Here is a 56,339-nt window from a genome sequence, read left to right as displayed (position 1 = left end):
CATGAGCCTCGGCGTGAACCTTCTGCTGCAACTCGTGAAGCAGGTCGCCGCCGCGCTCGACGATAGCTACGACATCGAGATCGTCGAGGCGCACCACCGCCACAAGGTCGACGCACCCTCGGGCACCGCGCTGATGCTGGGCGAGGCCGCGGCCGAGGGGCGCGGCGTGAACCTTTCGGCCATGTCCGACCGCGGCCGCGACGGGATCACGCATGCGCGCGAGCGTGGACGGATCGGCTTCTCGGCCATCCGGGGCGGCGACATCGTGGGACGGCACGACGTAATGTTCGCGGGCGACGGCGAGCAGATCACCATCAGCCACAACGCCAGCGACCGCAGCTTGTTCGCACGCGGCGCGCTGAAGGCGGCGCTGTGGGGGCTGGACCGGATGCCCGGGCACTACGACATGATCGACGTGCTCGGCCTGAAGTAGCCGCTCGGCGCGGAACCTGCCACCTGACCGGGGCTTCCTGACCTGAAGGAACAGGAGGCCCGGATGACGCAAGACCCGAAGCATGAGGCCGTCACAGCAACGGACGATAAGGGCGGCCGGTACACGGCGATCCTTGGCGACGGCACTCCCCGGCTGGAGGACTGAACGGAGCTTGAGAAGCTGGGCGAGACCCACTTCAAGATCCGCGGCGTCGGCACGGTTCTGCGCCGCACGTGAATTATTTCCCATTTCGTAGCGGAAGATCGGGAACCGTCTGCTGCTGAACCTGCTTGATCCCTCGTCCGATGAATTACGGACACGTGACCGTGAGTGGCCCGTTCTTCTTTTCAGCACCCAGGCGGGTCCGGCAGTGCCGGGCCCGCATTTCAATGAGCGCGCACCGCGGCGAGCCCCTCAGCCCAGGTCCAGGCGCTTGCGGATGTCCGGGTCGCGAAGCGACACGTCCCGGCCGAGGAAGTCGTCGGCATCGGCCGTGCACATCCACAACAGTGCCTTCGCCGGCCATTCCGGCGGGATGTGGTCGGACCAGTCCAGCCGCGACACCGGGTTGATACCGCTCGCCTTGATCTCGCGCTGCATGTCGGTCGCCACGGTGCCGGGCGACAGCCCCAACGCGCGGATGCCCTTGCCGCGCCCCTCTTCGTCGGCCATCCGGGTCAACATGTAGGCGCCGGCTTTCGATGCGCAGTATTGCGACCAACCCTCGACCGGACCATGCGCCGCGCCGGACGAGATGTTGAGGATCGTGCCGCCGCCCGCGTCTATCATCAGCGGCAGGGCGGCGCGGATGCCGTGGAACACGCCCTTCAGATTGACGTCGATCGCCTGGCCCCAGGCATCCGGCTCGACCTCGTGCAGATGCGCGATCGGCTCGATGACGCCCGCGTTGTTCACCATGACGTCGAGGCTACCGAACGTCTTGACCGCCGCGTCCACCGCCGCCTGCACCTCCCAGTACCGGCTGACGTCGCAGGGAACGGCGAGCGCAGTGTCGCGGCCCAGCTCGCCCGCCAGATCACCGATCTTGTCGGCGTTGCGCGCCAGCAACACCACCTTGGCGCCCGCATCGGCGAAGGCGCGCGCCGCCGCCGCGCCGATCCCCCGGCTCGCCCCGGTGATGAGAACCGTCTTGCCCGTCATGTCGGTCATCGCGTGCCTCCTTTGTCCTGGTACGGACGCTAGCCCCGCGGCGGGTGCGTTTCTACCCCGCATCCGGGTTGACCCTGAGGTCCAACACTTCGAAGCTGCGGGCAAGTATAGGCACCGGGGAGTACCATTCCATGACCACGCTCAGATCGCTCGCATGCACGACCGCCGTTCTGCCGTTCCTTGCGACCGGAGCGGCCGCGCAGGTTAGCGCCGAAGGTCTGTGGGACGAGTGGCAGTCGATGTACGCCGACGCGGGCGTCACGCTCGAGGCTGGCAGCCGCGAGATGTCGGGCGGCACCCTGACGCTGTCGGAGGTCGAGGTCAGCTTCGACATGCCCGAGGGCACCGCGACCGGCACCATCGAGAGGATCGTTCTGGGCGAGCAGGACGATGGCACGGTGCGCATCACCATGTCCGACAGCTACGACATGGACCTGTCGATGAAGCCCGAAGACGCTGCCCCGTTCGAGATGGCGCTGAACGTGGCTGCGCCGGGCCTGGTCGTCGTGGCTTCGGGCGAGGGCGACACGACATCGTACACCTATGACGCGCCGTCGCTCACCGTCGAGGTCGCGCAGGTCGAGACCGAGGGCGAGGCGCTAGAAACCGACATGGACTTCGTGCTCCAGGCGGTGGAGGGCACCTATTCCCTGACCGAGGGCACGCCGATCCGGTTCGACAGCGCCTTCGCAGCCGAAAGCCTGACCGTCGACATCTCGGCCAGCGCAACGGACGGCTCGGGCGACTTCACGATGAACGGTGCCTTCTCCGACATCGCCTCAAGCTCGGAGGGCACGCTTCAGGATTTCGTTGCGATGTCGGATCCGGACGCCGCCCTCTCGGGCGCCCTCGACGTGTCCGGCACCTACACCCACGGCGGCGGAAGCTATACGCTCGATGTCAGCGGCGAGGAGAGCATGACGATCTCCTCGAGCTCGGACACCGGCGCGCTGGACTTCGCCTTTACTGGCGACAGCGTCCGCTACGGCGGTGCCAATACCGGCGTCGAGTTCACCGTCTCCGGTGCCGCCATCCCCTTCCCCCAAGTATCGGCCGCGATCGAAGAGACCGCCTTCGGCCTGACCATCCCCGTCGCGCAGAGCGACGAAGCGTCGGATTTCGCGCTGCTTCTGAACCTCTCGGGCCTGACCGTGGGCGACGAGCTGTGGTCGATGATCGACCCGACCGGCCAGATCCCGCGTGACCCGGCGACCCTGCTTCTGGACCTGTCCGGCCGCGCCAAGGTGCTGGTCGACGTCTCTGACCCCGAGGCGATGACCGGCGCGGGCGCGCCCGCGCAAGTCGAGAGCGTGAACATCAATGCCCTGACACTGGCGCTCGGGGGGGCCGAACTGACCGGCGAAGGCGCGTTCACGTTCGAGGGCGACGCGATGCCGGGCATGCCCGCGGCGATGCCCGAGGGGTCGGTACAGCTCACCCTCTCGGGCGCGAATGCGCTGCTCGAGACGCTCGTGCAGATGGGCCTTGTCCCGCAGCAGCAGGCGATGGGCGCGCAGATGATGCTGGGCATGTTCGCCCGCGAAGTGGACGACGATCAGTTCGAGTCGCTGATCGAAGTCTCGCCCGAGGGCGGCATCACCGCCAACGGCCAGCGCATCCAGTAGCGTCCGGCGGCGGGCGCCTTGCGTCCGCCGCAGCCTTGCGCGGCGACCTCCGCCGGACTAGGTGCCAAGTCACACCAGGAAGGAGCCGCCGCGCATGTCCGACCCGCTCGCGTCCATCACCGCCGATCTTCTCACCGCCGCGCTGAATGCCGGGGCCGAGGAGGCCGACGCCGTCGCCGTGGACGGAACCTCGATCTCCATCGACGTGCTCAAGGGCGGGCTCGAGCATGCCGAGAGGTCCGAGGCCGTGGATGTGGGCCTGCGGGTCCTGATGGGCAAGCGGCAGGCCTGCGTTTCGGCCTCCGACATCCGGCCCGAAACGTTCCGCATGATGGCCGAACGCGCCGTCGCCATGGCGAAAGAGGCGCCCGAGGATCCTTACATCGGTCTGGCCAAGGGCGATCAGCTCGCCACCTTCTGGGACGTCGACGCGCTCGACCTGGCCGACCCCTCCGCCGAACCCGCGCCGGCCGATCTGGAGGACGAGGCGCACCGCGCTGAGGCCGCCGCGCTGGCGCATGAGGGGATCGCGCAGGTCCTGTCCTCGACCGCCGGCTACGGCCGCCGCACCATCCGGCTTTCGGGCACCAACGGCTTCGCCGGCAGCTACACCCGCACCGACCGCTACCTGTCCTGCGGCGCCATCACCGGCGAGGGGCTGGGGATGGAGCGGGACTACTTCAGCGACCTGCGCATCCACGCCGAAGACATGATGTCGCCCGAAGAGGTCGGCCGCATCGCCGCCGAGCGCACGTTGCAGCGCGCCAATCCCAAGCGGCCCAAGACCGGCGCCTACCCGGTCATCTTCGACGAACGCATTGCCGCCTCGCTCATCGGGCATCTGCTCAGCGCCACCAACGGCACCGCCATCGCGCGCGGCTCGTCCTGGGCCCGCGACCTGATGGGCCAGCAGGTGCTGCCGTCGTGGATTTCGCTGCTCGAGGACCCGCTGCGCCCGCGCGTCACCGGATCGCGCCCCTTCGATGCCGAGGGGCTCGCGGCCAAGCCACGCCACATCGTCGAGGATGGCGTGCTGAAAAGCTGGACGCTCGACCTTGCCACCGGCCGCAAGCTGGGGCTGAACAGCACCGGGAACGCCATGCGCAGCCCCTCCGCTCCGCCGTCGCCGGGCAACTCGAACATCGTCCTTACGCCGGGCACGCTGACGAAAGAGGAGCTGTTGCGCGAGATGGGCACCGGCCTGCTCGTCACCTCGTTCATCGGCGCCACGGTCAACCCGAATACCGGCGACTGGTCGCGCGGCGCGTCCGGCCTGTGGATCGAGAACGGCGAGCCGGTGCACGCGGTCAACGAGATCACGCTCGCCGGCAACCTGCGCGACATGCTGCTGTCGATCGTCCCGGCCAACGACGCGCGCACGCACCTGTCGCGCGTCGTGCCCTCGCTTCTGGTCGAGGGGCTGACGCTTGCCGGCGACTGACCTCCCGCTTCTCATCGACGCGGCGCAGGCCGCCGGAGAAATTGCGCGTAAGCACTGGCGCGCGGATCCTCAGGTCTGGGACAAGGGCGGCACCGCCGGCCCGGTGACCGAGGCCGACCTGGCCGTCGATGCTCACCTGCGCGCGGCGCTCGGGCACGCGCGCCCGGAATACGGCTGGCTGAGCGAAGAAAGCGAGGACGATCCCGCCCGCCACGAGGCGAAGCGCATCTTCGTGGTCGACCCCATCGACGGCACCCGCGCCTTCGTCGCCGGGGAAGAGACCTGGGCGCTGTCGCTTGCCGTGGCCGAACACGGTCGGGTCATGGCGGCGGTCGTCTACCTGCCGGTGATGGACAAACTCTACGCCGCCGGACTGGGTCAGGGGGCCGCGCTGAACGGCGCGCCGCTTTCGGTCAGCGCGCACGGCGAGGCCGACGGCGCGCGCGTGCTCGCCAACCGCCCGAACTTCCGCCCCGAGAACTGGAGCGGACCGGTTCCCAACTTCAAACGCAGCTTCCGCCCCTCGCTCGCCTACCGCCTGACGCTGGTGGCCGAGGGCCGCTATGACGCGATGTTCACCCTCGTCCCCGCGTGGGAATGGGACATCGCCGCCGGCAGCCTGATCGTGCGCGAGGCCGGGGGCACCGTCACCGATCGGCACGGCGCGCCGCTGCGCTTCAACACCGCGGACCGGCGCGCCGACGGCGTGATCGCCGCGCCGGACGCGCTGCATGCCTCGATCCGCACGCGGCTGGCGTGGTGACGCGCGACTGACGCATCCGTGTAGCCGCGGGCGGAACCACGAGCCCCGCACCTCGGTTGACGGATGCCATGCGTGAGATCCCCGACCTCATCTACTATCCCGACACGCGCCCCGGCATCACGCGCCGCCGCTGCGGGCGCGGATTTACCTATTTCGCCCCCGACGGCACCCGCATCGAGGATGTCGAGGAGCGGCGGCGTCTGTCCTCGCTCGCCGTGCCGCCGGCCTATGAGAACGTCTGGATCTGCCCGCGTCCCGACGGGCATCTTCAAGCCTCGGGCCGCGACGCACGGCAGCGCAAGCAGTACCGGTATCACCCGAAATGGACCGAGTACCGCGCGCGCAAGAAGTACGACGACCTGACCGAGTTCGGCCGCGCCCTGCCCCGCATCCGCCGCAACATCGCGCGCGACCTCGACCGCGAGGCAGGGGACATCGATTTCGCAGTGGCCGCCGTGCTGGCGATAATCGACCGCCTGTCGCTGCGCATCGGCCACCCGGATTACGAGCACGAGAACGGCACTTACGGCGCAACGACGCTGACCCACCGGCACCTGTCGCTGGGCGAACACGGGCTGGACCTGCGCTATCCCGGCAAGGGCGGGCGCGACGTGAAGCGGCACGTGAAGGACAACAAGCTTCAGAAGGTGCTGCACGATCTCGACGACCTGCCGGGCGCGCGGCTGGTCGAATGGATCGATTCCGACGGCACCCCGCGCGAGGTGACGTCGGACCTTGTGAACCACCGGCTGGCCGAGATCACGCAGAGCGACCGGCTGACCGCCAAGACGTTCCGCACCTGGAACGGGTCGGTCGCGGCCCTGCACGCGGCGGCCGAGGCCGAGAAGGTGACGATCAAGGGCATGTCCGAGGCGGCGGCGCAGCGGCTGGCGAACACGCCCACCATCGCGCGCAACAGCTACATCCACCCCGAGGTCATCGCGCTGGCCGAGGATCCCGGCCGCATCCCTCAGGACCCGCCGCAGATCAGCGGTCTCAGGGTGGACGAGCGGCGGCTGATGGCATTGATCGACCGCTAGAGGGGAACGGAGGCACCGATGGCGCGGCCAGGGATCGAGATCACGTACTGCACCCAGTGCAACTGGCTGCTGCGCGCCGGCTGGATGGCGCAGGAACTGTTGCAGACGTTCGGGCAGGACCTTGCGGCGGTCACGCTTGTGCCCGCCACGGGCGGCACGTTCACCATCACGGTCGACGGCGCGACGATCTGGGACCGCGCCCGCGACGGCGGCTTCCCCGAGGCGAAGCGGCTGAAGCAACTCGTCCGCGACGTCGCCTTCCCCGAGCGCGACCTGGGCCATGCCGACCGGCCCGCGGGGGGCCAAGCATGAACCTTCAGCGCTTCCTCGACGCGCAGGAGGGCGTGATCGACACGGCCATGGATGAACTGCGTGCGGGGGGAAAACGGTCGCACTGGATGTGGTTCGTCTTTCCGCAGCTACGCGGCCTCGGACGATCCTCCACCGCGCAGTACTACGGCATTGAAGATCTGGAAGAGGCCGCCGCCTACCTCGCGCACCCGGTACTGGGTGCGCGCCTGATCGAGTGCAATCAGCTGATGCTCGGACATGCCGGCACGCCGCCCGAGGCGATCCTGGGCGGCGTGGACGCGATGAAGCTGCGCTCGTCGGCCACGCTGTTCGATACGCTGCCCGGTGCAGACCCGGTGTTCGCGGACGTCCTCGCCGACATCTACGGCAAGCAGCGATGCGAGCGGACGCTGCACCTGCTGGGCGCGGACTGAGCGATCATGAGGCCGCCGCCGCGTCCGCTTTCTCCATCCGGTCCTGCACCTCTTCCGCCCAGTCCCGTCCGGCATCGCCGCCGCGCAGAAGCCAGGCGACGTAACCCTCGGACGGGTCCTCGTCGTCGCCGAAATTGCCCTTGATCTTGTCGCCCTCGTGGCGCTGGAAGTACGCCACCATCTTGCCGATGGCCTCGGGCGGGAGGGGCTGGCGTTTCTTCAGGCTGCGCGCCCGGGCAAGCCCCGCTTCCGTGCCGCCGCGGTCGAACCGGTCGCACAGATCCAGCCCCTTCTCGGCGGCGCGCGCCGCCTCCTCGGGCGGCGTGAAATCGATGTCTCGATAGCGTTCTGGCACAGCCATCTGCCCCTCCTTGACGCTTTGAGTGTCAACGGGACCGGCCCGAGCCGGGTTCCTGTTTCAGAGCTTGCGGAATGCCGCGATCAGGCTCCGGTCCCCGGCATGCGCGGGGTCCGCGTTCGCGGTATAGTTCGCGACCTCGTGCAACTGCAGGTCCGTGATGTGCCGGGCGAAAATGTCGAACTTCTGCCGGGCGAGCGCCTCGCCCACTGCCCCCGTCCCCGCGCCGATGTCGAGCACCGGGCCCTCGCCGCCGCTCTCGCGGAAGACGCGCGCGACCTCGGTGGGCACCTGAAAGCCGGTCGCCTTGGCGAACTCGGTGTCGTACGTCTCGGCCCAGTCGGCATAGAGACGGCGGGAGTCGTCGGGAGAGTGCAGCGCATATGCCGCGTCGAGTCCGGGTTTGTCAGCCATGTCCTCAGTCAGCGACGGACGCGGCGGAAATGCAAGTCCCCCCTTGCCCCGCGCCACGATCGTGCCAAGACAAGAGCCATGACGGAAACGCTTCTCTCGTTCGGACACGGATATTCGGCCCGCGCGCTGGCCCGGCGGCTGCTGCCGCGCGGCTGGCGGGTCATCGGAACCACGCGAAGCGCCGAGAAGGCCGCCGGCATCGCCACCACGGGGGCCGAAGCGCTGGTCTGGCCGGGCGAGGACGTACGTCCGGCCCTGGCGCACGCCACGCACCTTCTGATCTCTGCCGCGCCGGGCGACGACGGCGACCCGGTGCTCGCCGAACTCGCCGACGATATCGCGGCGGCGGCTCCGCACATCCGCTGGGCAGGCTACCTGTCGACGACCGGCGTCTACGGCGACCATGGCGGCGACTGGGTGGACGAGAGCGCGCCGCTGACGCCCTCGACCCGGCGCGGCCGCCTGCGCGTCATGGCCGAGGGTCAGTGGCGAGAGCTGGCCGACCGTTCGGGCCTGCCGCTTCACATCTTCCGGCTCGCCGGCATCTATGGCCCCGGCCGCGGCCCCTTCGCCAAGGTGAGGGCGGGCACGGCCCGGCGGATCGTGAAAGAGGGGCAGGTCTTCAGCCGCACCCATGTCGACGACATCGCGCAGGTGCTCGACGCCTCCATCGCGCACCCCAACCCCGGCGCGGCTTACAACGTCTGCGACGACGACCCCGCCCCGCCGCAGGACGTGATCGCCCACGCCGCCGAGCTTCTGGGCAAGCCGGTCCCGGCGGCCGTGCCATTCGAAGAAGCCGAGATGTCGCCGATGGCGCGCAGCTTCTACGCCGAGTCCAAGCGCGTGCGAAACGATCGCATCAGGGACGAACTCGGCGTGCGGCTGCTCTATCCGTCGTACCGCGACGGGCTGCGCGCGCTGCTGGACTCCGAGACCTGAAGTACCCGCCGCCGCGCCCATGTCGCGCCCGTACCGGCGGCCAGCAGGACAAGCCCGCTCAACCCGGTCGCGGCATAGAAGCCCAGCCGCGCGTCGAACGCCATGTCGTTGAGGAACGGGTACGGCAGGCCGGACGTCACGCTGCCTTGCGGCCAGTCGAGCCGCGGCTGCACGGCGAGCTCGATCCAGCCGACATAGGCCAGGATCAGCGTCACCAGCCAGCCCAGCGTGCGCCACGGCTTGCGGAACGCGCCGAACAGCACCAGCGCGTCGATCCATTGCAGCACCGGCCCCACGAGGTGCAGGTAGTACTCCTGCCACCACGCGATACCGGCGCTGTTCACCAAGGATGGGTCCGTGAAGTACAGCCGCCAGTACGACAGCACGACCAGCCCGTTTACCACCGCCGTCACCGCTGCCAGCGCATACGGCGGTCCGCCCCGGCCCAGCGAGTGGCGCAGCATGGCCGCGGCCGAGATCAACGACAGCGTCAGCGCCCAGATGGTCAGGTAGCGGAACTGCCAGCCGAACCCGCTGCCCACCGCCTTGAACTGGTAGAGCCAATAGACAAGCGCCAACCCGAACACGAACAGGCGATAGCGCAGGAGGGGTCGGACACTCTGATTCACGTGAAGCTCCTTCCCGTTGCCATTCAGGCACGCCGGCGGCTGGCGGCCACCCGGGAGGACCTGTCCCGGGCAGCCGCGCCGCGAACCCCAGAGCAGGTTCGAGGAGCTGCCTGAGCACCGGATACTGCTCGCCTTGTGGGCGAACATCCAGCGCGGCATGCGCCTCGAGTGCAGGAAGATCCGGGCACAAATGTGATCGCGCCCCCGTGACCTCGCGTCAGGCGTTGGCGGCGCGGGCGGTCTCCTCTCCCAGCACGGCCAGAACCTTGGCCTCGATATGCTCGGCGTTCAGCGCCGCGACGTCGTACATGTCCTTCGGCGAGGCCTGGTCGATGAACGTGTCCGGCAGCACCATCGAGCGGTACTTCAGCCCCCGGTCGAACACGCCCTCCTCGGCCAGAAGCTGCGCCACGTGGCTGCCGAAGCCGCCGATGGCCCCTTCCTCGATGGTGATCAGCGCCTCGTGCTCGGCAGCAAGCTTCAGAATCAGGTCGCGGTCCAGCGGCTTGGCGAAACGCGCGTCGGCAATGGTCGGGGTGATGCCCTTCGCGCCCAACGCCTCGGCCGCCTTGCGCACCTCGCCCAGCCGCGTACCGAAGGACAGAAGCGCGACCTGCCGCCCCTCGGCGATCATCCGGCCCTTGCCGATCTCGAGCAGCTCGCCCTTCTCCGGCATCTCGACGCCCTCACCCTCACCTCGCGGGTAACGGAAGGCAATCGGTCCCTCGTCATGCGCGGCGGCGGTCGCGACCATGTGCACCAGCTCGGCCTCGTCCGCCGCGGCCATGACCGTGAAGCCGGGCAGGTTGGCCAGGAACGCCACGTCGAACGCGCCCGCATGGGTGGCCCCGTCGGCCCCCACCAGCCCGGCCCGGTCGATGGCGAAGCGCACCGGCAGGCGCTGGATCGCCACGTCGTGCACCACCTGGTCATAGCCACGCTGAAGGAAAGTCGAGTAGATCGCGCAGAACGGCCGCAGCCCCCCGGCGGCGAGCCCGGCCGAGAACGTGACGCCGTGCTGCTCGGCGATACCCACGTCGAAGCAGCGCTTTGGGAACTTCTCGGCGAACAGGTTCAGGCCCGTTCCGTCCGGCATGGCGGCGGTGACGGCGCAGACGCGGTCATCCGCCTCGGCCTGCGCCATGAGGGCGCGGGCGAAGACCTTGGTGTAGGACGGCGCGTTCGACGCGGCCTTCTTCTGCTCGCCGGTGATGACGTCGAACTTCGACACGCCGTGGCCCCGGTCCGCCGCTTCCTCGGCCGGGGCATAGCCCTTGCCCTTGCGCGTGATGGCGTGGATCAGGATCGGCCCGTCGGCCCGCGCCTTCACCGCCCGCAACACCGGCAGGATCTGGTCGAGGTCGTGGCCGTCGATCGGCCCGACATAGGAGAATCCCATTTCCTCGAACAGCGTGCCGCCGATGGTCATGTGCTTGAGCAGATCCTTCGCCCGTCGCGCGCCCTCCTGGAACGGCGGCGGCAGGAAACTGACCGCACCCTTGGCGATGGCCTTGAAGTCCTGGAACGGCGCCCCGGCATAGAGCCGCGACAGGTAGGACGACATCGCGCCCACGGGCGGAGCGATGGACATCTCGTTGTCGTTCAGGATGACGATCAGCCGCTTGCCCAAGTGCCCGGCATTGTTCATCGCCTCGTAGGCCATGCCGGCGCTGATCGCGCCGTCGCCGATCACCGCGATGGCGTCGCCCAGCCCGTAGTCCGGCTGCCCGCCCAAGTCGCGCGCCACCGCAAAGCCCAGCGCCGCGCTGATCGAGGTCGAGGAGTGCGCCGCGCCGAAGGGGTCATAGGGGCTTTCCGACCGCTTGGTGAAACCCGACAAGCCGCCCTTCTGACGCAGTGTGCGGATGCGGTCGCGGCGACCGGTCAGGATCTTGTGCGGATAGCTCTGGTGGCTGACGTCCCAGATCAGCCGGTCGCGCGGGGTGTCGAAGACGGCGTGCAGCGCGACCGTCAGCTCGACCACGCCAAGACCCGCGCCAAGGTGCCCGCCCGTCTCGGACACGGCCGAGATCGTCTCGGCGCGCAGCTCCTCGGCCACGCGGTGAAGGTCCGCATCGCTCAGGCCCTTGAGGTCCGCGGGGCTCTTCACCCGGTCCAGGAACGGCGTCTTCGGTCTGTCACTCATCGCGTCGCAACCCTTTCCCGGCTACAGCTAGGCGTCGCCGGGGCTTACCCAATGCTCCCGACTGCCGCAAGCGCACCACGGCCGTCGCATCTGTGCCCGTTCCCCGTGCAGATAGTCCAGCGCGCCGGCAATGCCACGCCAGCCGGTCAGCGGTCGCGGGCCGCGACGAAGCGGGCGCAGTCGCGCAACCGTTCAGCACGGGAGCCGTAGCCGTCGAGCGCGGCGCAGGATTCCTCGACCAACTCAGCCGCCCGCCGCTTCGCGCCGTCGAGTCCCAGCAGCGAAACGAAAGTCGCCTTGCCCGCCTCGGCGTCCTTGCCCACCCGTTTGCCGGCGGTGGTGGCGTCGCCCTCGACGTCCAGGATGTCGTCGGCGATCTGGAAGGCCCGGCCCAGCGCATCGGCATAGGCCGACAGCGGCGCGGGATCGGTCTGGGCCAGCCGCGCCCCGGCCTCGCCCGACCAACGGATCAGCGCGCCCGTCTTCCCGGCCTGCAACGTCTCGATCTCGGCCAGCGTCAGCGGGTGTTCCGCCGTCTCGGCCGCGATGTCCAGCGCCTGGCCCCGCACCATCCCTTCGGCCCCCGCGGCCCGGGCGAGCGTCGCCACCATGTCGATGCGCACCGCCGGGTCCGGGTGGCAGCTGTCGTCCGAGAGAAGCTGGAAGGCCAGCGTCTGAAGCGCGTCGCCGGCCAGCACCGCCGTCGCCTCGTCCCACTTCACGTGGATCGTCGGAAGGCCGCGGCGCAGGTCGTCGTCGTCCATGCAGGGCAGGTCGTCATGCACCAGCGAATAGGCGTGCAGCGCCTCGATCGCCGCCGCCGCGTGAACCGAGCGCGCATCCGCCACCTCGTGAAGCGCCGCGCCCTCCATCACCAGGAACCCGCGCAGCCGCTTGCCGCCGCCGCAGGCCCAGCGCATCGCCTCGACCACCGGCAGTTCGCCGAGCGGCGCCATCGCCGCGTCGAGCCGCGCCTGCACCTTGCCGGCGCAGTCGCCCAGCCTGTCGCGGAAGCTCATGCGGGGTCGAGAGGCTCGGTCCCGCGGGGCTGGCCGTTCTCGTCCAGCGTGATCCGGGCGACCTTTTCCTCGGCTTCCTTGAGCTTGGCCTCGCACCGCGCCTTCAGCTCGGCCCCACGCTCGTAAAGCCGGATCGAATCCTCCAGCGGCACATCGCCGGACTCCAGCCGCCCCACGACCTTTTCCAGCTCGGCCATCGCCTGCTCGAAGCTCATCTCGGCCACCGGTGTCTCGCTCATCCGCCCCGCTCCATCAGCACCGTCACATGCGCGGCGACGCCCGCCGCCAGCGCGTCCAGATCATATCCGCCCTCGAGTGTCGAGACCACGTGCCCGCCGCACACGTCGTCGGCCACATCACAGATCCGGCCCGTCAGCCAGGCAAAATCCTCGACCGTCCAGTTGAGCTGCGCCAGCGGGTCGGCCGCATGGGCGTCGAACCCGGCCGAGACGATGATCAGCTCGGGCTCGAACCGGGCCACCGCAGGAAGAATCGCCCCCTCCCACGCGCGGCGCATCTCTGCCCCGCCGGTGAGCGGGCGCAGCGGCACGTTGATCACGTTGCGATGGGCGCCGGTTTCGGACTCGGCCCCGGTGCCGGGAAACAGCGGCATCTGGTGGCTTGAGCAGAACAGCGTGCGCGGCTCGTCCCACAGCAGGTCCTGCGTGCCGTTGCCGTGGTGCACGTCGAAGTCCAGCACCGCGACCCGCGACAGGCCGTGGTGATCCAGCGCACGCTTGGCGGCGATGGCGGCGTTGCCGAACAGGCAGAACCCCATCGCCGTTTCCGTTTCGGCATGGTGGCCGGGCGGGCGGCAGCCGACGAAGGCGTTGGCAACCTCGCCCGCCAGCACGGCGTCGACGGCGGCGCAGCAGCCGCCTGCGCCACGCCGCGCCGCCAGGAGGGTGCCGTCGGACATGTGCGTGTCGGGGTCGAGCTGCTTCCAGCCGCCCTCGGGCTCCACCCGGCTCAGCCGGTCGAGATATTTCTGCGGGTGGCAGCGCAGGATGTCGGCATCCTCGACCAGCGGCGCGTCCTGCCGGACGAGGGACGCGAACCGCTCGTCCGCGATGGCGGCGGTGATCGCCTCGATCCGCACCGCCCGCTCGGGGTGCCCGGACGGGGTGACGTGGTTCAGGCAATCGAGGTGCGAAAGATACAGCGTTGTCATGATCCCATAGCTAGCGCCGCGCCCGCGTGTCAGCAAACGCGCGTTCCAGCTGAAGCAGCGCGTGCGGGCGGCCGAGCGCATCCTGCGGCCGCCGCCCCACCTGTCTGAAGCCGCAGGCGGCATAGAAGGCACGGGCGTTGGCGTTGTCCTCGTACACCTCGACCGCCAGTGCCGGATGGGCCTGCGCCGCATGCTCCAGCAGGTGCCGACCGATGCTGTGGCGGTGGTGCGCCGGGTCGACGAACAGCGCCGCGACCAGCCGCCAGACCAGCGCGACGAAGCCCACCGGCACGCCGTCCACCTCGGCCAGCGTCACGTCGGCGGCGGGCAGAAGCCGGTGGCGCAGCAGAAGCTCCTCCTGGTCCAGGTCGCGGGGGCCGAGGAACGGATGCCCCGCCTCGGCGGCCCGGCGCCAGATACGCAGGCACGCAGCCGCGTCACCGCTTCGGCCGAACGACCTCAGGCGCGGGGGCGGGTGTGGCATGGCGGTGGCAATGACGACGGCATCCCGCTTGCCTAGCATCGCCGGGTATCCAGTGGGTTAAGCCACCTCCGCCTGCGGCTCTTCGGCCTCCGCGACCTCCTCCGCCACGGCCGCGTCGCACACCGGGTCGGGCAGGTCGAATGAGAAGCGGCTTCCCTTTCCGATCTCGCTCGTCACGCGCAGCGTGCCGCCGTGCAGGTCCACGATGTGTCGCGCGATGGCCAAGCCGAGGCCCGTGCCGCCGTGGCGCCGCGTGTCCGAGCCGTCGACCTGGCGGAACCTCTCGAAGATCATGTCGATGTTTTCGCGGCTTATCCCGCAGCCCGTGTCCTCGATCACGAAAGATGTGCGGTCGCCGTCACGGCCGACGGATACGCGCACGCCGCCCTCGGTTGTGAACTTCATGGCGTTGCCGATCAGGTTGTAGAGCACCTGTTTCATCCGCACCGGATCCGCCAGCACCTCGCCGCACGCGCTGTCGCACTCGAACGTCAGGGCCAGGCCCCGGTCGGCGGCCTGCTGCCGGAACTCATCCACCGTCTCGCGGACCAGATCCCGGGCCGGGACGGGGGCGCGGTGCAGGGTCATCCGGTCGTGCTCGACCTGCGCCCAGTCCAGGATCTCGTTGACCATGTGCAGCAGGTGCCGCGCCGACCCTTCGATCTTGCGCCCGTATCCGGCGATGGCACCCACCACGTCCTCGCGTGCCTTGTCCAGCGTCGCGCGGTCGGTCTCGCCCGCGTCCAGCAGCACCCCCAGTCGCTTGGCCTGCGGCAGCACCCGCGGGTTCCCCAGGAAGGTCGCATAGCCCAGAATGATGGTCAGCGGCGTGCGCAGCTCGTGCGTGACGTTGTTGAGGAACTCGGTCTTGCCGCGGTTGGCGCGCTCGGCGGCGCGCTCGGCCTCTTTCAGCTCGGTGACGTCGATCTTCTGCCCGACCGTGTAGCCGTGCGGCGTGCGGGCCTCGCTGATCTTGATCCAGCGCCCGTCCGAAAGCTGCTGCTCGACCACGTCGGCGCACCGACGGTGCGCCTGCAGCCGCTCGCGCACCCATTCGTGTTCGCGCCCCTTGGCGCCGGCATAGACGCCCATGCGCACCGCTTCACGCACGATCCGGACGAAGGGAGCGCCCGGCGTCAGAAGGGTCGCGGCGGGACCGTGGATCGCCCGGTAGCGGCTGTTGCACATCACCAGACGGTCCCGCTGGTCATAGATGGCGAAGCCGTCGTTCATTGCTTCGATGGCGTGCAGCAGCAGGTCGCGCGCCTCTTCCCGCTCGCGCGCAACACGGCGAATCCACAGGACGCCGCCGAACAGCAGCACTGTGGCGCTCAGGGTAATCGCGAGGATGGCCTCTCGGTTTGGGGCGGTGGTGGGCCAGCCGTTCTCGGGGATGAGACCAAGCTCCCACCGCTCGGTCTCGAAGGCGACGGGTTGCAGGACCGGGTCGGCCTCGAATACGGCAGCGTCACCCGAGAGTATGGCGGCGGGCTGCCCGGAGGCGGCAAGCGCGCGGATGGCGAACTGCGCGTCCGTGTCGTCGTTGATCCGGTGCACCATCCCGTGCTCGGACATCACCAGCGACACAATACCCCACAGACGATCGCCGCCAGCAGGCCGGGGCACGTAGACCGGCTTGCGCAGGATGAAGCCGCGCCCGCCCTGAAGCAGCCGGACGGGCCCCTCGATCACCGAGGCCCTCGCACGCAGCGCCCGCGCCACGCTGGGAAGCTGTTCGGGGATCATCCGGTAATCGAGGCCGATGACGTCCTCGTTCCCCTCCAGCGGGAAGACGTGCGACACCTTGAGGTCGGGCGCCGCTGCGACGTTCATGATCTCGGGCCGGCGGTCGACCAGCCGGCGGGCCGCCATCGCGAATTGCGGCTGTTGCAGGTCCGGCGCGGCGGCGATGCTTGCGGCAAGGCCGTTGGCGACCAACTCCATCTCGAAGATGGCGTTGCGCAGGCCGTCGGCGGCCTTCAGTGCCTCTTCGGCGAGGGCGGCGCGCATTTCTTCCGTGTGGCGTGCGTGGTCCTGCTTCACGAGGAACACGGCCAGGCCCACGCCCAGTGCGAGGACGGCCGCGGCCAGGGCGAGGTAGATCCCCGAGCTTCGCCTGCGTTTGATCACGTCATCCTTCACCGCTCGTCCCGCCTCCCGCTCGGGTCCCCGAGGTAGCGCTAGAGCCGCGGAAGGTGCATTTGTGGGCGCAAATGTGACAGGTCAGCGGCGCGCCCGCACCCCGACGCGGGTGCGGCAAGAAAGTTGCATGCGAGAAAGTTGCATATGCAACCGATTAGCCCGCAGGCAGGAAGGGTGCGCCCCCGCAGCGCACGGACGTGCCGAGCTCACTCGGCCTCTGGCGCCAGGCCGGCCACGTACTCGGCCAGTTCGATCAGCGGAAGCGGCGTGGGCGTCGGGATCCCGTCGCCCAGATCGTAAAGCACCGTCGGCCCCTCCAGCGCCTCGCCGAATGTGGGCATGACCTGACCCGGCTCGCCCGCGCGGTAATAGCCGTGGACATAGCCCATTACGTGGGCCAGCGGGAACGGGTCCGACGCGCCCAGCGCGGTAAGGTCGGCAGGCCGCCGAGCCAGATCGTCCGCGAGCGGGCCGTCGCCCTCGCCCGCCGGGCCGTGACAATCGGCGCAGTAGGTGAAGTAGAGCGCCTGGCCCGACGGCACCTGCTCTTCCGGTTGCGGCGGCTGGCAGGCGGCAAGCAGCGCCGCCGCGCCGGCCAGCGTCGCATTCCGCAGGACCGGGAGGCGCGCCCCCGCCGCAGGCCGCGTGGAACCGGTCGGGATCATGGCCGGGCAAGCCCGGTCGTGTCGATGTCGGCCTGCTCGGCCAGGTTCTCGATGCTGTCGATCATGAGCTGCAACGCGTAATGAGGGTTGTGGGCGAATGCACCGCCGTCCTTGGCGACATACTGGTAGTTGTAGGCCGCCTTCAACAGCCGCGGCGTCCAGCTTTGGTAGCGGTTGGGGAACGCCGCCTCGTCCGCGTCCGCCGCACCGTCGGCGTTCGTATCGGCGAAGAAGTAGGGATAGCTCGCCTCGGCATAGACCACCGGTGCGTCCGAAACCTCGGCCGCGTAGGTGCGGATCGCCGCGGCCAGCCGGTCGTGGAGGTCGGCAATCACGTGGCCGATGCCTTCGCTCACGTCGCCGTCGCCATCCACGTCGACCTGCGTCGCGCGGATGTCGCGGAAGTCCTCGATCCCCTGATGGCAGGTCGTGCAGGTGTCGAGCGCCACGGTCGTTTCGTGCGGCGAATGGCACTCGGCGCAGGTGTTCAGCGGCTCCACGTGGGCGAACGGGCCGGCATAGTCGCGGCCCTCGTACTCGTAGCCGGCGGCGACGGCCGAGCCCATGAGGGTCGAGGCGGCGGCGGAGTAGTGGATGTTCACGAAGCTGAGATCCGGCGACACCGCATCCTCGTCGAGACCGGCCACCGCCGCGTCCACGTCGCCGCCCCAGGCGCGGCCCTGGTGGCAGACGGCGCAGACGGTTGAGCCTCCGAACCCCGCCGTTTCACCCGACGGAAAGACCGCGACCTCGAGGCCGTTCACACCGGGCGCATGGCAGACATCGCACTGGACGGTGGTGCCGATCTCGACCGGGTGGTCGATCATGGCCGACGTGCTGCGGTCACCCTCGATGTAGGACAGGAAGCCGGGAGTGGAGTGGCACACGGCGCAGTCGCCGGGGATCTCTCCCTCCTCGTCCCAGTGGCTGAAGGCTTCGGCCGAGCCGTCGGCGTGCGGCGAGTTCAGCCAGGCCTCCATGATCTGCTCGGGTGTCGGCGCGTCCTGCGCGGCGGCGGGCGCGGCCGCCACGATGGCGAAGACCGCGGGAAGGTAAAGGCGGGTCACTGGCGTCTCCCTGTCTGGCTGTCCCCGTCGCGCGCACGGTGACAGTGGGACGCCGGGGAAACATTGACCTGCATCAAGGCACCGCCCGCGCAACCTGCGAGGAAGAGGCGGGGTCCCGACGGTCCTTGAGGGGGAATCGCATGACGGCCGAGGCCGCTCACGAAACCAGAATGCCCGAGCGCGTTGCGCTGACCGGCGCGGACTGCCCCGGCGTGCGCCCCCGCTTCGCCGTCGAGCAAGGCCAGCGCGTGGCGCGGGGCGAGACGGTGTTCGTGGACCGCGCCCGGCCCGAGATCGCCTTCGCCGCGCCGATGGCAGGCACCGTGGCCCGGGTGGAGTACGGCCCGCGCCGTACGCTGGGATCGCTGGTCATTGCGCGGGAGGAGAGGGACGATGCGGTGACCAAGCGCCCCGAGGACGTGCGCGCGGCGCTGCTGGCCCGCGGGCTCTGGCCCGCGTTCCGCACGCGCCCCTTCGGCCGCATCCCCGACCCGGACGCCGTTCCCGACGCGATTTTCGTTATCGCCTGCGAGCCCGACCCGGCCGCCCCCGATCCCGCCGCCGTCATCACGCAGGCCGGCGACACCTTCGCGCGCGGACTGAAGCACCTGACGCGGCTGACCGAGGGGCCCGTCTGGGTCTGCCAGCATCCCGGGGCGAACCTCGCCCCCGTCTCGGACCGGGTGCGCGTCAGCGACTCCGGCCGCCGGCCCGCCGAGCGGACGGCGGCGGCGCACGTGCACCGCTGCCGCTCGGTCGCCGATACCGGCACCGTCTGGACCGTCGGGTACCAGGACGTGATGTCCGTCGGCGCGCTGATGGAGACGGGCCGCTTCGACGCCACGCGCACGGTAATGCTGACAGGCCCATTGGCGCGCCGGCCCCGCGCGATCCAGACCGTGGCGGGCGCCGACCTGCGCGACCTGTCGGCGGGCGAGGTCACCCTTGGCGTGCGCGGGCTACGGCTGTTCTCGGGCACGCCCTCGGCGGGGCGGCAGGCGGCCTGGCTGGGCCGGGATCACCGGATCGTCACGCTTGACGCGACGCCGCCGCGCCGCCGCCCCGCCCACCGCACGTGGCTGGGGCTGCGGGCCGAGACGGGGCCGCGCCCGATCATCCCCTCCGACCGGTTGGACCACGCCCTGCCGCGCGGCATCTACGCCGCGCCGCTGATGCGCGCGCTCGCCGTGGGCGACGCCGAAACGGCCGAGCGGCTGGGTTGCCTCGACCTGCTGGAAGACGACGTCGCGCTGCTGTCGCCGCTTTGCACCAGCGGCGCCGATTACCGCCCGCTCCTGCGCCGGGTGCTGGACGAGTTGGAGGAGGCGCGATGAGCCGCCTGTCCCGCTTCCGCGCGGTCGGCTGGCCCGCGCACACGCATCCTTCGTCGCTGTGGCTGATCGCCGCCACGCCGCCCGCCGCCGTGGCACTGGCGCAGGGCGGCGGGCCGGCCGCCGTCACGCTATTGACGGCGCTCGTCACCGCCTTGGCGTGGGAGCAGATCTTCGCGACGCTGCGCCACCGCCCGCCTTCGGCACACGGGGCGGTGACGGCACTGGTCGTGGCGGTACTGACGCCGCTGAACGTGGCGGCGTGGGAACTGGGGCTGGCCGTCTCGCTGGGCGTGGTGCTGGCGGAGCTGGTGTTCGGCGGCCGGGGCTTCGGCTTCGTCAGCACGCCCGCCGCCTGCCTCGCCTTCCTCGGCTTCTCGTTTCCGCACGTGCAACTCGCCGATCCGGGCGCATGGGTGGCGGTGGCGAGCCTTCCTGGGGCCGCGCTGCTGCTGGTCGCGGGGCTGGTGTCATGGCGCGTGCTCTCTGCCGCCGCCGCGGGCTTCGCCGTCACCGCCCTGCTGACGACCGGCGTGCTGCCGCCCGGCGTCTTCGTGCCGCTGACCTTCGGCGCGGTGTTCCTGCTGGCCGATCCGGTGGGGGCGTCGGCCACGAACCCGGGGCGCTGGCTTTACGGCCTGCTGGCGGGGTTCCTCGTCGCGCTGTTCGGCGGCTTTGACGGCGAAACAGCGCCGATCGCCGTGGTGCTGGCGACGTTGCTGGCCAACACCTTCGCGCCGCTGATCGACCAGATCGTGATCGCCGTGGAAGTGGGCCGGAGGCGCCGCCGTGTCTGAGCCGCGCACCGCTTGGGGCCGCTTCCTGGCCCGCCCGAACGACGACCGCACCAAGACGCTGGGCATCGCCTTCCTCACAGCGTTCATATCGGCTCTGGTCGTCTCGACCACGTCGATTGCGCTGAAGCCGTTGCAGGATGCCAACATCGCGGCCGAGCAAGCGGCGCGGATGGATGCGATGCTCGACGCGCTGCCGGGCCTGCGGGCGTTGATGGAGGAGACAGGAGTCACCGCGCTCGAGACGCGGCTGGTGGACCTGGACGCCGGGGATTGGTCGGATGCGGATCCGACGGGCTACGATTTCGCCGCCGCCTTCACCGAGCCCGAGGCCAGCACGCCGCTGCCGCCCGAGGCCGACATTGCGGGGCTGGGCAACCGGCCCGTGCTCGCGCCGGTCCACCTGCTGGAACGGGAGGGCGAACTAATGCTGATCGTCCTGCCTATGGCGGTGTCCGGCTATGCCTCGACCATCCGCGCGATGCTGGCGCTCGAGCCCGACCTGAACACCGTTGCGGCACTGTCGATCACCGAGCAGGGCGAGACGCCGGGTCTGGGCGCGCGGATCGAGGATCCGGCGTGGCAGGCGCAGTGGCCGGGCAAGGAGGTCACCAACGACGCGGGCGAGATCGTCTTCTCGGTCGTCCGCGGACAGGCCAGCGGCCCGCACGAGGTGGACGCCATCTCGGGCGCGACCCGGACGAGCAACGCGATCCACAACATGATGCGCTTCTGGATGGGCGAATGGGGCTATGGCCCATTCCTCGACCGGCTGGAAGAGGAGGGCCTGTGATGTCCGCGCTTCGCCACCTCACCGCGCCGCTGATCCGCGAGAACCCCATCACGCTGCAGATTCTCGGCATCTGCTCGGCACTCGCCGTCACCACGTCGCTGACCACCGCCGCGACCATGTGCGCGGCGCTGACGGTGGTGCTGACGCTGTCGGCCACGATTATCAGCGCGATCCGGCGGCACATCCCGTCGTCGATCCGGCTGATCGTGCAGATCACCATCATCTCGTCTCTGGTCATTGTCATCGACGAATTCCTGCAGGCCTATGCCTTCTCGATCAGCCAGCGGCTGTCGATCTTCGTCGGGCTGATCGTGACCAACTGCATCGTGCTGGGCCGGGCCGAGGCCTTCGCCGTGCGCAACCCGCCGCTGCCCGCCGCGTTCGACGCCCTGGGCAATGGGCTGGGCTATTCGCTGATCCTGCTGATTGTGGGGACGATCCGCGAGTTTTTCGGCGCGGGCACGCTGTTCGGTTACGCCGTCGTCGTCACGCAGGCCGACGGCGGCTGGTTCCAGCCCCTGGGCCTGATGCAGCTTGCGCCGTCGGCGTTCTTCATCATCGGCCTGCTGATCTGGGCGATCCGCACCCGCTGGACGACCCAGATCGAGGCGCCCGAGCACCGCATCGGCCGGGTGAGCGAGGAGCGGTCCTGATGGACATCCTGCTGGCCGCCATCTTCGCCGATAACCTGGCGCTGTCCTTCTTCCTGGGGATCTGCACCTTCCTGGCCGTGTCGCGCCGCTTCGACACCGCCGTGGGGCTAGGCCTGTCGGTCATCGTCGTGCAGGCTGTGACCGTCCCCGTGAACGCCGCGATCTTCAACGGACTGCTGATCGAGGGCGCGTGGGCCTGGGCGGGACTGCCGGAGGTGGACCTGACCTTCCTGCGCATCATCGCCTTCATCGGCGTGATCGCCGCGATCGTGCAGATCCTCGAGATGACGCTCGATCGCTTCGTGCCCGCGCTCTACCGCGCGCTCGGCATCTTCCTGCCGCTGATCACGGTGAACTGCGCCATTCTCGGCGGCAGCCTGTTCATGGTCGAACGGCGCTACGACTTCGGAGAGTCGGTGCTGTGGGGCGTCGGCTCGGGCATCGGCTGGGCGCTGGCGGTCGTCGCCTTCGCCGCGATCCGCGAGCGCCTGCGCTATTCCGACATCCCCGACGGGCTTCAGGGCCTGGGCAGCGCCTTTATCGTCACGGGCCTGATGTCGCTGGCCTTCTCGGCCTTCGGAGGAGCGACGCTGCCATGAGCGAGATCGTCCTAGGCACCCTGCTGCTGACTGCGCTTCTGATCCTCCTGACGTTGGCGGTACTTGCCGCGCGCTCGGTCCTGACGCCGATGAAGCCGGCGAAGCTGACCGTGAACGACGACACCGCGTTCGACGTGCACACGAACGAAAAGCTGCTTGCCGCGCTGCACGAAAACGACGTTCTGGTCCCCTCGGCCTGCGCCGGGGCGGGAACCTGCGGGCTGTGCCGCGTTCGGGTCGTCGAGGGCGGCATGGACGCGCAGCCGACCGAGCTCGCCCGCCTGTCCAAGGCCGACCTGCGCGAGGGGATGCACCTGGCCTGCCAGGTTATCATCCGCAACGACATGAAGGTCGAGGTGCCCGAGGGGCTGCTGGGTGCCGAGACCTTCATGTGCACCGTCGCCACCACCCGCTTCCTGACGCCCCTGATCCGCGAGATCGTGTTGCAGATGCCGCGAGACCGCCGCCCTGACATCGTGGCAGGATCCTTCGTGCAGCTGACGGCCCGGCCCTTCGCCCTGTCCTTTTCCTCGCTCGACGTGCCTGACCGCTATGCCGATGCCTGGGGGCACCTGCGCCCTCTGCACGTCGCCACGGACGAACCCGTGACCCGCGCCTACTCGATCTCGGACCGGCCCGAGGACATCGAGGCCGGGCGCATCGTTTTGAACATCCGTCTGGCCCTGCCCTCGCCGGACGTGGCGGGCGCGCCGCCGGGCGTGGTGTCGTCGTGGCTTTTTTCGCTGAAGCAGGGCGACCAGGTCGAAACCTCCGGCCCCTTCGGCAGCGTGCGCGTGCAGGACACCGACCGCGAGATGGTGTTCATCGGCGGCGGCGTCGGCATGGCGCCGCTGCGGGCAATGATCCACGAGCAGCTTCAGCGTGTCGGCAGCGATCGGAAGATGACCTTCTGGTACGGCGCGCGCAGCCGGGCCGAGCTGTTCTATGCCGACGAGTTCGACGCGCTGGCCGAGAAGCACCCGAACTTCGACTGGACGGTCGTGTTGTCCGCCCCCGCGCCCGGCGACGACTGGCAGGGCGAGACGGGGTTCGTACACGCCGTCGCCTGGGAAAAGCATCTGAAAGAGCACCCCGCCCCCGAGGAGTGCGAGTATTACCTGTGCGGGCCGCCGCTGATGATCCAGGCGGTGCTCGCCATGCTCGAGGATGCGGGCGTCGAGCGGGACCGCATCTTCAACGACGACTTCGGAGTGTGACACGATGCAACTGACACGGCGCACCCTCCTCATTGGCGCGGCGGCGCTGATTGCGACGCCGGGCTGGGCCAGCGCCACGCGTATTCTCGGCGGCCGGGCCTTCGCAAGCACCTGGCGCGCGGTCCTGCCCGCCGATGCCGACGCACAGGCGGCGGCGGCGCTGGTCGCGCACATCGTGGCCGAGACCGACGCGGCCATGTCGCCCTGGCGCGCCGACAGCGAGGTATCGCGCTTCAACCGCTCCGCCAGCCTGGACTGGAGCCCCGCCAGCGCCAACCTCTGCGCCGTGGTGGACGAGGCCGAGCGGCTGCGCGCGCTCACCTCGGGCGCGTTCGACGCGCGCGTCGGCCCGCTTGTCGCCCGCTACGGCTTCGGCCCGATCCGCGACGGCGTGCCTGCCGGTGACGCGGTCGTCCGCGAGGGCGAGTTGCGCAAGACGGCGACCGCGCTGACGCTCGACCTCTGCGGCATCGCGAAGGGCCACGCGCTCGACCGGATCGTGAGAGCGTTGGCGGACGCGGGCCTCGACACCGCCTTGGTCGAACTGGGCGGAGAGGTGCACGCCCTTGGTAGCCACCCGGAGGGACGGCCGTGGCAAATCGCCGTCGAGCGGCCAGGAGCATCGGTTTCCGCCCAGCGCATCGTCGCGCCGGGCAGGCTGGCGCTGGCGACTTCGGGCCATGTCGCGCAGGGCCACGCAGGGCGCGCGCCGCTGACCCACATCATCGACCCGCGCAGCGCGCACCCGGCCGACCAGGCACTGCTGTCGGTGTCCGTCCTCGCCCCCACCGCGATGCGGGCTGATGCGCTGGCCACCGCGCTTGCGGCGGCGGGGCCGGTCGCAGGGCCCGTGATGGCCCGGGACCTGGGCCTCTCCGCCCTGTTCCTCCGCCGCGCCTCCGGAGAAATCGTCGAAACCATGACCGGCGACTTCGCCGCCCACGTGACGGGGTAACGACATGGCCACCTTCGTGCTGACGCTCGTCCTTCTCCTTCTTGCCATCGCCGGGCTCGCCGTGGGCGTGATCTTCGGCCGCGCCCCGATCAAGGGCTCGTGCGGCGGCGCAGCCTGCGACAAGCGCATCGCCTGCGACGCCTGCGACGCCTGCGACGCCCGGAGGGCGCCATGACCGACCGCCCCCGCATCGCCGACTACATGACCCGCGACCTCGTGACCCTGTCGCCCGACGACGAGATCACGCAGGCCATGCACACCCTGCTGTCCGCCCGCATTTCAGGCGCGCCGGTGCTGGACGCGGCGGGAGAACTGGTCGGCGTGCTGTCGAAGAAGGACTGCCTGCGCGCGGCACTCCACGCCAGCTATCACCGCGATTGGGGCGGCGCAGTCGCGCATTACATGACCCGCGAGGTCGAGACGATGGAGGCCCGCACCGATATCGTCACCGCCGCGCAGCGCTTCGTCGACAGCGCCTTCCGCCGCTTCCCGGTCGTCTCGGACGGCCGCCTCGTCGGGCAGATCAGCCGCGCCGACGTCCTGCGCGCGCTTGCCGAGCAATGGAGCGGAACGCGCCGCTGAAGGATCTTGGTCGGGCGCTCAGCGCCCGGCGCCCCAGCTCTCCGACTGCATCTCCCGCAGGCGGGAGGCAGTGCGCTCGAACTCGAACAGTCCCTCGCCCTCGGTATAGAGCGACTCCGGTTCGGCCGCCGCGGACATGATCAGACGCACCTTTCCCTCGTAGAGCGCGTCGATCAGCGTGACGAAGCGGCGCGCCTCGTTGTAATTCTCGCTCGACAGCCGCGGCACGTCCTCGAGGATCAGCGTGTCCACGGCCTGCGCCACCGCCAGGTAATCCGCCGCACCCAGGGGCCGCCCGCACAGGTCCCAGAACGACACCCGCGCAACGCTGTCCGAGACGCGGGGAAGCTCCACGTCACGCCCCTTCACGCGCAGCACCAGCGGCTCGCCCGGCCCCTCGGCCAACTCGTTCCACAGGGTATCGATGGCGGCACGCGCCTCGGCGTCGGGGGGCGAGAAATACACCTGCCCGCCCGACAGTCTGTCCTGCCGGTAATCTCGGTGCGCGTCGAGCTCCCACACTTCCATCCGCTGTTTCAGCAGGTCGATGAACGGCAGGAAGAGCTGGCGGTTCAGCCCGTCCTTGTAAAGGTCGTCGGGCGGCCGGTTCGACGTCGTCACCACCACGACGCCGGCGTCGAACAGCTTCTCGAACAGCCGCCCCACGATCATCGCGTCGGTGATGTCGCTGATCTGCATCTCGTCGAAGCACAGAAGCCGCACCTCGCGCGCGACCTGCTCGGCCACGGGCGCAATGGCGTCGTCGACGCCGCGCTTGCGGGCGGCGTTCATGCCGTCGTGCACCTCCTGCATGAAGGCGTGGAAGTGCACCCGGCGCTTCCTGGGCTCGGCCACCGCGCCGAAGAACAGGTCCATCAGCATCGACTTGCCGCGCCCCACGCCGCCCCAAAGGTACAGGCCCTTCGGCGGCTCGGGTGCGCGGCGGAAGAACCCGCGTTTCACCGGCTTTTCCAGCGCGGCGCGGATGCGCTCGAACTCGGGCAGTACAGCCTCCTGCGCCGGGTCGGGCTCGATCCCGCCCTGCGCCGCGTGCTGAGCGTATATCTCGGACATGCGCGTCATCGCCGCCTGTCCTAGCCCGCCCGCCGGGTCAAGGGAAGCCGGGTCATCACGCCTGCTGATGGCGTGCTCCACGAAAACCGCTTTGACAGCAGCCACACCGCCGACAAGAAACTGCGCAGATGGAACACCGCGCCTCTCTCGTCACGCCGGTCCTGGTGGCCGGGTGCCTGATCATGACGGTCAGCTTTGCCATCCGGGCTTCGTTCGGGGTCTTCCAGATCCCCATTGCCGAGGAATTCGGCTGGCTGCGCGCGGAGTTCTCGCTCGCCATCGCGATCCAGAACCTTGCCTGGGGCATCGGGCAGCCGATCTTCGGTGCGCTGGCCGAGCGGTTCACGGATCGCAAGGCCATCGTCGCGGGCGTGCTGGTCTACGCGGCCGGCCTTCTGCTGTCAGCCTTCGCGATCACGCCCGAACAGCACCAGCTGCTCGAGATCCTTGTGGGCTTCGGCATCGCCGGCACCGGCTTCGGCGTTATTCTTGCCGTCGTCGGACGCGCGGCAAGCGACGAACACCGCCCCATGGCGCTGGCCGTCGCCACCGCCGCCGGCTCTGCCGGGCAGGTGGTCGGCCCGCCGCTGGCCGAGGGGATGTTGTCCGTCATGCCTTGGCAATCGGTCTTCCTCGTCTTCGCCGGCCTGATCCTCCTTGCGCTCCTCGCGCTGCCGATGATGCGGGCGCCCGCTCCCGCCGCCCCCGCCGGGCCCGAGGAGGGCATGGCCACCATCGTCGGCCGCGCCGTGCGCGATCCGTCCTTCGCGCTGCTCTTCATCGGCTTCTTTTCGTGCGGCTACCAGCTTGCCTTCGTCACCGCCCATTTCCCGGCGCTGGTGACCGAGATGTGCGGCGCGATCGACCCGACCGGCACGCTCGCCGGCATCGGCGTGACCTCCACCTCGGCCCTCGGCGCGGTATCGATCTCACTGATCGGCGTGTTCAACATCCTTGGCACCCTGGGCGCCGGGTGGCTGGGACGGCGCTTCTCGAAGAAGTACCTGCTGGCCTCGATCTACGCCCTGCGCACGCTGATCGCCACGGCGTTCATCCTGACGCCGATCACGCCCGCCACGGTGCTTCTGTTCTCGGTCACCATGGGCGCGCTGTGGCTGGCGACGGTACCGCTGACCAGCGGTCTGGTCGCGCATATCTGGGGGCTACGCTACATGGGCACGCTTTACGGACTGGTGTTCTTCTCGCACCAGCTCGGCAGCTTCCTCGGGGTCTGGCTGGGCGGTCGCCTCTACGACGTCTACGGCGACTACACGCTGGTCTGGTGGGTGGGCGTCGGCGTTGGGGCGCTGTCGGCGGTGGTCCACCTGCCGATCCGCGAGCGCCCCGCCACGGCACCGCCCGCCGTGGCCGCCTGACTGCGCTTCCTCTTGCGGCAAATACTCATCCTCGGTCAGCCGCTCCTACTGACGGCCTGAGCCCGGCGCGGCGGGCCCCGTGCCGGCCGCGAGGCCGGTTTGGGGAGGGCAAGGCGCGGCGCGCATCGCGCGCCTCCGCCAGGTCAGCCGGCCTTCAGCGCGTGGTTCGCTGCGGCGCGCCCGGCCCAGCGGCCGGTGGCGAGGCAGGCGGTCAGAAGGTAGCCTCCGGTCGGCGCTTCCCAATCCAGCATTTCTCCCGCCGCGAAGACGCCCGGTACGGCGCGAAGCATGAGGCCCGTGTCGAGCCCGTCGAAGCGGACACCGCCCGCGGTCGAGATCGCCTCGTCTATCGGTCGCAGCCCGGCGTGCCGGACCGGGAGCGCCTTGACCACATCGGCGAGGTGCGCGCCGTCCGGCAGGGGCCGCGCGAACTCCATGAGCAGCGCTAGCCGCGCCGGGTCGAGACCCAGCGCCTTGCGCAGCCAGTTGCCGACTGAAAGCTTGCCGCGGGGCCTCTCCAGCCGCGCCGCGACCTTCGCAGCCGGCCAATCCGGCAGAAGGTCGATCCGCAGCGCGGCCCCTTCGCGCACGGTGCGGGAGATCGCGTAGATGCCGCCGCCTTCCAGCCCGCGCGCCGCGATGACGAACTCGCCCCGTTCGACCTGCCCGCCCGCATGCAGCGCGGCGCCCTTCACCGGCTGCCCGAACACCTTCGCCATCACCGGCGACCAATCCACCGCCAGACCGGCATTCGCCGGCGCGAACCGCGCCAGCGGCACGCCCCGCTCCGCCAACCACGCCGCCCAGGCCCCGTCCGAGCCGAGCCGCCGCCAGCTTGCCCCGCCCAGCGCCAGCACGCAGACGGCCGGGCGCAGCACCGTGTGTTCCTCCGGCGTGTCGAAGGCGAACGCGTCGCCCTCCCATCCGGTCCAGCGCCAGCGCACGCGGCGCTCCACCCCCAGATTGTCGAGCCGGTCGAGCCAAGCCCGCAGGAGCGGCGAGCCCTTCATGGACACCGGAAAGACGCGGCACGACGAGCCGGTGAAGACCTTCTGCCCCAAGACCCGGGCCCAGTCCTGCACCTCCGCCGGGCCGAATTCGGCCAGCATCGGGGCGAGCGGCCCGGCGTCGGGGCCGTAGGCGGACAGGAAGTCATCGGCGGGCTCGTCCTTGGTCAGGTTCAGCCCCGACTTGCCCGCCATCAGGAATTTGCGCGCCACCGACGGCTTCGCCTCGGCCACAAGGACCCGCAGCCCGGCGCGGGCCATTTCCTCGGCGGCCATTAATCCGGCCGGGCCCGCTCCGATCACCAGCGCCTGCGTCACGGCCGCTCCCTTGTCATCGTCCTCGTGCACGCCATGCTATCTGGCGCAGTGGAGCCGGAATGGAAACCGCGTGACCGACGACGACCCCGTATGCCCCCTCTGCCGCCGCCCGATCCCGCCGGAAGCCAGGCAGAGCCTGCACCACCTCGTGCCGAAGCTACGCGGAGGCAAGGGCGGGCCGACCGTCCTTCTGCACCAGATCTGCCACAACGAGATCCACGCGACGCTGAGCGAAGCCGAACTCGCGCGCGATTACGCGACCGTCGAGGCACTGCGCGCCCATCCCCGGCTCGAGACCTTCATCCGCTGGGTGTCGAAGCGCCCGCCGACCTTCCACTCGAAGACGCCGGGCGCGCGTCGCGGCCCCCGCCGCCGCTAGGAGCGGTACCGCCTGAGCGTGTCGCCCGCCTGGAGCCGCGGCGTCAGCTCGATGCGCTGGCCGGTCTCGCTTACCTCGCCGCTCGCCCGCTCGGCCACGATGCGGGCGGCGGCGCGCCCGATCTCGCGCCGCTCGGCATCCATGGTGGCCAGCCGGCACGGCAGGCCGTCAAGCAGTTCCACGCCGTTGAACCCGGCGAGACCCAGCTGCTGCGGCACCTCGATACCCTTCTCGAGGCAATAGAGCAGACCGCCCGCGCCGATCATGTCGTTCGAGTAGTAAAGGAAATCCAGATCCGGCGACCGCTCCAAGATCGTCTCGGTCATCTCGCGCCCCTTCTTGAGTGCCGAGCCGCCTTCGTAGAACTCGCGGTCCATGATCTCGATCCGGTGCTTCGCGAGCGCCTCGGTGAAGCCTTCGAAGCGCTTCCGCGCACGGTGATCGAGCGGCATCTTGGTGCCCAGGAAGCCGATATTCTCGTACCCCTGCTTTATGATCGCGCGCGCCATTTCGCGCCCCGCGCGACGGTGCGAGATGCCGACCACGGCGTCGACCGGTTCGCCGTCGGTGTCCATGATTTCGACGACAGGGATGCCGCTGGCCTTCAGCATGGCGCGGGAGGCGTCGGAATGCTCCAGCCCCGCGAGGATCACCCCCGACGGCCGCCACGACAGCATCTCGTACAGGACGTCCTCTTCCTTCTCCGGGCGATAGTTCGTCACGCCCACGACCGGTTGCAGGTCGGTCTGGTCCAGCACCTCGGAGATCCCGGTCATCACCTCGGGAAAGACCATGTTCGACAGGCTCGGGATGATGACCGCCACTAGATTGACCCGCGACGAGGCCAGAGCGCCGGCAATCTTGTTGGGCACGTAGCCGATGCGCTTGGCCGCCTCGAGCACCTTGTCCCGGGTCGCCTGGCTGACGTCGCCGCGGTTTCGCAGCACGCGGCTGACGGTCATTTCGCTGACGCCCGACTCCTCTGAGACATCGCGCAGTGTAAGGGGGCGGCGCGGCGGCCGCGTGATCTGGTCGTCGCTCACGTCCGGTCTGCTCCTGGACCTTCTTTGCCCCCTATAAAGCGCAAAGACAGGGCGGCTCCAAGCGAATAGCGGCAAGATCGGCGGTGACACGAGCGGGCGGACAAGCTAGACAGTCGCCGCGCGGCCCCGTGGCTCAACTGGATAGAGCAGCCCCCTCCTAAGGGGCAGGTTGCAGGTTCGAATCCTGCCGGGGTCGCCAGCTAAGCTCTTCATTCACCTGATCGCGATGCGCGCAAATCCGCCGGATGCGGAAAAAATTCTTGTTGTGCAAACAGATGTGTGGAACGCCTTCAGCATTAGTTGTTTCAGCCGTGTTATGGCCGCTTTTTCAGGTTTCTTTTGGGGTGGTTCTGTCCTCATGCGCGAAGCGCGATTTGTGAAGCGGGTTCACGACATCGTCGTGCACCTTACGCAGCAGCAGAAGCGCAGCGTCATGCTCGCAGTCGATCTGGTACTGGTCGTTGCCGCATATCTCTTCACGCTCGCCGTTCAGACCGACGCCGGGGCCTTTTTCGCCAGCCGCGATTGGTGGCTGGGCCTGCCTCTCGTGCTGCTGTTCACGACGGCGATCTCCTCGCTTCTCGGCATCCCGAACATCCGGCTGAAGGCGTACGACGTGTCGGGCATGGGACGGCTGGCGGTGCTCGCCGGGTTCGTCGCGCTCTGCTCCGCATTGCTGCACGGCTTCGCACGTGCGGACCTGCCACTCGGCACGCACGTGGTGTTCGGCGTGGTCTATCTGCTGTTCACCGCCCTCAGCCGCATCGTGATGCTCGAGGTTCTGTTGGCGGTGTATCGCCGCCACGGGCACCGCCGCAGGGTTCTGATCTATGGTGCGGGCAAGACGGGAACGCAACTGGCCATCGCGCTGTCGACGCACGACAAGATCGAGGCCGCAGCCTTCGTGGACGACAACCCGACGCTGCAGGGGCTGCGGGTGGCGCGGCTTCCGGTCCATCGCCCGGTGGACCTGCCCCGGGTCGTGGAAGAGATGCAGATCGACCGCATCCTGCTCGCGATGCCGTCCTTGTCGAAGCCCAAGCAGATTCAGATCGCCAGACGCCTGCGCAAGCACGGGGTCGAAGTGCAGTCGCTGCCATCCTTCGCCCAACTTGTCGGAGAGGAGCCGCTGCTCGAGAAGATGGCGCCGATCCCGACGAACGAGCTTCTTGGGCGTGAGGCTCGGATGCGGGCGACGCCGCAGGGCATGTCCTCGTTCAGCGACCGGACCGTGCTGGTCAGCGGCGGCGGCGGCACCATCGGATCAGAGCTGTGCCGCCAGATCCTGGGCTGCAAGCCGCGAAAGCTGTTGATCTTCGACATCTCTGAGGCCGCGCTCTACGACGTCGAGAAGTCGCTTGCGCCGCTGGCGGCCGAGGCCGACATCGAGATCGTTCCGGTTCTTGGTTCGGTTGCCGAGGAACGACTGGTCCAGCAGGTCCTGCACAGGCACCACGTTGACGTCATCCTGCATGCTGCCGCCTACAAGCATGTCCCACTGGTCGAGACGAATGCCGTCTCGGGCTTCGTCAACAACGTGCTGGGCACCTGGGTGCTGGCCCGCGCGGCGCGCGAGGCCGGATGCGCGCGCTTTATCCTCGTCTCGTCGGACAAGGCCGTGCGGCCCCGCGGGATCATGGGCGCCTCGAAGCGGTTCGCCGAACTGATCGTGCAGGACCTGGCGCAGCGCTCGCCCGGAACGGTCTTCGCCATGGTCCGCTTCGGCAACGTCCTCGGATCGTCCGGGTCGGTGGTGCCGCTGGTGCAGGAGCAGATCGCGCGTGGCGGCCCCGTCACGCTGACCGACCCGCGCGCAACGCGGTATTTCATGACGATCGAGGAAGCGGCGAACCTGGTGCTTCGGGCCGGGTCCTTCGCGAAGGGTGGCGAGGTTTTCGTTCTGGACATGGGGCAGCCGCGCAAGGTCGCGGACCTGCTGCGTCAGATCATCCAGAGCTCGGGATACTCGGTCCGGGACAAGGACGACCCGGATGGCGACATCGAGATCGAGATCGTCGGCCTGCGCCCCGGCGAGAAGCTGCACGAAGAGCTGCTGATCGGCGAGGGCCAAACCGTCACCGCGCACGAAAAGATCTTTCGGGCGCAGGAAGCCGGCCTGTCCGAGCACGAGGTCGCGCAGGCGATGCGGATGCTCCAGGACGCGGCCGAGGACTGGGACGAAGACGAGATCCGCGCGATTGCCTCACGTTGGGTGGAGGGCTTTGTTGAGGTCGAGCAGCGGCTTGGCGAAGCTGCCGGAGGGCCGGTCGCGCGCTGAACGCCCCGGGCCCTGTCCCTGACGATCGTCACCTCCTATGGTGGGTCCGACTGCGCAATCTGTGGATGCCGATGACCCGCCCTACCACCCCAACAGCCGCCGAACGCCGGCCGGCCCCATGAAGCACGACGCATTCCCTATCGGCGGGCAGACGGTCGCGCCGGGGTCCCGGCGCACGGTCGACCTGCCCGTCAGCGTCATGTCGGACCACACGCCGGTCACGATGTCGGTGCATGTGGTGAACGGGCGGCGGCCCGGGCCGGTGCTGTTCGTGTCTGCCGCGATCCACGGGGACGAGGTGATCGGGGTCGAGATCGCGCGGCGCCTGCTGCGCGCGCCGCAGCTCAGCGCGCTGCGCGGCACCCTCCTGGTCGTGCCGATCGTGAACACGTTCGGGTTCCTGAATCACTCGCGCTACCTGCCGGACCGCCGCGACCTGAACCGCAGCTTTCCCGGCTCCGAGGGCGGGTCGATGGCCAGCCGGCTCGCCCATCTCTTCATGCGGGAAGTGGTCGAGCGGTCCGACTTCGGCATCGACCTTCACTCGGCCGCCATACACCGCACGAACCTGCCGCAGGTGCGGATTTCTCCGACCAAGCCCGAGACCGAGGAATTCGCGCAGCTTTTCGGCGCGCCCGTCGTGATACGTGCGAACCTGCGGGAAGGGTCGCTGCGCCAGGAAGCGCAACGCATCGGCGTCGACATGCTGCTGTTCGAGGCGGGCGAGGCGCTGCGATTCGACGAACTGTCCAGTCGCGTGGGTACGACCGGGATCCTGCGCGTGATGCACCGGATGGGCATGATCGGGTCGCGCGGTGTCTCGCGCGCGCGAACGGGGCCGGTGATCGCCAGCAGCTCGGCCTGGGTGCGCGCGCCGGCGGGGGGACTCCTGCGGGCGTACAAGGCGGCGGGCGACACGGTGGAAGAAAACGACGTGCTGGGCGCGATCTCGGATCCGTTCGGCGAGCGGGACGAGCAGCTTCTGGCCCCCTTCGCCGGCCTGATCATCGGGCGCAGCAACATGCCCGTCGTCAACGAGGGAGAGGCACTGTTCCACATCGCCCGGACACCCCACCGCGACCCGGCTGCGGCGGTCGAGACGCTGACGACGCAGCTCGAGGCCGAGACGATGTACGACGAGGACGAGATCCTTTGATCGCAGGAACCGCCGCCCCGTCGCCGGCTTGATCCCTGGAGAATGGGGAGAGACATCATGTGCGGAGGATGCGGGCTGTCGCGGCGGAAATTCCTGACGCTTTCGGCGGCGGGCGCGGTGCCGATCGTGTCGGGCTGCGACAGGGTGAACCTCGTCTCGGACGAAGAGGTCGTGGCGATGGGCCTTCAGGCGTGGCAGGAGCTGCGCGCAGATGCCCCGCCCTCCGGAAACCGCGAGGCCGCACGGGCGCTGGAGGACGTGGCGAACCGGCTTCTGGCCGCGGCAGGTGAGGCACCCGAGGCGTGGGAGGTCGTGCTATTCGCCCGGCCCGACATCAACGCCTTCGCCTTGCCCGGCAACAAGATCGGCGTGTTCGAGGGCATGCTGAAGGTCACGCGCACGCAAGACCAGCTTGCCGCCGTCGTTGGGCACGAAATAGGGCACCTGGCCGAGGACCACGGCCAGGAACGGATGAACGCCGCCGTGGCCAAGGATCGCGGCCTGTCGATCCTTTACCGGCTGCTGCAATGGGGCGGTGTCGAGTATGCCGCCGAGATCGCCGCGGCGCTGGGGCTGGGCGTGGAGTTCGGGCTGGTCCTGCCCTACTCGCGCCGGCACGAGCTCGAGGCGGACCGGTACGGCATCCTTGCCATGCAGCAGGCCGGCTACGACCCACGGCAGGCGGTCGAACTCTGGCGCAACATGGACGCGGCAACGGGACGGCGGTTGCCCGAGTTCCTGGCAACGCATCCCGCCCCGGCCTCGCGCATCGAGGAGATCGAGGAGCTGCTGGTCGAGATCTGAGCCTCAGTCGGCGACCAGCATATAGCCCGCGCCCCGTACGGTCTGCAGGTAGCGCGGCTGCTTCGGGTCGCTTTCGATCTTGCGCCTGAGCCGGGTGATCTGGACATCGACCGCCCGCTCTTGCGCACCGCCGTCCGGGCCCCCGCGGCCCAGATCCTCGACCAGTTTTGCGCGACTTACGACTTCTCCGGGCGAGGCAGCGAAAATCTTCATCAGCTGTGCCTCGGTCGCCGTCAGCCGCACCAGAGCCTCGCCCTGCCACATCTCGCCCCTGTCGACGTCGTAGCGCACGGGCCCAAGGTGCAGCACCTTCGGCAGCCCTCCGTCCGGCCCAAGCGACGGCACCCGGCGCAGGATCGCGTTGATGCGCAGCAGCAGCTCTTTCGGTTCGAACGGCTTGGGAAGGTAATCGTCGGCTCCGGCCTCGAGCCCGGCGATCCGGCTTTCCGTCTCGCCCCGCGCGGTCAGCAGAAGGATGGGAACGTCGAGCGCGCCGCGCAATGCGCGGGTGAAACTCACCCCGTCCTCGCCCGGCATCATCACGTCGAGCACGATCAGGTCGAAGTCCAGCCCCCCGAGCAGCCGCCGCGCGTGTTCCGCATCGCGGGCGGCCGAGACCCAGAAGCCGTTGCGCCGCAGGAAGCGCTGAAGCAGCGTGCGGATCCGCTCGTCATCGTCGACGATCAGGAGATGCGCGTCGCCTTCGCTCATCCCACGCTCTCGGCATCGCGGACGTAGTGGCGGCGCAGCTCCGGCTCCATCATCGCCTCGAGCACCTTGCGAAAGCCCGCCACCGCCTCCGGCCCCGCCGCGCGATAGGCCGCGCGCATCCGCGCCCGCTGGGCATCCGACAGCGCCTGCTCCAGCTCCTGCCCGCGCTCGGTCAGAAACAGGTGCCGCTCGCGTTTGTCGCGCTTGCCCACCCGGCTTTCCACCAGCCCGTCCTCGACCAGCGTGCGCAGGACGCGGTTCAACGACTGCTTGGTGACGCCAAGGATCGCCAGCAGGTTGTTTACGGTCGTCCCCGGCGTGCGGTTGATGAAGTGGATCGCGCGATGATGCGCCCGGCCATAACCATGCTCGGCCAGAATACGGTCGGGGTCCGCCGTGAAACCGCGGTAGGCGAAGAACATCGCCTCGATGCCCTTGCGCAGCTGCTCGTCGGTCAGAAACAGCAAGGCCTCGCCGCCCGCCGCACCCGGTCCGCTTCCTTCCGCCATCGCCGATCCTCGCCCTGCCTGTTTTATGGCCACAGGGTAAGTCAGCGTTGTTGACATTCCAAGACTCAACTGTTAGCGCAGAACGGAAATTAAGCAACTTTATGCCCACATCGGACGTAAATTTCGCAACTTATGAAAATCCGCCCGACGGGGCGACGGCCCGGAGAGAGAGACATGGCAGGTGCATACGACGACCGCGACGGCATGATCTGGATGGACGGCACGCTGGTGCCGTGGCGTGATGCGAACGTCCACATCCTCACCCACGCGCTGCACTACGCCTCATCCGTGTTCGAGGGCGAGCGCGCCTATGGCGGCAAGATTTTCCTCAGCCGCGAGCATTCGGAACGGCTGCACACCTCGGCCAACCTGATCGACTTCGAGATCCCGTGGAGCGTCGACCAGATCGAGGCGGCGAAGCAGGAGGTCCTGAAGGCGAACGGCCTGACCGACGCCTACGTGCGCGCCGTCGCCTGGCGCGGGGCGGGCCCAGACATGGGCGTCGCCTCGGCGCGCAACCCGGTCCGGCTGGCCATCGCCGCTTGGGAATGGGGCAGCTACTATGGCGACGCCAAGACGCGCGGCGCCAAGCTCGACATCGCAAAGTGGAAGCGCCCCTCGCCCGAGACCGCACCGAGCCAGGCCAAGGCCGCCGGGCTCTACATGATCTGCACGATGTCCAAGCACGCGGCCGAGGCTAAGGGCTGCGGCGACGCGCTGATGTTCGACTACCGCGGCTACGTGGCCGAGGCGACGGGCGCCAACATGTTCTTCGTCAAGGACGGTGAGGTGCACACGCCCACGCCCGACTGCTTCCTCAACGGCCTGACCCGCCAGACCGTGCTGCGAATGTTGGGCGAGCGCCAGGTGAAGGTGCACGAGCGCCACATCATGCCCGAGGAACTGGAAAGCTTCGAGCAGTGCTGGCTGACCGGCACCGCCGCCGAGGTCACGCCGGTCGGCCAGATCGGCGACTACAATTTCGAGGTGGGGGCGCTGACCCGTGACATCTCGGACAGCTACGAGAAGCTGGTCAGAAGCTGAGGCCCGCCCGGGCCCCAGCAGGAGGCCTCACGCCTCCCGACCGCGCTCGATGCGCAGGAACTCCCGCAGCTGGCTGGCGCTGCGGAACCGTTGGCCGCGGCGCTGAAGCAGCAGCGTCGCGGGATGCGGATAGCCGGTCGACCCAGGCTTCTTGAGCGCCCGGCGCATCCGGGCATTGGCGATTCGGGTTTTCGGATGGTCGAAGATATGGCGCGTCATGCGAACGTACCTCCTCTTTCGATGACAACGCACGCTAGCACGATTCGTTGCGCGGCCCAGCCCGGACCGGCGGCTTTCAGCCCTGAGGCGTGACGCCCTGCCGCGCCTTACCGCGCTTCAGGCCCAACTGCCGTTCCCGCCAGATGATCAGAACGCCAGCCAAGATCACCAGCGCCGCCCCGGCCAGCACCGTCAGCGTCGGCACCTCGTCAAACCAGGCATAGCCGATGCCGATGGCGAAGAGGATCGAGGCGTAATCGAACGGTGCCACCACCGACGCGTCGGCATAGCGGTAACACGACGTCAGAAGGATCTGCCCCACTCCGCCCAGCAGCCCCGCAGCCACCAGCGTGGCGGCCACGCCGGGGCTGGGCACCGTCCAGCCGAAGGGCAGGGTCAGCAGCGACAGGCTGGTCGCCGTCACCGAAAACCAGAAGACAATGGCGCTGGTGCTTTCGGTGGCCACCATCTTGCGCACGAAGACCTGCGCCAGCGCGGCGCAGATCGCCGCCGCCAACACGGCAACCGCGCCCATCGCCTCGCGCGCGCCGACCTCACCACCCGACAGGGCCGTGAGCCGCGGTGACAGGACGATCAACACGCCCGCCAGCCCCAGCGCCACCGCCGAAAGGCGGAACGCGCGCACCTGCTCGCCCAGGAACATCGCGGCGAAGATCACGACCAGCAGCGGCGCGGCGTACTGGATTGCCTGCACTTCCGACAGCGGCAGCAGGCCGAGCCCGGTGAAGATCAGGCCCATCGCGCTTGTGCCGACGAGCCCGCGCCAGACGTGTGCCATCGGGCTTTCCGTGGCCAGCCCCACGCCGAGTTCGCCGCGCAGCGCCAGCCACGCCAGGATCACCGGAATCGCGAAGAACGAGCGGAAGAAGACCGCCTCGCCCGGCGGCACCTCGTCCGCGGCCGCCTTGATCAGCGCCGACATCACGACAAGGATCGTGACCGAGCACAGCTTCATCGCGATGCCCTTGAGCGGCTGGGACCGGTCCGAGATCAGCTCCATCAGACCACCAGCCCCGCCCGCTCGAGCGCCGCGGGCACCTCGGCGAAGGTTGCGCCGGTGACAACCGTGACGCCCATGGCCCGCATCGCCGCAATGGCCCGCCGGCTTTCGGCGTCCGGGCCGGGCCCCGGCTCGCGCAGGATCACCGCCGTCACGCGGCCGCCCTGCTGACGGCAGGCCTCGAGGTAGACATGCGCGTCATGCTGGCCGGTGTCTCCAATCAGCACGAACGGCAGGCCGGGATTGGCGCCCATCACCCGCGCAATGGCGTCACCCTTGTGGCCGCCATGGGTGCCCGTGACGAACTTGGTTTCGCTGATGCCCAGGTCGCGCAGGAACATCGGCCCATCCACCAGCCCCGCCCGGCGGAACACCCGCAAGAGGAAGGCGTGCAGGTTCCATGGCGAAGACGAGACATAGAAGACCGGGTTCCGCCCGTGACCCGACAGGTGGTCGATCAGCACCACAGAGTCCTGGAAGATTTTCCGCGTCAGCGTCGAGCCGGTGAAGGTCGTCCACAGGTTCCGCGCCAGCGAATACGCGCCCGTCTCCATCAGCGTGTCGTCGATGTCCGAGATCACGCCGAGCTGGGCGTCCGGCCCCGGGACGAGCACCGGAAAGGCCTCGCGCGCCCCGCCCTCCTGCGCCACCGCAACTTCGACGTCACACCAGCCAATCGGGGCGTTGTCGCGGCGCGGCACCTCGATCCAGATGTACCCTTCCTCGTCACTGACCGCCCGCACGCCGTAGTCCGGGATCTCGACCTCCACGCCCTCGACCTCGTCGGTGAAGAACAGGCTCGCCATCTGCCTCAGGTTCTGCCACCGGCTCTGCTCCGGAGACGGCGCGGTACGGCGCAGAGAAGTCAGGACGCGCCCGCGCAGGACCAGGCGGTCAGGCGTGGCGAAGCCACGATAAGGGTCGAGCGCGACCGGCGCGCCGTCGCGCCGCCGCGGTCGCAGCCGGTCCACGAGCCGCTCGACCCTCACGGCCAGCCGATGCAGAACGGCGAGTGCGCCGGTCAATCCCCGTCATCCTCCTTCAGTCGCATGGCGGCCCAACGGGCCGCGTCGGCGACCGTCGCATCGTCGTCCCGCGTCAGAGGATCGAGGACCGGCAACAGCGACGGATCGCCCGAGTTGCCGATCGCATAGCATACATTGCGCACGAAGCGCCCGCGCCCGATCCGCTTGATCGGAGAACCGGAAAAGCGTGACCGGAATGCCGCATCATCGAGAACCGCAAGCTCTGCCAAGGGCGGCGCCAGCAAATCCGCGCGCGCCGAAAGCCGTTGGTCGCGGGCCGTCACCGCGAACTTGTTCCACGGGCAGACCGCGAGGCAGTCGTCGCAGCCGTAGATCCGGTTGCCCAGCTTCGCGCGCAGTTCGGGCTCCACCGGGCCGGCATGCTCGATCGTCAGGTATGAGATGCAGCGCCGGGCATCGAGCTGGAAGGGCGCCGGGAAGGCGTCGGTTGGGCAGACGTCGAGGCATCGGGTGCACGATCCGCAATGCTCGGGCTCGGGCGCGTCCGGCTCCAGCTTCACGGTCGTGAAGATCGCCCCCAGGAAAACCCAGTTTCCCAGGTCGCGGGCCAGAAGGTTGGTGTGCTTTCCCTGCCAGCCCAGCCCCGCCGCCTGCGCCAAGGGCTTCTCCATCACCGGCGCGGTGTCGACGAAGACCTTGATCGCTTCGTCAGGGCACTGCTCGAGCAGCCAGCGGCCCACGCGCTTCAGCCGCTTTTTCACCACGTCGTGGTAATCGCGCCCCTGCGCATAGACGCTGATCGCCGCCCGGTCGGGATACGCAAGCACCTCCAGCGGATCGTGCTCCGGGCCATAGCTTTCGGCCAGCATCACCACCGACTTCGCGTCGGGCCACAGCGCCGCCGGATCGCCGCGCCAGCCGCGCCGCTCCTCCATCCAGCGCATCTGGCCGTGCCGCCCCGCGCCGACGAACGCCTCCAGCCGCTCCGCCGCCTCGGGGATCGCGTCGGGCGTGGTCACGCGCATCTTCCCGAACCCGGCCTCGATGGCGAAGTCGCCCAGCCGGGCCTTCAGATCCCGTTCCATCTCTGGTCCATAAATATCCTCGGGGGTCCGGGGGCAGACAGCCCCCGGCGGCCCGCCGTCAGAAATCCAGATCGGCGTAGTGCGCCGGTTGCGGGAAGCCCGGCACCTGGTCGGCCAGGATCGACCGGAAGGCGGGGCGGGACTTTATCTTGGCGTACCAATCCTTGACCGTCTCGCTGCGGTTCCAGTCCACGTCCGAGATATAGTCGAGGGCACTCAGATGCGAGGCCGCCGCGAAATCTGCCAGGGTCATCTGGTCGCCCGCAAGCCACCGGCGCTGGTCCAGCAGCCAAGCCATGTAGTCGAGGTGGAACTTCACCGCCTTCGCCCCGGCTTTGACGTTCGACGACTCCGGATAACCCTGCCCCGTGATCTTCTTGTTCACCCGCTCATAGAGCAGCTTCGACGTCACCTCGTTGTGGAACTTGTCGTCGAACCACGACACCAGCCGCCGTGTCTCGTACCGGCCCTCGGGCGTGGCGGGGAAAAGCGGCGGCTCGGGATACTTCTCCTCGACGTACTCGCAGATCGCCATGCTCTCGGCCATGGTCATGCCGTTCATGCGCAGCACCGGCACCTTGCCGGCCGGGTTGCGGCGCAGGAAGTCGGGGTCGCGTTCCCAGTACCGCTCTTCGACCAGTTCCACCTCGATCTTCTTCTCGGCCAGGCAAAGGCGCACCTTGCGGCAGAAGGGGGAGAGGGGGACGTGAAACAGGCGGTTCATGGAAACACCGGCATTTGTGGGAACCCGCTCTCAATGCCGCAGGGGCGGCCGCATTTCAACTCCCCGCGCCGAAGCAGTCGGCGCGGCCGTCGGCGCGGATCGTCGCCGCCCCGTCCCGGATCGCCCGCGCGCGGCGCTGCACGAAGTCCGAGGGCTGTGCCGCCGACCGGCCCTTGGGGTCCGGCAGGATCGCGGCGAGCAGCGACGCCTGCCCGGCCGAGAGCCCGCTCGCCGTCTCGCCGAAGTAATGCAGCGCGGCGGCGTCGACGCCGAATATGCCTTCTCCGAACTCGGCGACGTTCAAGTAGACCTCGAGAATGCGCTCCTTGGTCCACGCGGCCTCGACCAGCGGGGTCAGCAGCGCCTCAAGCGCCTTGCGCGGCCAGCTGCGGCCCTGCCAGAGATAGACGTTCTTGACTGTCTGCTGGCTGATCGTCGAGGCGCCCCGCACGGCGCCGTCGTCCAGCGCCGCGCGGATCGCGCCCATGTCGAAGCCCCAGTGCAGGCAGAAATTCGCGTCCTCGGCGGCCACGGCGGCGCGCCGCATCTCGGGCGCGATATCTTTGATCGGCACCCACTCGCGATCCACGCCATCCAGCCGGCGCGCCTCCGCGATCATGTACGGCGTCGTCGGCGGGTTCACGACGGCATAGAGAAAAACCCACAGCACGACCAGCGCGACGACCCCCACAAGCCCGCGCGCGAGCCAGCGCCGCAGACGCACGGTCCAGCGCATCTTCGGCGTCTTCGCCTGCTTCTTCTTTTTGTCTGCCTTCTTCGCCACGCCGAACGTATCTCCGCCGCTCGGCGGCCCGTCAACAGCCGTCAGCGCCGACAGCGCGTCAGGTGTGGGCGGAAGCGAAACGACCCGCGGCGTGTGCCGCGGGCCATTCGTGGATCACTCGGCCGGAACCGCCGCCTCCTCGACCCCCAGCGGGTGGCTGAGGTGGGGCAGCATCTCTTTCGGGCAGACCTGGAGGAAGTATGTCTTCTCTTCCTCCCAGTTCTGCAGGATCTCGGCGGCCTTGCGGCTGCGAGTTTCGGCAAGGTGCCGCTCGATCAGGGACTTGAGTCCCTCTTCCCAGTGCTCGACCGTCACCGGGCAGGTCACGAGCGTTTCCTTGTTCATCAGCACCTCGGCCCGGCCCTCGGGATCGTAGAGATAGGCCATGCCGCCGGTCATGCCGGCCCCGAAGTTCGCGCCGATGTCGCCCAGGATCACCGCGACGCCGCCGGTCATGTACTCGCACCCGTTCGAGCCGCAGCCCTCGATCACCGTGTGCGCGCCGGAGTTTCGCACGCCGAAGCGCTCGCCCGCCCGGCCCGCGGCGAACAAATAGCCCGCCGTCGCGCCATAAAGGACGGTGTTGCCGATGATAGTGTTCTCGGACGCCACCAGCGGCGAGTGCATCGGCGGCCGCACGACGACCGTCCCGCCCGACAGACCCTTGGCGACGTAGTCGTTGGCGTCGCCGGACACCTCGAGCTTGAGGCCCGGTGCCGCGAACGCGCCCAGAGACTGCCCGGCGCTTCCCGACAGTTTCACATGCAGGTGGTCGGGCTGGAGCGTGTTGCGCATCCCGAACCGGCGCACGATGTGGCTGGACGTCCGCGTGCCGATGGTCCGCAGCGTGTTCCGCACGGCGTAGGACAGCTGCATCTTCTCGCCGTCGTTGAGGAAGCGCGCGGCGTCCTTCACGATCTCGGCGTCGAGCGTGTCGTCCACCGCGTTGCGATCACGGGTGCGGTCGTAGCGGATCTCGGCCGCGCCATCGACGGTGATGAGCAGCGGGTTGAGGTCCAGATCGTCCAGGTGCGCCGAGCCGCGGCTGACCTGGCTCAGCAGGTCGGCGCGCCCGATCACCTCGTCGAGCGACCGCGCGCCGATCTGGGCGAGGATCTCGCGCACCTCCTGGGCATAGAAGGTGATCAGGTTCACCACCTTGTCGGCGTTGCCGGTGAACTTCTCGCGCAGGCGCTCGTCCTGTGTGCAGACGCCCACCGGGCAGGTGTTCGACTGGCACTGGCGGACCATGATGCAGCCCATGGCGATCAGCGCGGCGGTGCCGATGCCGTACTCCTCAGCCCCCATCATCGCGGCCATGACGATATCGCGGCCCGTGCGCAGGCCGCCATCCGTGCGCAGCGTCACGCGGCCGCGCAGGTTGTTCATCGCCAGGACCTGGTGCGCCTCGGTCAGGCCCATCTCCCACGGGAGTCCCGCGTACTTGATCGAGGTCGCGGGTGATGCGCCCGTGCCGCCGTTGTGGCCCGAGATCAGGATGACGTCAGCCTTTGCCTTCGCCACGCCCGCCGCGATGGTGCCGACGCCCGAGGACGCCACCAGCTTCACCGTCACCTTGGCGCGCGGGTTGATCTGCTTGAGATCGTAGATCAGCTGCGCGAGGTCCTCGATCGAGTAGATGTCGTGGTGCGGCGGCGGCGAAATCAGCGTCACGCCCGGCGTCGAGTGCCGCAGCCGAGCGATCAGCTTGGTCACCTTCATGCCCGGAAGCTGGCCGCCCTCGCCGGGCTTGGCGCCCTGCGCGACCTTGATCTCCAGCTCCTCGCACTGGTTCAGGTATTCGGCGGTCACGCCGAAGCGGCCCGACGCCACCTGCTTGATCTTGGCCGAGGGGTTGTCGCCGTTCGGTTCGGGGTGGAAGTGCGCCGGGTCTTCGCCGCCCTCGCCCGAGTCCGACTTCGCGCCGATCCGGTTCATCGCCACATTCAGCGTCTTGTGCGCCTCGGGCGACAGCGCCCCCAGCGACATGCCCGGCGTGACGAAGCGCTTGCGGATCGAGGTGATGCTTTCGACCTCTTCCAGCGGCACCGGCTTGCCCAGTGGCTTGATGTCCAGCAGGTCGCGCAGGTGGATCGGCGGGTTGTTCCGCATCTTGGCGGAGTACTGCTTCCACAGCTCGAACGAGGCGCGGTCACACGCGGCCTGCATCATGTGCATCGACTGCGCTTCCCAGGCGTGCGTCTCGCCCGAGCGGCGCGCCTTGTAGAAGCCGCCGATGGGCAGCACCTCGGATCCGCTGCGCCAGCCGAGCTGGTGCACCTTCTCGACCTGCTTCTGCAGACCGCCGACGCCGATCCCCGAGATGCGCGAGTGCATGCCCGGGAAGTACTCGGCCACCATCGCGCGGCTCAGGCCCACCGCCTCAAAGTTCAGTCCGCCGCGATAGGAAGAGATCACCGAGATGCCCATCTTGGACATGATCTTCAGAAGGCCCTGGTCGATGGCCTTACGGTAGCGTCCCATCGCCTCGGTCAGCGTGCCGTCGATCAGGCCGCGGTCGATCCGGTCGGCGATGCTGTCCTCGGCGAGATAGGCGTTCACGACCGTTGCGCCGCAGCCGATCAGGACGGCGAAGTAGTGCGGGTCGATGCATTCCGCCGAGCGGACGTTGAGCGAGCAGAAGGTGCGCAGGCCCTTCTTCGTAAGCCACGAGTGCACCGCCGACGTCGCCAGGATCATCGGCATCGGAACCTTCGCTTCGTTCTGGTGCTGATCCGTCAGAACAAGGTGCCCCGCACCCGAGCGAACGGCGTCCTCGGCCTCGGCCCGGATGCGCTTGAGCCCCTCGGACAGCGATCCGTTCCCTGCCGGGAACGTGCAGTCGATCTCGACCATCGGCGCGTTGAACGACTTCACCAGCCGGTCGAACTGCGCGTTACCGACGAACGGCGAGTCGAGCACCAGGATCTCGGTCTGCGACGAATCCTCGTCTAGCACGTTCTTCAGGTTGCCGAAGCGTGTCTTCAGGCTCATCACCCGGAACTCCCGCAGGGAGTCGATGGGCGGGTTCGTCACCTGGCTGAAGTTCTGCCGGAAGTAGTGGCTGAGCGGGCGGTACTTCTCGGACAGCACGGCCGACGGGGTGTCGTCGCCCATTGAGGCGATGCTTTCCTTCCCGTCCTCGGCCATCGGCGCGAGGATGCTCTCGAGCTCTTCGATCGAGTAGCCGGCCGCCACCTGTCGCTTGCGCAACTCGGACCCGCTGAACATCGCGGTCTCGGTTACGGCGGCCAGTTCGTCGTCGAGTTCGGTGATCTTCTCGACCCAATCCCCGAAGGGCTGCGCGGCGGCGAGGCGATCCTTGATTTCGGTGTCGTGATAAAGGCGGCCGTCCGCCATATCGACGGCGAGGATCTGGCCGGGGCCGAGCGCGCCCTTCTCGACCACGCGGCTTTCGTCGACCGGCACCATGCCGGCCTCGGAGCCCGCGATCACCAGTCCTTCGCCGGTCACGACATAGCGCATCGGGCGCAGGCCGTTCCGGTCGAGCCCCGCGCACACCCAGCGGCCATCGGTCATTGCCAGCGCGGCCGGACCGTCCCACGGCTCCATCACCGAGTTGCAGTAGGAATACATGTCGCGCCAGGCCTTCGGCAGCTCCTCGGCCTGCTTCGACCACGACTCCGGTACCAGCAGCGTCTTCGCCATCGGCGCGTTCCGGCCGGAGCGAACCAGCACTTCGGACACCGAGTCGAGCGCGGCGGAGTCAGACGAGCCCAACGGCACGATCGGCTTGATGTCTTCGGCCAGGTCCCCGAACGTGGCCGAGGCCATCCGGATCTCGTGGCTCTTCATCCAGTTCAGGTTGCCCTTCAGCGTGTTGATCTCGCCGTTATGGGCCAGCATGCGGAAGGGCTGGGCCAGCCACCACTGCGGGAAGGTGTTGGTCGAATAGCGCTGGTGATAAATCGCGAAGGCGCTCTCGAAGCGCTCGTCCAGCAGGTCCGGATAGAACTCGGACACGTCCTGCGCCAGCATCATGCCCTTGTAGATGATCGAGCGGCACGACAGCGAACAGATGTACAGCGACGGCACCTGCGCGGCGGCGGCCGCCTTCTCGATCCGGCGGCGGATCACGTAGAGCTCGCGCTCGAACGTCTCTTCGTCGACGCCCTTCGAGTTCGAGATAAGGATCTGCTCAATCTCGGGCCGAGTCGCGTTGGCCTTCGTCCCCAGGCAGTCGATGTTCACCGGAACGTGCCGCCAGCCGTAGATGTAGTATCCCATGCGCAGGACTTCGGATTCGACGATCGTGCGGCAGGTTTCCTGCGCGCCGAAGTCGTTGCGCGGCAGGAATACCTGGCCGACCGCGATCAGCTCGTCCGGGCGGGGCTCGTGGCCGGTGCGCTTGATCTGGTCATAGAAGAACGGCACCGGGATCTGGACGTGGATGCCCGCGCCGTCGCCCGTGCGCCCGTCGGCATCGACCGCGCCGCGGTGCCAGACCGCCTTGAGCGCGTCGATCCCGTTGGCCACCACCTGCCGGCTGGGCTTGCCGTCGATGGACACGACCAGGCCTACGCCGCACGAGGCGCGCTCGTCCTCATCACGATAGAGTGAATGTTCGGCCATCCAGGCACGGCGGGCCGCTTCGCGAGTAGCCCAATCAGTGTCAAATTTGGTCATTGGACGCGTCCTCTGAAAGAAAAGGGGCCGGGCGCGGGCGCGGCGGGCATGGGTGCCCGTCCTCGCGCTGCTCCGGAATTAGGTCCGCGGCGGCGATGCGCCAGCCGACGGCGATCACGTTTCTCGCGCGGCCCGGAACAGGGACCGGCGCAGTCTGTTGGCGGGGTCAGGACGAGCGAAGGGCAGTCGGCCGTTCGCCGCCAGATTGAACAGAAAGGAAGGACGCCATGACGATCCGAGACCCGAAGCTGCTTGCCAGCGCCGCGATGTCCGCCATCATTGTCGCCGCTCCGATGACCGCCCAGGCCCAGACGCAGGCGCCTGAAACTGTCGCCACTCCGGCCGACGAACAGCGCCTGACTTGCGAGGCCGAGGTCGCCGCACTGCGCGAAACCATCCGCTCTGAACCCGATTACGCCGACATCGAGCCCGAGTTCGAACAGCTGATCCTCGCCGCCGAGGACGCCGCGGTGAATTACGACGAGGGCGTCTGCTACATCCGTATGCTCGAGGCGCAGCAGTTTCTTGCCGAAGCCGGCCTCGCCGTCGAAGGCTATTCGGACCAGGCTACCATCTACGAGACCATTGCCAAGGCCCAGGCGGCCGGTGCCCTGACGACCGAGCAGGCCGCCGAGCAACAGCGCGTGACGGTCGCCGTCGAAGCGCGCCCGGCCCGCGTCGCCGTGACGCCCGAAGAGGCGCAGATCACGATCGAGCGCGAAGCCACCGGCGTTGCCGTCAGCCAGCGGCCCAGCGAGATCACGGTCGAGCAGCCACAGAGCACAGTTGCAGTCGAGCAGGCCCAGCCGAACATCGACGTGACGCAGCCCGAGCCCGAGGTGAACGTCCAGGCCCCGGCCCCCGAGGTCGCCGTGACGCAGCCCGAGCCCGAGATCGAGGTCGAGCAGGCGCAGCCGCAGATCGACGTGACGCAGTCCAAGCCGCAGGTCACCATCGACCAGCCGCAACCCGAGGTCACGATCCGGCAGTTCCAGCCCGAAGTCGAGATCACGCAGCCGCAGCCGAACATCTCGGTTACCCAGCCCGAGCCGGAAGTGGCCGTCGTGCAGCCCGAGCCCGAGGTAACGGTCGAGAACGCCGAGCCGGTCGTCACGGTGAACCAGGCCGAGCCGAACATCGACGTGGACTACGCCGAGCCCGAGGTCGACGTGTCGCAGCGTGCCCCCGAGGTTTCGGTCGACGCGCAGCAACCCGAGGTCACCGTCGCCGAGGCACAGCCCGAGGTCAGCGTGACGCAGGGCGAACCGAGCGTCGAGGTCAGCCAGGCCGCGCCGACGGTCGACGTGCAGCAAGGCGAGGCGGACGTCTCGGTCAGCCAGCAAACGGCGCAGGTTACCGCCGAGATGGGCGAGCCGGAAGTTTCCGTCTCCGCCGAACGCGGGGCCGAGGTGGAAACTTCGCGCGAGGAAGGCGTCGATGTTGCCATCGACCGCGAAGCCGAGCCGACCATCGACATCGCCGCGGCCACCGCGGAGGTCGAGGCGCTTGCAATCGAAGAGGTTGAGTTCGCGTTCGACAGCGCCGAGCTGAGCGATGCCGCCATGTCCAACATTCGCGACGCCGCGGACATCGTGGACAGCCAGACGATGGCCGTTCTGGTGGGCTATGCCAGCCCGATCGGCGATGAGCAGTACAACCTCGACCTGTCGCAGCGCCGCGTCGAAAGCGTGCGCCAGGCGATGCTCGACATGGACGTCGACCCGGCGAACATCATGATCGACGCCGCCGGCGAGAATGACGTCGAGGATGCGGCGAGCGAGACCGCACGCGCGGAAGAAAACCGCCGCGTCGAGATTCGCCTGATCCCAGCCAAGGCAATTCAGTAAGCCGAGGCTGCGCAGCCCCTTCATGAGGCGGCAAGCCGGACCAGCGCGCCGTCCCCGGGACACCGGGGGCGGCGTTTTTCCATGCGCGCGCCCGTACGCCGACAGGGCGTGCGGCACGCACTTCGCGTCCCTCCCGCGTCCGTTCGACATCTGGTGTAGCGCGTGCGCCATCCGCTCTCCGTTGCCTGGCCGCCCGAAGCCGACCTGTTCGATGGGCTAGGTAATGGCGGAGGAGAAGCGCCCGCCGGGCGTTCCTCCTTCGCAGTTCTACGGCCGCGCACCGCCATGGGTGGCGGCGCGCGGCGGCTGCCTACTCAGCGGCGATGGCCGCGCCCTGGGTGACATAGTCAATCATGGCTTGCGCCGCCTCGCGCCCGTCGCGGATCGCCCAGACCACAAGGCTCGCGCCTCGCTGGATGTCGCCGCAGGCGTAAACGCCGGGCAGACTGGTGGCGTGGGTGCGGAAGTCGGCCTTGATCGTGCCCCAACGGGTCACTTCCAGCCCTTCCACTCCCCAAAGCCGCACAAGCTCCTCGGGCTCGAAGCCAAGCGCCTTGATCACGAGGTCGGCGTCTTCAACGTAATCCGAGCCCTCGATCAGCTCGGGCACCTGGCGTCCGGTCGCGTCCGGCGCGCCAAGGCGCATCCGCTGAACCATCACGCCCTGCACGGATTCGCCCGTGAAGCCTTTGGGTGCCGACAGCCAGACGAAATCCACGCCCTCTTCCTCGGCATTGGCGACTTCGCGCTGCGAGCCAGGCATGTTCGTCCGGTCGCGGCGGTACAGGCACTTCACACTGGTCGCGCCCTGGCGGACCGCGGTGCGCACGCAGTCCATCGCCGTGTCGCCGCCGCCGATGACCACCACGCGCTTGCCTTCGGCATTCAGCTCACCGGACTCGAACTCGGGCACGTCGTCGCCGAAGCTCTTGCGGTTCGAGGCCGTGAGATAGTCCAGCGCCTTCACGATGCCCTGAGCCCCTACGCCCGGCGCCTGCAGGTCGCGCGCCTTGTAGACGCCGGTGGCGATGAGGACGGCGTCGTGCTTGCCGCGGATGGCGTCGAACGAGATGTCCTCGCCCACGTTGCAGTTCTGGACGAACTCGACGCCGCTTTCGCTGAGCAGGTCGACGTAGCGCATCACCACGTGCTTCTCGAGCTTGAAGCCCGGAATGCCGTAGGTCATCAGCCCGCCCGCGCGATCGTGGCGGTCGTATACCGTCACCTGAATGCCGGCCCGCCGCAGCATGTCGGCGGCGGCGAGACCACCGGGGCCCGCGCCGATCACGGCAACGCTCTCGGGGCGCTCCTGTGCGGGACGGATCGGCTCGACCCAACCCTCTTCCCAGGCCGTGTCCGTGATGTACTTCTCGACCGCGCCGATGGTGACGGTGCCGTGGCCCGACTGTTCAATCACGCAGTTGCCTTCGCACAGCCGGTCCTGCGGGCAGATGCGGCCGCAGATCTCGGGGAAGGTATTGGTGGACTTGCTGATATCATAGGCTTCGCGCAGCCGACCTTCGGCCGTCAGCCGCAGCCAGTCCGGAATGTTGTTGTGCAGCGGGCAGTGCGACTGGCAATAGGGCACGCCGCACTGGCTGCAGCGGCCAGCCTGCTCGCCCGCCTTCTCGGTCGCGAACTCGCCATAGATTTCCCTGAAGTCCGCGCGGCGCAGATCCGGCGGCCGCTTGTCCGGCATGTCGCGCTGCACGTCCACGAATTTCAGCATCTTCTGCTTGGCCATCGACAAGCCTCCAATCTCGGTTGCGCGCTTGATAAATGGAGCGCACGGAAAAGAAAAGGCAGCAATGTTGACCTAGTTCGGAAAATCAGACACCCGATCTTCGCCGCGGCCGATTTTCTCGGTCCATATTTGGGCCGAACCGGACCTATATGCAGGTCTTTCCATTTCAGCGGATGGAAGTAGATTGGCGCCGCACCGCAGAAGGCCCCATAATGACCCTGTTCCACCTGTTCCTCGTGGCCGTGATTCAGGGCCTGACGGAGTTCCTGCCCATCTCTTCCTCCGGCCACCTGATCCTGCTGCCGAACCTGACGGGCATGCAAGATCAGGGACAGGTGATCGACGTGGCCGTGCACGTCGGGACCCTTGGCGCAGTGATCCTCTACTTCTGGAGTGACGTGCGCCTCGCGCTGTCCGGCCTGCCTGACCTGGTGCGCGGACGGATCGACAGCCAGGGCTCCTGGCTCGCACTTTGCCTTGTCATCGCGACGGTGCCAGTCACCTTCGCGGGGCTGATCATCAAGCTCATGCACTGGGACCTGCTTTTGCGATCCACCGCCGTGATCGGCTGGACGATGCTCGTTTTCGGCATCGTGCTCTATTGGACCGATCAGAAGGGCGCCGAGATCCGCACCGCCGAGCGCTGGAGCCTTCGCCACGCCTTCACGATGGGATTATGGCAGGCGCTCGCTCTGATCCCGGGCACGTCGCGGTCTGGCATCACCATCTCGGCCGCCCGTCTGCTGGGCTACGAGCGTCACGACGCCGCGCGGTTGGCGATGCTCATGTCGATACCGACCATCATGGCCTCCGGCGTCCTGCTCGGGGCCGAGGTCGCCGCGACCGCCGACGCCGCCGTCGCCCGCGACGGCGCCATCGCGGCGGCCCTTGCACTGGTGGCAGCGCTGCTGGCGCTGACCGTCATGATGCGACTGGCACGCGTGATCAGCTTCACGCCCTACGTTATCTATCGGATCGTGCTCGGGGTAATCCTGCTGTGGATCGCGTATACCTGAGCGGCGTTTAAGTCTGCGGCCCCTTGTGCCGCAGGTTGCGCGCGCTTTCCTTGATCTCGGCGTACTGGCCCGACGGTCGGAAGCGCCACAGGTAATCCGGCAGCACCGCCTCGGTCGGCGTCGGTACGATCCCGAGATCCGCGAAAGTCTTCACGCCCTCGTGCACCACGTTGTCGCGCTTGAGCTGCTCGACCTGATCCTCGGTGATCGGGCCCTGAAGGATACCGCCCGACACCTTGGAGACGCCGCCGAAGAATCGGCCCATGATGCGGGCAAGTCCGAAAGGAAGCCCCACGATCATGCGGCGGCGGCGGATGGTCCGCAGCATCTGCGCCATTAGGTCGCGGAAGCTTTCGACATCAGGGCCGCCGAGTTCGTAGATATCAGGCTCCGCGCGGCCGGTGGCGCCCAGCTCGGCCGCATGGGCGACATCGTCCACGTAGACCGGCTGGAACTTCGTGTCAGGCCCTACGAGCGGCAGGACAGGGCTCAGCCGCGTCATCGAGGCGAAGCGATTGAAGAAGCCGTCGCCCGGCCCGAACACGATCGACGGGCGCAGAATGACCGCCCCCGGGAAATTCTGCTGCACGGCCTGTTCGCCTGCGGCCTTGGTGCGCGCGTAGGCGCTGTCGCTGCCGGCGTCCGCGCCGATGGCCGAAATCTGGACCAGATGCTCGACGCCCTCCTGGGCCGCGATGCGGGCGATGCGGGCCGCGCCCTGCTGCTGCACAGCCTCGAACGTCTGCTTGCCCGCCTCGGCCAGAATGCCGACGCAGTTCACCACGGCGTCCGCACCCTGCATGACTCGGCGCACGCTGTCGTCGTCGCGGATGTTGCAGAACACCGGCTCGACCTGCCCGACGACACCGTAGGTCTTGGTGAAGTGGGCGTCGTTTGGACGGCGCACGGCGACCCGGACCCGCCATCCCAGCTTGGCCATCCGCCGGGCGATGTAACGCCCGATGAACCCCGATCCGCCGTAGATTGTGACGAGCTTGGCCATGGAAAACCCCGTGTCTGCGGTCACCCCGGTCTTACCGAGCACCCCCGGTGCAGACAAGGCGCAATTCCTTTTCGAGTATCGGCGAAATCCGTGTTGACACCCCCCGCCGCCACCATTATCCCCCGGCCTCACGACACCGGCCCAGGTGGCGGAATTGGTAGACGCGCTAGCTTCAGGTGCTAGTGTCCGTATGGACGTGGAGGTTCGAGTCCTCTCCTGGGCACCATTTCGGCAGATTAACCTACTGATCGTGCACTGTTTCTCGCAAACAGGCCGCGCGCCGTAGTAGGAACTGTAGTAGCCGAAATGCCCTATACCTTCCGCAAGTCCGGTGTCTTTTACTTTCAGCGAATGGTCCCGCAGGACCTCGCCCACCACTACCGAACGCCCCGCATCGCCTTCTCCTTGCGCACTCGCTCACGCTCGGAAGCTCAGAGGGTAGCTAGCGACCTATCAAGCAAGCTCGATGAGCAGTGGCGCTCGCTGCGTGGCAGCCCTGCGTCGGTCTTGGACGGCTTCCTCAAGCAGCCGAATACGCCGACACCCGCTCCACTGTCACCTCTGCCGGTTGGAGCGCAACCGGGGGCTTCCGCCGGGCTGATGAGCGAGGCCGTGGAGCTTTACCTTAAGCATAAAGGGGCAGGAAAACCCAATACCTTTTCGTCAGCGGCTAGGCGAGCGTTGGGCTACCTTACTAGTATCGCGGGCGATAAACCGTTGAACGACTACACACGGCGCGATGCGACGAGCTTCCGTGATGAGTTGTTCAACCGTGGAATGGCCGGATCGTCTGTCAGTCGCACGTTTACGACGGTCAAAGCAGTCTTCAACTTTGCCTGCGCCGAGTGGGGGCTTGATGCGCGGAATCCGTTCGCAGGTGTCTACTTCGACCGCGCCAAAGGCGTGACGCAACGCGAACCGTTCTCGGATGACGAGATTCGGCAGGTTCAGGCAGCGTGCAAAGAAACTGACGATGAACTGAGGTGGATACTCGCGCTACTAGCCGACACAGGGGCGAGGCTAGCCGAAATCGTCGGATTGGCGCGTGAGGACGTCGAGCTAGACCACCCTGATGGGCCGATGCTTCACATTCGCCCGCACCCTTGGAGAACGTTAAAGACGCGTAGCAGCCAACGAAGCATACCCCTCGTTGGTTCTTCGCTTTGGGCGGCACAGCAAGCCACCGCAGAAACTAGAGGAATGCATCTGTTCCCTCGATACACGGACGACGCGCGGTGCAACGCGAACTCTGCAAGCGCAGCGCTGTCGAAATGGTTGAAGAACAACCTCAAAGCCGGCCGTACCGTTCACAGCCTCAGGCACTCGATGCGAGACAGACTCCGTGCCGTGGAATGCCCACCTGATATCGTCGACCAAATCGGAGGGTGGGCGCCCTCGGGGGTCGGCGCAAGCTATGGACGCGGCTACCCACTCGCCGTCCTTCGCGAGTGGATGGAACGCACAGCACTCGGCGGATGATGCGACGGGCGCGTACGCTGCCGCTGCTTCGCTGCATACGCTGTTGCACGCAAAGCTCAGCGTTTCGTCCGCTCGCCGAAACCACATCGCCAACTTCGCGCGGCGGTTGCTCGCGCCGAAAGAGCGATTAAGGTCGCGCCATCCACTAGGAGTAGAAGATGAAAAATAGTCTGTTGATCATTCCGCTAGCCCTCACCGTCTCTGCATGTTCCGGTGGCTCAGGCGGAGGCACAAGCGCAGAGCCGCCTGCCGATGGTGCCTCCGCATCTGTCCTCAGAACCTTCTCTGACGATGCCGGTGTGGTTCGCGGTGAGGTCACCGAAGGAGGCGAGACCGCCGTACTTCTCGCGATGGTTCCCGAGGCACAAGAAGTTGCCGCGAACTTTGGCTCTAGCACCGTTGATCCGACCCTTACCCTAGAGCATGAAGAGGAAATTGGTAGCAACGAGTATGGCACATTTTATGCCGGAGACCTTCGGGTGAACGGCACGGCGGTTAGAGGGATCGGCTACGAGGACACTGATTCCCCTGTAGTTATTGCGTACTTCGAGAACAGCGATGCGAACATGCTCCTCACGGCAGGAGAAAAGCCATCCGACATTCCATCAGGCGAATACGTCTATCGAGGCACCAATGTTATCGGTTATAGAGATGGCTCCGAGATCGAAGACGGAACCTTTGAAATGACTGTCGACTTCACGAATGGAAACGCTCAGATTGACGCACAGACCCCGGACACTGTGTGGAAGAACTTTGAGACAGGGGAAACCGGCACAAACCCGGGCACCTACATGACCGGGAGCGACATTCCGGTTGACGTGCGGAATGGCACATTCGCAAGTAATCGTATCGCCATTGGACGCCGGGGCGTCACGGAAACTGACGGCAGTATTTATGGGTCGTTCCACGGCTCGGGTGCGACAGGCGTGACGGGCATCTATCACGATAATGCGGCGAACCCGTCGGTCGCCGGAGCCATTGCGGGTAACCGCTAAACAATGTCGACTGCTGTAAATCATTGGCTGAGGCTGGCCAAGGATGCAGTCTTGTCGGTAGTCACCTGCGGGGGTGCATTACTGCTCCCGCAGGTGGCGAACGCCAGTTGTGCGGTTGGACAGTCTGACAGGCTTCTCTTGTGGTGCGCCATCGAGCGTGGTCAAGATGGCATCATTCATCCCGCAGATGGGGCGGATTTCCACGCTGCCACCGTCCGGGAAGGTTACCTCGACCAAAACGCAGGAACTTACGGGACAGCTTACGTAACGCCAACACTAGCGTACTCCGGCAATATCAACGGCGGGAATCCGACCGGAGTTCTTGAGCTAGGTGATTTCCGATTTCATCCAGATGAATCGTACGAAAAAACAGAAGGTTGGCTGCTTGGCGGAGCTATTGGTGCGCAACGACGACAATCCGTGGGACCCGGAAGATACCTTGATTTTGCGGGTGGTGTATCTGCCGCATATGCGCCCGCACACGAGACGTCTGTAAATTCAGCCTTCTTCGTTGGGTGTAGCAAAAACCACATGGCGGATTGGTGGTACGCAGATGCGTGCTACTCGGCTTGGGCACATAAAAAAGAACTGAGTGAAGGCGTGCAACAACAGCTAGCGTTCGAGGTTTCCAAGGCATTCTCATCTGCAACAAATCATCATCACCTCGCCTCCATTGGCATACGAGAGGAGTTTGACGAGAACGATTCGCAAACTCAACTGACCACTTCGATTCTCACTGTGCACAGCAAGAACTTCGCAAGTTATGTCGGGTTTGCTTTGGGCGAGGAAGTGGAAGGCGGAGCGCTCGCCCCTCGCACCGAAGTTGAAGTCGGATTGATGACCGTGTTGCGGGATAGAAGTATCGAGCTGTCTGTGGAATACGAGGAACTCGCGGGCGGTCGCGTGCTTGGATTCGATCGGGAAGACGACGCTTGGTCTATTCGTGCATCCGTCGAGCTGACCAAGAGCTTGTCTCTTGATGTTGGATACTCCGAGGTAACGAGCTCTATTGACTATTACAGCGGAGGGACGCCACTTATCGCGTTACGCTTTGAGCCCTATGCGTTCTAGTTGGTGCCGTCGGATTGTTCGGCGTAAGAAGGCATCGGTCTGCAGGTGAACAAGCGTATACAGCGAAGAACCGTTGACAATGCAAGGCCCCTATCAGCGCAGCCGGCCTACTACGGCGCGCGGCCTGTTTGCGAGAAACAGTGCACGATCAGTAGGTTAATCTGCCGAAATGGTGCCCAGGAGAAGGGTTGTGTTCCGTCTCGGGGCGTCATCACGGCTAACCCTTCGGGTCGTGCCCTGCAAAACCAATGATTTAGCAAGTTTGCCCGTGGTGCAACCCAGTCGTGAACTACTACGGTTTCTACTACGGCGCTTATTCCCGTCGCGAAACACGACCTTCCGACGGAGCGCGTTCACTGCGGGACTGCTCCGACATCGGGTTGTCTAGGTGGGTCAGCCCCTCAGGGAGGCGCTGAGGTGACCGTGGAGCCGCCATAAAAGGCGGAAGCGCCCTCCCTACACAGTCAGTTTCAACGACCTCTGCGGGCGGCTCTGAAGCCGTGGATGCGCTTTGGTAAGGAGGGGGCGGGGCGAGTGCCACCCCCGGTGGGTACGTTACCGTATATGGCCGTTCCCCGAGATTTGGGGAAATCCTTCGTCAACCAGTTCAGGGATACCGTGACAGAACTGCAGTACGGGGTGGGGAGCGGCCACAAGTACGGGAGAAGCCGACAGGGTGAGCCGGGGGCTTAAGACCCATTAGGGGGACAGACTGCTATAAGTATCTAATAGCATCTCGTCCCCTCAACGTGGGCTATAGGCCCCCGCCTCAGCCTGTTCACGACATCATGGGCAACCACTCCATGCTCGGATCGAGTACTTCGCCCCACCCTGTGTCCGGTAGCGCAGGATCCCCGCGCC

At 67.8% G+C, this 56,339-nt stretch carries 54 protein-coding genes, 2 tRNA genes and 1 pseudogene (1 of these 57 running past the window's edge); 31 read left to right on the top strand and 26 right to left on the bottom strand.

Features of this window, described 5'->3' with window-relative positions; translation table 11 throughout:
* Window positions 1-433 carry the 3' portion of a 4-hydroxy-tetrahydrodipicolinate reductase gene (gene dapB / locus BM162_RS16780; RefSeq protein WP_093424495.1) on the top strand. It extends 380 nt beyond the left edge of the window, so only the last 433 of its 813 coding nucleotides appear in the window; its start codon lies beyond the left edge, outside the window; its stop codon occupies window positions 431-433.
* Window positions 434-847: 414 nt separating this feature from the next.
* Here dapB and BM162_RS16775 read toward each other — a convergent pair whose 3' ends face one another.
* Window positions 848-1,603, bottom strand: coding sequence for an SDR family oxidoreductase (locus tag BM162_RS16775; protein ID WP_093424479.1), 756 nt, complete (start codon window positions 1,601-1,603; stop codon window positions 848-850).
* A gap of 131 nt (window positions 1,604-1,734) precedes the next feature.
* On the opposite strand from BM162_RS16775, the gene BM162_RS16770 reads away from it, so the two are divergent.
* The 6 genes from BM162_RS16770 (at window position 1,735) to BM162_RS16745 (ending at window position 7,197) form a co-directional block, all read left to right on the top strand.
* Window positions 1,735-3,228 carry a DUF2125 domain-containing protein gene (locus tag BM162_RS16770; RefSeq protein WP_093424478.1) on the top strand — a complete coding sequence of 498 codons (1,494 nt, stop codon included), beginning with the start codon at window positions 1,735-1,737 and terminating at the stop codon, window positions 3,226-3,228.
* Between the two features lie 94 nt (window positions 3,229-3,322).
* On the top strand, window positions 3,323-4,669 hold the full coding sequence (locus tag BM162_RS16765) for a TldD/PmbA family protein (protein WP_093424476.1): 1,347 nt from the start codon (window positions 3,323-3,325) through the stop codon (window positions 4,667-4,669).
* Window positions 4,656-5,432: a 3'(2'),5'-bisphosphate nucleotidase CysQ gene (locus tag BM162_RS16760; protein WP_093424474.1), complete on the top strand. Its 777-nt coding sequence runs from the start codon at window positions 4,656-4,658 to the stop codon at window positions 5,430-5,432. Before BM162_RS16765 ends, BM162_RS16760 begins: the two co-directional genes overlap by 14 nt.
* A 68-nt stretch (window positions 5,433-5,500) precedes the next feature.
* The gene (locus BM162_RS16755; protein WP_093424473.1) at window positions 5,501-6,472 is read left to right on the top strand and encodes a DNA topoisomerase IB; all 972 of its coding nucleotides are present in this window, start codon (window positions 5,501-5,503) and stop codon (window positions 6,470-6,472) included.
* A gap of 18 nt (window positions 6,473-6,490) precedes the next feature.
* On the top strand, window positions 6,491-6,784 hold the full coding sequence (locus BM162_RS16750; protein WP_093424471.1) for an Rdx family protein: 294 nt from the start codon (window positions 6,491-6,493) through the stop codon (window positions 6,782-6,784).
* The gene (locus tag BM162_RS16745) at window positions 6,781-7,197 is read left to right on the top strand and encodes a DUF1810 domain-containing protein (RefSeq protein WP_093424470.1); all 417 of its coding nucleotides are present in this window, start codon (window positions 6,781-6,783) and stop codon (window positions 7,195-7,197) included. Before BM162_RS16750 ends, BM162_RS16745 begins: the two co-directional genes overlap by 4 nt.
* 4 nt (window positions 7,198-7,201) lie before the next feature.
* Here BM162_RS16745 and BM162_RS16740 read toward each other — a convergent pair whose 3' ends face one another.
* Window positions 7,202-7,558: a hypothetical protein gene (locus BM162_RS16740; RefSeq protein WP_218153111.1), complete on the bottom strand. Its 357-nt coding sequence runs from the start codon at window positions 7,556-7,558 to the stop codon at window positions 7,202-7,204.
* A 57-nt stretch (window positions 7,559-7,615) separates the two neighbouring features.
* Window positions 7,616-7,969 (bottom strand): class I SAM-dependent methyltransferase, encoded by a 354-nt coding sequence (locus BM162_RS16735; protein WP_093424468.1) that lies wholly within the window; start codon window positions 7,967-7,969, stop codon window positions 7,616-7,618.
* A 78-nt stretch (window positions 7,970-8,047) separates the two neighbouring features.
* Between BM162_RS16735 and BM162_RS16730 the strand changes: the two genes are divergently transcribed.
* Window positions 8,048-8,911, top strand: a complete 864-nt coding sequence (locus BM162_RS16730) for an SDR family oxidoreductase (RefSeq protein ID WP_093424467.1) — start codon at window positions 8,048-8,050, stop codon at window positions 8,909-8,911.
* Here the strand turns inward: BM162_RS16730 and BM162_RS16725 are convergent.
* From BM162_RS16725 to BM162_RS16685, 9 genes are all read right to left on the bottom strand, one after another.
* Window positions 8,860-9,540, bottom strand: coding sequence for an androgen-induced gene 1 family protein (locus BM162_RS16725; protein WP_177215211.1), 681 nt, complete (start codon window positions 9,538-9,540; stop codon window positions 8,860-8,862). The genes BM162_RS16730 and BM162_RS16725 overlap by 52 nt on opposite strands.
* 217 nt (window positions 9,541-9,757) lie before the next feature.
* Window positions 9,758-11,686, bottom strand: coding sequence for a 1-deoxy-D-xylulose-5-phosphate synthase (dxs, locus tag BM162_RS16720; protein ID WP_093424464.1), 1,929 nt, complete (start codon window positions 11,684-11,686; stop codon window positions 9,758-9,760).
* 146 nt (window positions 11,687-11,832) lie between these two features.
* A complete protein-coding gene (locus tag BM162_RS16715; protein WP_093424462.1) occupies window positions 11,833-12,705 on the bottom strand; it encodes a polyprenyl synthetase family protein in 873 nt (290 codons plus the stop codon).
* Window positions 12,702-12,944, bottom strand: coding sequence for an exodeoxyribonuclease VII small subunit (locus BM162_RS16710; RefSeq protein WP_093424461.1), 243 nt, complete (start codon window positions 12,942-12,944; stop codon window positions 12,702-12,704). The genes BM162_RS16715 and BM162_RS16710 overlap by 4 nt, the downstream gene beginning before the upstream one ends.
* Window positions 12,941-13,876: a histone deacetylase family protein gene (locus BM162_RS16705; RefSeq protein WP_093424459.1), complete on the bottom strand. Its 936-nt coding sequence runs from the start codon at window positions 13,874-13,876 to the stop codon at window positions 12,941-12,943. Before BM162_RS16705 ends, BM162_RS16710 begins: the two co-directional genes overlap by 4 nt.
* A gap of 10 nt (window positions 13,877-13,886) precedes the next feature.
* Window positions 13,887-14,399, bottom strand: a complete 513-nt coding sequence (locus BM162_RS16700) for a GNAT family N-acetyltransferase (RefSeq protein ID WP_093424458.1) — start codon at window positions 14,397-14,399, stop codon at window positions 13,887-13,889.
* Between the two features lie 18 nt (window positions 14,400-14,417).
* Window positions 14,418-16,490 carry an ATP-binding protein gene (locus BM162_RS16695; protein WP_143096188.1) on the bottom strand — a complete coding sequence of 691 codons (2,073 nt, stop codon included), beginning with the start codon at window positions 16,488-16,490 and terminating at the stop codon, window positions 14,418-14,420.
* Window positions 16,491-16,708: 218 nt separating this feature from the next.
* A complete protein-coding gene (locus tag BM162_RS16690) occupies window positions 16,709-17,167 on the bottom strand; it encodes a c-type cytochrome (RefSeq protein WP_245759308.1) in 459 nt (152 codons plus the stop codon).
* Window positions 17,164-18,234 carry a polyheme membrane-associated cytochrome C gene (locus tag BM162_RS16685; RefSeq protein WP_093424455.1) on the bottom strand — a complete coding sequence of 357 codons (1,071 nt, stop codon included), beginning with the start codon at window positions 18,232-18,234 and terminating at the stop codon, window positions 17,164-17,166. The genes BM162_RS16690 and BM162_RS16685 overlap by 4 nt, the downstream gene beginning before the upstream one ends.
* Window positions 18,235-18,374: 140 nt before the next feature.
* Here BM162_RS16685 and BM162_RS16680 point away from each other — a divergent pair, with 140 nt between their 5' ends.
* From BM162_RS16680 to BM162_RS16645, 9 genes are read left to right on the top strand one after another with little or no spacing between them, the layout of a single operon-like run.
* The gene (locus BM162_RS16680) at window positions 18,375-19,568 is read left to right on the top strand and encodes a hypothetical protein (protein ID WP_093424453.1); all 1,194 of its coding nucleotides are present in this window, start codon (window positions 18,375-18,377) and stop codon (window positions 19,566-19,568) included.
* Window positions 19,565-20,362: an RnfABCDGE type electron transport complex subunit D gene (locus BM162_RS16675; protein WP_093424452.1), complete on the top strand. Its 798-nt coding sequence runs from the start codon at window positions 19,565-19,567 to the stop codon at window positions 20,360-20,362. The genes BM162_RS16680 and BM162_RS16675 overlap by 4 nt, the downstream gene beginning before the upstream one ends.
* The gene (gene nqrC, locus BM162_RS16670) at window positions 20,355-21,152 is read left to right on the top strand and encodes an NADH:ubiquinone reductase (Na(+)-transporting) subunit C (protein WP_093424450.1); all 798 of its coding nucleotides are present in this window, start codon (window positions 20,355-20,357) and stop codon (window positions 21,150-21,152) included. The genes BM162_RS16675 and nqrC overlap by 8 nt, the downstream gene beginning before the upstream one ends.
* Window positions 21,152-21,805 carry an NADH:ubiquinone reductase (Na(+)-transporting) subunit D gene (locus BM162_RS16665; protein ID WP_093424449.1) on the top strand — a complete coding sequence of 218 codons (654 nt, stop codon included), beginning with the start codon at window positions 21,152-21,154 and terminating at the stop codon, window positions 21,803-21,805. Before nqrC ends, BM162_RS16665 begins: the two co-directional genes overlap by 1 nt.
* Window positions 21,805-22,404: an NADH:ubiquinone reductase (Na(+)-transporting) subunit E gene (gene nqrE / locus BM162_RS16660; protein ID WP_093424447.1), complete on the top strand. Its 600-nt coding sequence runs from the start codon at window positions 21,805-21,807 to the stop codon at window positions 22,402-22,404. The genes BM162_RS16665 and nqrE overlap by 1 nt, the downstream gene beginning before the upstream one ends.
* Window positions 22,401-23,621 carry an NADH:ubiquinone reductase (Na(+)-transporting) subunit F gene (nqrF, locus tag BM162_RS16655; RefSeq protein ID WP_093424446.1) on the top strand — a complete coding sequence of 407 codons (1,221 nt, stop codon included), beginning with the start codon at window positions 22,401-22,403 and terminating at the stop codon, window positions 23,619-23,621. The genes nqrE and nqrF overlap by 4 nt, the downstream gene beginning before the upstream one ends.
* 4 nt (window positions 23,622-23,625) lie before the next feature.
* On the top strand, window positions 23,626-24,576 hold the full coding sequence (locus tag BM162_RS16650; protein WP_177215209.1) for an FAD:protein FMN transferase: 951 nt from the start codon (window positions 23,626-23,628) through the stop codon (window positions 24,574-24,576).
* A gap of 4 nt (window positions 24,577-24,580) precedes the next feature.
* Window positions 24,581-24,751 carry a (Na+)-NQR maturation NqrM gene (locus BM162_RS22455; RefSeq protein WP_143096187.1) on the top strand — a complete coding sequence of 57 codons (171 nt, stop codon included), beginning with the start codon at window positions 24,581-24,583 and terminating at the stop codon, window positions 24,749-24,751.
* Window positions 24,748-25,158, top strand: coding sequence for a CBS domain-containing protein (locus BM162_RS16645; RefSeq protein ID WP_093424443.1), 411 nt, complete (start codon window positions 24,748-24,750; stop codon window positions 25,156-25,158). Before BM162_RS22455 ends, BM162_RS16645 begins: the two co-directional genes overlap by 4 nt.
* Before the next feature lie 18 nt (window positions 25,159-25,176).
* On the opposite strand, the gene zapE is transcribed toward BM162_RS16645, so the two are convergent.
* On the bottom strand, window positions 25,177-26,241 hold the full coding sequence (zapE, locus tag BM162_RS16640; RefSeq protein ID WP_093424441.1) for a cell division protein ZapE: 1,065 nt from the start codon (window positions 26,239-26,241) through the stop codon (window positions 25,177-25,179).
* Window positions 26,242-26,360: 119 nt separating this feature from the next.
* On the opposite strand from zapE, the gene BM162_RS16635 reads away from it, so the two are divergent.
* Window positions 26,361-27,608 carry an MFS transporter gene (locus tag BM162_RS16635; protein WP_093424440.1) on the top strand — a complete coding sequence of 416 codons (1,248 nt, stop codon included), beginning with the start codon at window positions 26,361-26,363 and terminating at the stop codon, window positions 27,606-27,608.
* A 143-nt stretch (window positions 27,609-27,751) separates the two neighbouring features.
* Here BM162_RS16635 and BM162_RS16630 read toward each other — a convergent pair whose 3' ends face one another.
* Window positions 27,752-28,963 (bottom strand): TIGR03862 family flavoprotein, encoded by a 1,212-nt coding sequence (locus BM162_RS16630; protein WP_439332841.1) that lies wholly within the window; start codon window positions 28,961-28,963, stop codon window positions 27,752-27,754.
* A 40-nt stretch (window positions 28,964-29,003) separates the two neighbouring features.
* On the opposite strand from BM162_RS16630, the gene BM162_RS16625 reads away from it, so the two are divergent.
* Window positions 29,004-29,312: an HNH endonuclease family protein gene (locus BM162_RS16625; protein ID WP_093424438.1), complete on the top strand. Its 309-nt coding sequence runs from the start codon at window positions 29,004-29,006 to the stop codon at window positions 29,310-29,312.
* Here the strand turns inward: BM162_RS16625 and BM162_RS16620 are convergent.
* The gene (locus BM162_RS16620; protein ID WP_093424488.1) at window positions 29,309-30,340 is read right to left on the bottom strand and encodes a LacI family DNA-binding transcriptional regulator; all 1,032 of its coding nucleotides are present in this window, start codon (window positions 30,338-30,340) and stop codon (window positions 29,309-29,311) included. The genes BM162_RS16625 and BM162_RS16620 overlap by 4 nt on opposite strands.
* A 137-nt stretch (window positions 30,341-30,477) precedes the next feature.
* On the opposite strand from BM162_RS16620, the gene BM162_RS16615 reads away from it, so the two are divergent.
* From BM162_RS16615 to BM162_RS16600, 4 genes are all read left to right on the top strand, one after another.
* Window positions 30,478-30,554, top strand: a tRNA-Arg gene (locus BM162_RS16615).
* A gap of 177 nt (window positions 30,555-30,731) precedes the next feature.
* Window positions 30,732-32,633 carry a polysaccharide biosynthesis protein gene (locus BM162_RS16610; protein ID WP_245759307.1) on the top strand — a complete coding sequence of 634 codons (1,902 nt, stop codon included), beginning with the start codon at window positions 30,732-30,734 and terminating at the stop codon, window positions 32,631-32,633.
* 118 nt (window positions 32,634-32,751) lie between these two features.
* Window positions 32,752-33,789, top strand: coding sequence for a succinylglutamate desuccinylase/aspartoacylase family protein (locus BM162_RS16605; RefSeq protein ID WP_093424435.1), 1,038 nt, complete (start codon window positions 32,752-32,754; stop codon window positions 33,787-33,789).
* Window positions 33,790-33,846: 57 nt separating this feature from the next.
* A complete protein-coding gene (locus tag BM162_RS16600; RefSeq protein ID WP_177215208.1) occupies window positions 33,847-34,593 on the top strand; it encodes a M48 family metallopeptidase in 747 nt (248 codons plus the stop codon).
* A gap of 3 nt (window positions 34,594-34,596) precedes the next feature.
* On the opposite strand, the gene BM162_RS16595 is transcribed toward BM162_RS16600, so the two are convergent.
* Complete coding sequence (locus BM162_RS16595; protein ID WP_093424432.1) at window positions 34,597-35,304, bottom strand: response regulator; 708 nt, start codon at window positions 35,302-35,304, stop codon at window positions 34,597-34,599.
* Window positions 35,301-35,813, bottom strand: a complete 513-nt coding sequence (locus BM162_RS16590; protein WP_093424431.1) for a MarR family winged helix-turn-helix transcriptional regulator — start codon at window positions 35,811-35,813, stop codon at window positions 35,301-35,303. Before BM162_RS16590 ends, BM162_RS16595 begins: the two co-directional genes overlap by 4 nt.
* A gap of 174 nt (window positions 35,814-35,987) precedes the next feature.
* On the opposite strand from BM162_RS16590, the gene BM162_RS16585 reads away from it, so the two are divergent.
* Entirely contained in the window at window positions 35,988-36,857 is an 870-nt protein-coding gene (locus tag BM162_RS16585; RefSeq protein ID WP_093424429.1) for a branched-chain amino acid aminotransferase, read from the top strand.
* Window positions 36,858-36,884: 27 nt separating this feature from the next.
* Here the strand turns inward: BM162_RS16585 and BM162_RS16580 are convergent, their stop codons facing one another.
* From BM162_RS16580 to gltB, 7 genes are all read right to left on the bottom strand, one after another.
* Window positions 36,885-37,076 carry a hypothetical protein gene (locus BM162_RS16580; protein ID WP_093424427.1) on the bottom strand — a complete coding sequence of 64 codons (192 nt, stop codon included), beginning with the start codon at window positions 37,074-37,076 and terminating at the stop codon, window positions 36,885-36,887.
* Window positions 37,077-37,152: 76 nt separating this feature from the next.
* A complete protein-coding gene (locus BM162_RS16575; RefSeq protein ID WP_093424426.1) occupies window positions 37,153-38,097 on the bottom strand; it encodes a DMT family transporter in 945 nt (314 codons plus the stop codon).
* Window positions 38,097-39,122 (bottom strand): App1 family protein phosphatidate phosphatase, encoded by a 1,026-nt coding sequence (locus tag BM162_RS16570; protein WP_093424424.1) that lies wholly within the window; start codon window positions 39,120-39,122, stop codon window positions 38,097-38,099. Before BM162_RS16570 ends, BM162_RS16575 begins: the two co-directional genes overlap by 1 nt.
* Entirely contained in the window at window positions 39,119-40,168 is a 1,050-nt protein-coding gene (queG, locus tag BM162_RS16565; RefSeq protein WP_093424423.1) for a tRNA epoxyqueuosine(34) reductase QueG, read from the bottom strand. Before queG ends, BM162_RS16570 begins: the two co-directional genes overlap by 4 nt.
* Before the next feature lie 58 nt (window positions 40,169-40,226).
* Window positions 40,227-40,892, bottom strand: a complete 666-nt coding sequence (gene fzlA / locus BM162_RS16560; RefSeq protein ID WP_093424421.1) for an FtsZ-binding protein FzlA — start codon at window positions 40,890-40,892, stop codon at window positions 40,227-40,229.
* A gap of 55 nt (window positions 40,893-40,947) precedes the next feature.
* Window positions 40,948-41,676 carry a monofunctional biosynthetic peptidoglycan transglycosylase gene (gene mtgA / locus BM162_RS16555; RefSeq protein WP_439332840.1) on the bottom strand — a complete coding sequence of 243 codons (729 nt, stop codon included), beginning with the start codon at window positions 41,674-41,676 and terminating at the stop codon, window positions 40,948-40,950.
* Window positions 41,677-41,790: 114 nt separating this feature from the next.
* Window positions 41,791-46,323: a glutamate synthase large subunit gene (gene gltB / locus BM162_RS16550; RefSeq protein WP_093424420.1), complete on the bottom strand. Its 4,533-nt coding sequence runs from the start codon at window positions 46,321-46,323 to the stop codon at window positions 41,791-41,793.
* 227 nt (window positions 46,324-46,550) lie between these two features.
* Between gltB and BM162_RS16545 the strand changes: the two genes are divergently transcribed.
* Window positions 46,551-48,170: an OmpA family protein gene (locus tag BM162_RS16545; RefSeq protein WP_093424418.1), complete on the top strand. Its 1,620-nt coding sequence runs from the start codon at window positions 46,551-46,553 to the stop codon at window positions 48,168-48,170.
* Window positions 48,171-48,480: 310 nt separating this feature from the next.
* Here BM162_RS16545 and BM162_RS16540 read toward each other — a convergent pair whose 3' ends face one another.
* On the bottom strand, window positions 48,481-49,914 hold the full coding sequence (locus BM162_RS16540; RefSeq protein WP_093424416.1) for an NAD(P)-dependent oxidoreductase: 1,434 nt from the start codon (window positions 49,912-49,914) through the stop codon (window positions 48,481-48,483).
* A 212-nt stretch (window positions 49,915-50,126) separates the two neighbouring features.
* On the opposite strand from BM162_RS16540, the gene BM162_RS16535 reads away from it, so the two are divergent.
* Window positions 50,127-50,930 (top strand): undecaprenyl-diphosphate phosphatase, encoded by an 804-nt coding sequence (locus BM162_RS16535; protein ID WP_093424415.1) that lies wholly within the window; start codon window positions 50,127-50,129, stop codon window positions 50,928-50,930.
* Between the two features lie 7 nt (window positions 50,931-50,937).
* Here BM162_RS16535 and BM162_RS16530 read toward each other — a convergent pair whose 3' ends face one another.
* Window positions 50,938-51,933 carry a complex I NDUFA9 subunit family protein gene (locus BM162_RS16530; protein WP_093424485.1) on the bottom strand — a complete coding sequence of 332 codons (996 nt, stop codon included), beginning with the start codon at window positions 51,931-51,933 and terminating at the stop codon, window positions 50,938-50,940.
* Window positions 51,934-52,072: 139 nt separating this feature from the next.
* Here BM162_RS16530 and BM162_RS16525 point away from each other — a divergent pair.
* The 5 genes and pseudogenes from BM162_RS16525 to BM162_RS22450 all read left to right on the top strand — a co-directional run bounded on the left by BM162_RS16525 (window position 52,073) and on the right by BM162_RS22450 (window position 55,478).
* Window positions 52,073-52,159, top strand: a tRNA-Leu gene (locus BM162_RS16525).
* Window positions 52,160-52,239: 80 nt separating this feature from the next.
* Window positions 52,240-52,410: pseudogene (locus BM162_RS23530) on the top strand (DUF6538 domain-containing protein); the annotation flags it as partial.
* Window positions 52,411-52,650: 240 nt separating this feature from the next.
* Window positions 52,651-53,412: a site-specific integrase gene (locus BM162_RS23305; protein ID WP_245759306.1), complete on the top strand. Its 762-nt coding sequence runs from the start codon at window positions 52,651-52,653 to the stop codon at window positions 53,410-53,412.
* Between the two features lie 158 nt (window positions 53,413-53,570).
* The gene (locus BM162_RS16515; protein WP_143096186.1) at window positions 53,571-54,407 is read left to right on the top strand and encodes a hypothetical protein; all 837 of its coding nucleotides are present in this window, start codon (window positions 53,571-53,573) and stop codon (window positions 54,405-54,407) included.
* Window positions 54,408-54,458: 51 nt separating this feature from the next.
* Entirely contained in the window at window positions 54,459-55,478 is a 1,020-nt protein-coding gene (locus BM162_RS22450) for a hypothetical protein (protein WP_143096185.1), read from the top strand.
* Window positions 55,479-56,339: the final 861 nt, after the last annotated feature.

The sequence above is a fragment of the Tranquillimonas alkanivorans genome, from assembly GCF_900115595.1.
GTDB classification, from domain to species: Bacteria; Pseudomonadota; Alphaproteobacteria; order Rhodobacterales; family Rhodobacteraceae; genus Tranquillimonas; species Tranquillimonas alkanivorans.
Note: the sequence above shows the minus strand (reverse complement) of the source record. Positions and strands in the feature narration are given on the sequence as shown.

Coding starts and splice junctions, on each gene's coding strand:
- BM162_RS16775 (WP_093424479.1), bottom strand. CDS start 1,603: ATGACCGACATGACGGGCAAGACGGTTCTCATCACCGGGGCGAGCCGG.
- BM162_RS16770 (WP_093424478.1), top strand. CDS start 1,735: ATGACCACGCTCAGATCGCTCGCATGCACGACCGCCGTTCTGCCGTTC.
- BM162_RS16765 (WP_093424476.1), top strand. CDS start 3,323: ATGTCCGACCCGCTCGCGTCCATCACCGCCGATCTTCTCACCGCCGCG.
- BM162_RS16755 (WP_093424473.1), top strand. CDS start 5,501: ATGCGTGAGATCCCCGACCTCATCTACTATCCCGACACGCGCCCCGGC.
- BM162_RS16750 (WP_093424471.1), top strand. CDS start 6,491: ATGGCGCGGCCAGGGATCGAGATCACGTACTGCACCCAGTGCAACTGG.
- BM162_RS16745 (WP_093424470.1), top strand. CDS start 6,781: ATGAACCTTCAGCGCTTCCTCGACGCGCAGGAGGGCGTGATCGACACG.
- BM162_RS16740 (WP_218153111.1), bottom strand. CDS start 7,558: ATGGCTGTGCCAGAACGCTATCGAGACATCGATTTCACGCCGCCCGAG.
- BM162_RS16735 (WP_093424468.1), bottom strand. CDS start 7,969: ATGGCTGACAAACCCGGACTCGACGCGGCATATGCGCTGCACTCTCCC.
- BM162_RS16730 (WP_093424467.1), top strand. CDS start 8,048: ATGACGGAAACGCTTCTCTCGTTCGGACACGGATATTCGGCCCGCGCG.
- dxs (WP_093424464.1), bottom strand. CDS start 11,686: ATGAGTGACAGACCGAAGACGCCGTTCCTGGACCGGGTGAAGAGCCCC.
- BM162_RS16715 (WP_093424462.1), bottom strand. CDS start 12,705: ATGAGCTTCCGCGACAGGCTGGGCGACTGCGCCGGCAAGGTGCAGGCG.
- BM162_RS16710 (WP_093424461.1), bottom strand. CDS start 12,944: ATGAGCGAGACACCGGTGGCCGAGATGAGCTTCGAGCAGGCGATGGCC.
- BM162_RS16705 (WP_093424459.1), bottom strand. CDS start 13,876: ATGACAACGCTGTATCTTTCGCACCTCGATTGCCTGAACCACGTCACC.
- BM162_RS16700 (WP_093424458.1), bottom strand. CDS start 14,399: ATGCTAGGCAAGCGGGATGCCGTCGTCATTGCCACCGCCATGCCACAC.
- BM162_RS16690 (WP_245759308.1), bottom strand. CDS start 17,167: ATGATCCCGACCGGTTCCACGCGGCCTGCGGCGGGGGCGCGCCTCCCG.
- BM162_RS16680 (WP_093424453.1), top strand. CDS start 18,375: ATGACGGCCGAGGCCGCTCACGAAACCAGAATGCCCGAGCGCGTTGCG.
- BM162_RS16675 (WP_093424452.1), top strand. CDS start 19,565: ATGAGCCGCCTGTCCCGCTTCCGCGCGGTCGGCTGGCCCGCGCACACG.
- BM162_RS16665 (WP_093424449.1), top strand. CDS start 21,152: ATGTCCGCGCTTCGCCACCTCACCGCGCCGCTGATCCGCGAGAACCCC.
- nqrE (WP_093424447.1), top strand. CDS start 21,805: ATGGACATCCTGCTGGCCGCCATCTTCGCCGATAACCTGGCGCTGTCC.
- nqrF (WP_093424446.1), top strand. CDS start 22,401: ATGAGCGAGATCGTCCTAGGCACCCTGCTGCTGACTGCGCTTCTGATC.
- BM162_RS16650 (WP_177215209.1), top strand. CDS start 23,626: ATGCAACTGACACGGCGCACCCTCCTCATTGGCGCGGCGGCGCTGATT.
- BM162_RS22455 (WP_143096187.1), top strand. CDS start 24,581: ATGGCCACCTTCGTGCTGACGCTCGTCCTTCTCCTTCTTGCCATCGCC.
- BM162_RS16645 (WP_093424443.1), top strand. CDS start 24,748: ATGACCGACCGCCCCCGCATCGCCGACTACATGACCCGCGACCTCGTG.
- zapE (WP_093424441.1), bottom strand. CDS start 26,241: ATGACGCGCATGTCCGAGATATACGCTCAGCACGCGGCGCAGGGCGGG.
- BM162_RS16635 (WP_093424440.1), top strand. CDS start 26,361: ATGGAACACCGCGCCTCTCTCGTCACGCCGGTCCTGGTGGCCGGGTGC.
- BM162_RS16605 (WP_093424435.1), top strand. CDS start 32,752: ATGAAGCACGACGCATTCCCTATCGGCGGGCAGACGGTCGCGCCGGGG.
- BM162_RS16600 (WP_177215208.1), top strand. CDS start 33,847: ATGTGCGGAGGATGCGGGCTGTCGCGGCGGAAATTCCTGACGCTTTCG.
- BM162_RS16595 (WP_093424432.1), bottom strand. CDS start 35,304: ATGAGCGAAGGCGACGCGCATCTCCTGATCGTCGACGATGACGAGCGG.
- BM162_RS16590 (WP_093424431.1), bottom strand. CDS start 35,813: ATGGCGGAAGGAAGCGGACCGGGTGCGGCGGGCGGCGAGGCCTTGCTG.
- BM162_RS16585 (WP_093424429.1), top strand. CDS start 35,988: ATGGCAGGTGCATACGACGACCGCGACGGCATGATCTGGATGGACGGC.
- BM162_RS16580 (WP_093424427.1), bottom strand. CDS start 37,076: ATGACGCGCCATATCTTCGACCATCCGAAAACCCGAATCGCCAATGCC.
- BM162_RS16575 (WP_093424426.1), bottom strand. CDS start 38,097: ATGGAGCTGATCTCGGACCGGTCCCAGCCGCTCAAGGGCATCGCGATG.
- queG (WP_093424423.1), bottom strand. CDS start 40,168: ATGGAACGGGATCTGAAGGCCCGGCTGGGCGACTTCGCCATCGAGGCC.
- fzlA (WP_093424421.1), bottom strand. CDS start 40,892: ATGAACCGCCTGTTTCACGTCCCCCTCTCCCCCTTCTGCCGCAAGGTG.
- gltB (WP_093424420.1), bottom strand. CDS start 46,323: ATGACCAAATTTGACACTGATTGGGCTACTCGCGAAGCGGCCCGCCGT.
- BM162_RS16545 (WP_093424418.1), top strand. CDS start 46,551: ATGACGATCCGAGACCCGAAGCTGCTTGCCAGCGCCGCGATGTCCGCC.
- BM162_RS16540 (WP_093424416.1), bottom strand. CDS start 49,914: ATGGCCAAGCAGAAGATGCTGAAATTCGTGGACGTGCAGCGCGACATG.
- BM162_RS16535 (WP_093424415.1), top strand. CDS start 50,127: ATGACCCTGTTCCACCTGTTCCTCGTGGCCGTGATTCAGGGCCTGACG.
- BM162_RS16530 (WP_093424485.1), bottom strand. CDS start 51,933: ATGGCCAAGCTCGTCACAATCTACGGCGGATCGGGGTTCATCGGGCGT.
- BM162_RS16515 (WP_143096186.1), top strand. CDS start 53,571: ATGAAAAATAGTCTGTTGATCATTCCGCTAGCCCTCACCGTCTCTGCA.